Raw genomic sequence first — 57,671 nt, 5'->3', positions numbered from 1 at the left:
ATACAGACGGACACGCATTTTTTCAATCATGGTCAAAATGAGCTGGTGGCTCGCCAGTCTTTCTGCATAGCGGGCAGCTGAGCGTGAAATACCAAAGGTCCGTACAGCTACAATTGGGACGTAGACCATAAGTATATTCTCAGGTCTTGTGGCAGCTTTTGAAATGAGAAATCCTGACGTATACATCAGCATAGAAGCAGAGAATACTGCAATTGCCCCTAGAAATAAAACCAGCGCAAACAGCTTTTGATTCTCCTTGATATAAGGTATAAACCAGCCTTTACTGACCATGTGTGACCGCCCCCATTTGCTCCTGTACCAATTGATAATACACGCCTTTTCTTTGCATCAATGATTCATGTGTATCCATTTCTGCAATTGTTCCATGATCCATGACAATGATCTCATCCATGTCTGGCATCCAATGAAGCCTATGTGTCGCTAAGAACACAAGTTTATCTTCAAACAGCGGAAGCATTGTTTTCTTCAATTCATACTCTGTCTCAATATCGAGATGCGCCGTTGGTTCATCTAACAGCATAATTGACCGCTGGCCCAGCACCGTTCGCGCAAGCGCAATTCTTTGCGCCTGTCCGCCGCTTAGTCCTCTTCCCTGTTCTCCAATGACCTCATCGAGACCATTTGGCAGCTGCGCTACGAGCTGAGATAAGCCAGCTTCACAGACAGCTCTTTCCACTTCTTCATCTGTGGCATGCGGTTCATAAAAACGAATGTTTTCTCTCAATGTCATGTGAAATAAATAAGGGTGCTGCGGCATATAGACGACTTCCTTTTGCCATTCCTTCATCTGTAAATGAACAAGCGGCTTGCCGTTTAACGTGATTTGACCTGAGGTCGGTTCAACAAAGCCGCCGAGCACATCGGTTAACGTCGATTTCCCTGAACCACTGGCACCAATGATTCCGATTTTTTTCTTCCCTTTGACAGTGAGGTCTACATCCTGAATCGAATAAGGGGCATGTTCATCATGCTGGACACTAACATCTTGCAGCGTGAGCACAGCTTGTTCACCCCACTTGTCTAGCTGCACTGATTGTGTCTCCTGCGCGCGGAAGCCCTTGTCTAGCTGCACTGATTGTGTCTCCTGCGCGCGGAAGCCCTTTTCTTCTAAAATGACCTGCATCGCCTCATTCGCTTCTTTTCCATTTAGCGTCGCATGATAATCATTTCCCACTTCACGTACTGGCAGGAAATATTCCGGTGCCAGCATGAGCGCGGTCAGAGCCGGCAATAACAGAAGCTCTCCTTCAATTAATCGCAAGCCAAGAAAGACAGCGACAGTTGCAATCGACAGCATGGAAAAGAAATCAAGCGCAAATGATGAAAGAAATGCAACCTTCAGCGTACTCATGGTCGCCTTTCGATATCGCTTTGACACTTCCCCGATATTGCGGGAATGTTTTTTGCTAATGCCTAAGTAACGAAGCGTTTCAAGGCCGCGGAGAGAATCAGTAAAATGATTGGATAATTTCTCATACGATCTCCATTGTTTGGCCGCTTTACGCTGAGCGACAAGGCCTAGCAAAATCATAAAAATAATTAAAATCGGCAGCGTCACGATTAAAATGACAGCAGATGTTTCGTCTAACGTCCAAACATAGATGAGGACCATTGCCGGTATCACTGCCATGTTCACCATTTTCGGTAAAAATAGCTGTAAATACTGACGATATTGAGCAATCCCCTCCATCGCTAATGTGACAAGCTTTCCTGTACCTTTTTTCTTTGTGAAAGCTGGACCTAAACGAAAGAGTTGGTCTAACAGCTGTTTTCTGACGTCTGCTCCAATTCGGGAAGAGTAGGTAAACATGACCTTCTCCCGAATCAAGGTGAGACCGTGCCGCACCAGAAAGGCAGCAAGAAACAGCAGGACATAAGGCGTTGCCTGCGAAAGGCTTTTCCCGTCAAACAGCGTAGTAATGGCATGTGCCAGCCACTGTGCTTGGAAAATAATACTTGCTCCTTGGATGAGTGACACAATACCTAAGAGGGCGAGAAGCCCCCTAATTCCTTTTAATTGAAGCAAACGTTTATCCATTAGTAGGTCATTGGCTCCTTACCGCTTACACGTTTACGGAAGACGTAATAGCTCCAAATTTGATACCCAAGCACAAAGGGCAGCAAAGAAATGGCAACAATCGTCATCACCGTCAGTGAATATGATCCGGATGCAGCGTTTTGAATGGTAAGATCAAACGTATGGTTGATTGAGCTAATCATGACGCGCGGAAACAATGCAGTGAAAAGCATCGTCACTGTCACCATGATGCCTGCACCTGTGAATAAGAATGTCCAGCCATCACGTTCTTTTTTCATAAAGAATAGAGCCGCGACGTAACAAACCACAATTAGGACAGTTAACGGAATGGTGATGATCGGGCGTACCGTATAAATGTCTGTTTCCATGATAGATACACCGACAAATAGGACAAGAACTGGCAGCGCAATAAGCAGGACACGCTTGCCAAGCTTTCTTGCACGATCTCTTAAATCACCCTCTGTACGTAGTGTGACGAAAATCAATCCGTGCAGAAGGCAAAGAACCGTCACAGCTAACCCGCCAATCACTGAATAAAGGTTCACAAAATCCGTAAAACCAGCATACATATTCATGTCTTGATCAATTGGCATCCCGCGTAAAATACTCGTGAATAGCACACCGAGTAAAAACGGCGGCAGCAGACTGCCAAAGAAGATGACCCAGTCCCATGCTTTGATCCAAGAGGCTTTCTCCACCTTCCCTCGGAATTCAAAGGCGACTCCGCGCCCAATGAGCGCTAAGAGGAGAACCGCAAATGGTATATAGTATCCACTGAACATCGTGGCATACCAGTGAGGGAATGCAGCGAAAATAGCGCCCCCAGCTGTAATCAGCCAGACCTCATTCGCATCCCAGAAAGGACCAATCGTATTAATTAAAATGCGGCGTTCGTGCGCATCCTTTCCAAGCAGCTGCATGGACATCCCAACACCAAAATCAAATCCCTCTAAGAAGAAAAATCCAACAAACAATACTGCGACAAGAATAAACCAAATCTCGTTAAGATATGCCATGATATGCGCCTCCATCAAATGGATCTGTAGACAGGTCCGTTTCATCCTTTTGATCTGTATCCTCTTCCGAATGTGCACCTTTTTTAATTTCTCGAATGAATAGGTAGGCAAGCAAGATGGCAAGAATCAGATAAATCGTCGTAAAGCTAATGACTGAGAATAACAGCATGCCATACGATACGTTTGGCGAAATCGATTGAGCCGTCGTCATCATACCAAAGACAGTCCACGGCTGACGCCCAATTTCAGTCATGATCCAGCCAGCTGAGTTCGCAATAAACGGGAACGCAATCATCCCTACCATGAAGCGTAAAAACCATTTGTTCGTTTCGAGTTTCTTTCTAAAGCTCAAGTACAAGCCAATCATACTGGCAAAAATCATCAGCATTCCGGCACCAACCATGATTCTAAAGCTCCAGAAGGTTGTTTTCACTGGCGGAATGTAGTCTCCAGGGCCAAACTTTGCTTCATATTCTTTTTGAAGTGTCAGCATGCCTGGCACATCTCCACTGAACTTCTGATAAGCCAAGTAACTTAAAGCAAACGGAATATTGATCTCCGCAGAGTTTTCTTTTTTATCTGTGTCAATATTGGCAAATAGTGTCCAAGCCGCTGGATCTCCACTATCCTTCCAAAGGGCTTCACTTGCTGCCATCTTCATCGGCTGTGATTTCATTAAGTGCTTCGCTTGATCATGTCCAGAGAACGCCACACCTAAGCCAGAAATTAAAGCGAGGACCATGGCAATCTGGAATGATTTTTTGAAAAAGGCGATTTCTTGTTTTTTGATCATTTTAAAGGCACTAACTCCTGCAATAAAGAATGCACCTGTAGCCAGCGCACCAAACAGAACGTGCGGGAATTCAACCCAAAGCTGCGGGTTCGTTACAAGAGCGCCAAAATCATTCATTTCTGCGCGGCCATTTTTAATGACAAATCCAACTGGCTCTTGCATAAATGAGTTGGCGAGTAGAATCCAAAACGCCGAAAAGATCGTACCAAGAGAAACAAGCCAAATACACAATAAATGAATCTTCTTCGGCAGACGATCCCAGCCGAATATCCAAAGTCCAATAAATGTAGATTCAAGGAAAAAGGCGAGCAGTGCTTCAATGGCAAGCGGTGCACCAAACACATCACCGACAAATCTTGAATAATCTGACCAGTTCATCCCAAACTGGAATTCCTGCAAAATCCCTGTCACCACACCTACTGCAAAATTGAGTAAGAATAGATGACCCCAAAACTTCGCCATTTTTTTATAAATCTCTTTTTTCTTGACGACATAAAGGGTCTGCATCAAGGCGACGATAAACACCAAACCTATTGACATAGGAACAAAAATAAAATGAAATAATGTCGTTGAAGCAAATTGAAATCTTGCTAAAAACAGCTCACTCACAGCCTTACATCCTCCCTTACTTTCACATGCCGAATGATTCGAAACAACTATGCTCACCACTTCACAAAATATTCACTATTTGTTCAATGATTCACAAATAATAGCCTGTTTGAAATGGTTTACTCGGTGAAATTTTACTCTTGCTTTTCATTCGGTTAGTTATTTATACCTGTACTTTACACCCATGCGCTTCAAAAATAAAGTAAATTTTACCTAAAAATTGGATGGTATTGTGTCAGTTGTTTGAATACTTTGTCAAAGATATGTGACAGAAAGTAAAAAAACGCAAAAAAATAGCGCTGCACATGAACCGCAGCGCTATGTTTCTTTTTTAGGCTTTTTTCTGTAAAGCTGGTCTAGTGACTTGCACTTCGTAGTACGTAATTTTGTTTTTTAATAGTCCTTCAGGTTTCGCTTTCCCATGAGCGTGCGCATCACCAAATGCCTGAGATTTTGTCCAGTTCACAAAGTCTTCTTTTCGATTCCAGCGGGTATGAATGGTCACTTCATCGTAATCGGTTGTCTGCTGTGTGACCCATACTTCCATGCCTAAAAATCCTTCCATGAATTCTACTTGTCCCTGCTTGTTAAAACGCTTGACGAGGTGGTCAGCACTGCCTTTTTCTACTCTTACCTGGTTGTTGACAATGATCATTTTCTGTTCATCTCCCTTTGGTTGTTGGATTGAAGCGATTGGGATAATGAGCGGATGCTCACCGTCTAAGTGAACCTCAGCCTGAATCCCAAAGACTTCTTTGAAAAAGTTTTCTGTTAATACTTCGTTTGGTGTCCCTATTTGATAAACCTGACCACCCTTCATCGCAATGAGGCGGTCACAATATTTTGCTGCCTGCTGCAGGTCGTGAAGAACCATTAAAATGGTGATTCCATGCGTCTTATTCAGCTGTTTGAGCAGCTCTAGTAAATCAAGCTGATGTGCAATATCTAGGTAAGTCGTCGGCTCATCCAGAATCAAGGTCTCTGTCTTCTGAGCGAGCGCCATCGCAATATACGCCTTTTGTCTTTCTCCGCCTGACAATGTATGCAGCATTCTGTTTTCATTGATGCGGCTATTGGTCACATCAAGCGCCCACTCAATCGCTTCTTGATCTGTCTTCGAGCTCTTTTTCCAGATCGAACGATGCGGACTGCGTCCAAGTGCGACCAGCTCCCGCACGGTCATAGAAGGGATGGCTGTTCTCGTCTGCATGAGAACGGCGATTTCCTTTGCAATCTCCTGAGCTGTCATCTCTTTTTGCGGTATATCGTGAATGTATATCATGCCGCTTTCGATCGATGTAAGACGTGCGGCTGCTTTAATAAAAGTCGACTTCCCTGATCCATTTGGTCCAATAATTCCTGTCACACTTCCTTTAGGAACAGTTGCTGAAATAGACGACAGCCGAAAGCCTCCTTGACTGAGACTCACGTCATCCATAGCTATCACTTCCAACTTAACCCCTCCCTTTCTTTTTTAATAAATAGAGGAAGAAAGGTGCACCGATGCAGGCAAGCAGGATACCGACAGGCAGTTCAACCGGTGTAAACCATACCCGTGCCGCTGTATCTGCAAAAACCACAAGTACGCCTCCGCCCAGTATTGAGATCGGCAGCAGGTACCGGTAGTCATCTCCAATTAAAAGACGGATAAAATGAGGAACGACCAGGCCGACAAATCCAATTAAGCCGCTCACACTTACAGCTGCACCAGCTAAAAGCGCCGCCAGCGCAATTAAGAAAAACCGAGTGCGCTCTACTCTAAGGCCGAGTAACTGCGCCGATTCATCACCAAGCAAAAGAAGGTTTGCCGGCTTGATGGCAAAAAAACAAAGGCACAACCCAGCGAGCGCATATGGCGACACGAAGCTTAGATGATGCCAGCTCCGTCCATTTAATCCTCCGGATAAAAAAGGCAGAACAGCCTGTACACGCTCACTATAAAGCACCATAAACCCATTCATAACCGCCCCAAGGAGGGCATTGACTGCCACTCCCGCCAAAATCAATTTCAGCGGTGAAACACCTTGATCAAATGAGAGCATATACACCACAAGTGCCGCTAATAAAGCGCCAAGGAAAGCAGCAGCTGGCAGCAAATACGTAAATTGCGGAAACACAATCATGCTGAGCACAGCAGCCAATCCGCCGCCAGCAGTCACACCGATGATGCCAGGGTCAGCGAGTGGATTTCGGACGACTCCTTGTAAAATCGCCCCTGATGCTGCGAGACAGGCCCCAACGATGAAACCTATTAGAACTCGCGGCAGGCGTAAATCCATCACAATTTTCTCATGAACAGGCTGGCCTGATCCCATCAAAGCAGCGACCAAATCTGGCAGCGATAATTGAACAGAACCTAATGCAAGCCCTAGGCATGCGCCCACACCTAACGAGAGAAATAGTACGGGTATCAGCCATTTTCGTCTCGACTGTCTTTTTTGAAAATCTAATTCTGTATTCATTTTCATGATGACAATCGCTTCAATCTTTTCTCTAGCTCATCAATCGCTCTCATCACTTCCGCGCCTGGGTTCGTCCCAAATAGATCACTCGGCAGAATCTCGACGTGTCCATTTTTGACAGCTGACACATCGTGCCAAGCGGCATTCTGTTTCATTTCACTCATAAAGCCCGCTTTCACATCTTCAGGATTGCTGTGTGTCATAAGCAGAATAAGATCAGGATCGGCTTCGATGACCTTTTCTGCATTGATTTGAGCGTATTGAGGGAATTTCTCGAGTGCCGGTTCATTCTCAGCGATGTTCGTCCCTCCTGCGATGTGCAGTAAATCTCCGCTTAAGGATTGAGGAAGTGCCGCCATATATGTGCCAGGTGCCCCGTATACAACGAGTGTCTTCACTTTTTTCTGAGGCTGCTTGACCTGCTTTTTCCTCTGATCGATTTGCTCATTGAGGGCTTTGGCCTTTTGCTGCTTTCCGAGCAAATCCCCGAATAACGTTATTTGACGCTGAATATCCTTCACTGAATTGGCACTTGTCAAAAGAAGCTGTGAACCAATTCCTTCTATTGTAGAGATGTCCTTACTGTTTAATTGTTCATTCCCAAGCACAACATCGGGCTTTAAGCTTGTGATGAGCTCTACATCAAATTGATGCGTTGTGCCAATCGTTTGGACGGACTTTGCCTGTTGTAAGCTGTCTGGTAATTCGGCGGCCGGACGGCCAACTACCTCACCGCCTAAGGCATACAGGATGCTCATGTCTCCAGTCGATAATGCGACGATACGCTGAGGTGATTCTTCAAACGACAGCGTTCTGCCAGTAAAATCCTTTATCTTCAGCGCACCTTGCCCGCTTCCTTTCTCTACAGGTGCTGCCTGACTGCATCCGCCGAGGAGAAGCATCAAGACGAGTCCCGCAAAGATCACATGTGAAAATTTCAACCGTCTGTCTCTCCTTTTCTAGTAAACTTTCTTTAGCTTTGCCTGTACCACGAGACGCCCATTTTTAGGTGCAAGCACATGATCACAGGTCGATAGAGTGAGGATGAGGTCATCTGTGGACACGTCTGTCTTCGTTTGGTAGATTGATTTTTTTCGCACAGCTTGCAAGTAGTGCGCATATTCGCCTAGATCTTGAAAATCGGTTTGAATATAATCGAAATCAACCGTTGTTTCATACACGGCAAAAATCTCCGCCTCATAGCTTTGATACAGCGTATCGTACTGAAATGTCCGGTGCTCATGGAAGAAATCCTTTTTTAAATAGTTTGTGAGTCCAGCGAACATGGATCCATCCCTCATCCGATGCCCGTACACCACAGTATTCGGGCTTTCATGCAAGACGTCATTGCGATAATCCATAAAGATACTGCCTGCCCGGGTGTCATTTTTTAAGTAATTACGGGTTAAGTAGAATGCATTATCACGAGATTGAACGATTGGGTACTGAATCATCGTGTCCTTCATATTGATCCAGCCGACAATGTCGTTGTTCACCTTCCGCAGCTCATCAAATGACGTACGGATGGTCCCCGGCTCCCGGCTTTCAGTCATTCCTTGCTCTTGACCATACATCGTCTGAGCCTTTGCAAGTACCTGACGATTTTGATAATAGCCGAACAGTTCTAAGCCAATGGCTGTACCGCTATAAATGAATACTCCTAAACAGACGATCGTCACCAGACGCTGCCAGACCCGTTTTCCTCTTTTCACACTGTCTCACCTGCTTTTATATGCCAACAGGCACGATGTACATTCCTGTTTCTGCATCCTGTCTAATCGTGACGGACACATCATAAATGTGCCGCACATTCTCTTCTGTTAACACATCGTTTGGCTGTCCTTCACTGATAATTCGTCCATCCTTCATCGCAATGATGACGTCACTGTAGCGGACAGCCTGATTCATGTCGTGCAGCACCATGACAATCGTGAGTCCATGCACGACATTGAGCTCACGGATCAGCTCAAGAATGTCAAATTGATAGTAGATATCCAAATAGGTTGTCGGTTCATCTAAGAAAAGGATCGGTGTTTTTTGCGCAAGTGCCATCGCAATCCATACACGCTGACGCTCACCACCTGACAGTGAGGCGAGCGGCACCTTTCGTTTTTCCGTTAGCTTTGTACTGGACAGTGCCCACTCTATCGCTCTCTCATCCTCTTCCTTGTCACCCCCGCGCATCGTCTGGTACGGCGTTCTACCGAATGCCACGACCCGTTCGATCGTTAAATCAAGCGGCGCTTCATTTTGCTGATGGACGACAGCCAGCTTTTTTGCCAGCTCCTTTGGCTTAAATGCATTCAGCGCTTGTCCGTCTAAGTGAATTTGCCCTTTGTTTGGACAATGATTATTCGCCATCAAGGAAAGCAGTGTGGATTTCCCCGAGCCATTTGGACCGATAATGGTTGTGATTTTCCCCTTTTCAATCTGTGTTGTGACCGATTGAACGATGTCCTTCTGCTGGTCATATGAGAATGACACCTCACGAATGTCCATGGAGACGGTCCCCCCTTCTTAATAAAAAGATCAGAAACGGCCCGCCAATCACGGCCATGATCGTAGAAGCAGGAATCTCATTTGGCGCTACAAGCGTCCTGCCGAGCGTATCAGCCGTCAAAATCAGCAAAGCCCCGCTTAACGCAGAAAATGGAATGAGTACCCGATGATCCGAGCCAACAAGCCTTCTTGAAATGTGCGGAATGAGCAAACCGACAAAGGCAATCACGCCCGCTACCGCAGCTGTCACCGCCGCGAGTAATACCGCTGTGATGGAAATCAAAAGGCGCATTCTGGTCACACGCAACCCTAAATTTTTCGCTGTCTTGTCCTGAAGAGCCAAGAGGTTACACCATCTGCTGAAGAAAAGTGCTACGACAAGACCGGCGACGCCATAGACTCCGATTAAACGGACATCTCCCCACGTTTTCATCGTGAGATTTGACTGTCCTGACTGATTGATCGTGATATTGAAATAGCTGCAAATGGTCACAAATGCTTCAGCCATTCCAGTAAACATGGCATTGATGGCGATCCCAACCAAAATCATACGGATTGGGCTTAAACCGCCCTTCCAAGACAGAACGTACACGAGGAAACATGCAATGGCTCCGCCAAACACCGAAAATAAAGGAGAGTAGAAATAAAATTGAGGAAGCGCTGTAATCGCCATTAAAGAAAAGAAGCTGGCTCCTGATGAAATTCCAATGACGCCGGCATCAGCTAATGGATTTCTCATGACCGACTGCAGCAGTACACCGGAGACAGATAAGGCGGCCCCTGTAAACATTGCGATGAGCATGCGGGGAATTCTCAAATCTTTAATGATGTCTACCTGTGCATGTTGACCGGTGATGAGCCCTTCCAATAATTCAATCGGGGTGACATGAATACTCCCAGTAATGGCGGAATAAATAAACACGCACACCAGTAAGAGACTAACTATCAGAAATAAAATCCCTGTTTTTTTCATCTTGAACGTCCTTTTATCATTAAGATTCGCCGCTTATGACGGGTAGAGCATACGCGTTAGTTCATCTAATGCTTCTGCTGCCTTTAAATTGCCCGTTGTCCCGAATAAGCTTTCTTCGAGGTCATACACCCGGTCTTGATTGACCGCATGAAAATGCTTCCAGATGTCATTTGTTTTAAATTCTTGATCAAACATGCGGACAACTTCATCTGGCATCCCATGTGCGGCCCGGAGTATGATATCTGGATTGGCTTTTTGTAAATACTCCGTATTAGATGCCAAATACTCCATTTTCTCACCTTTGACAATGTTCTTTCCGCCTGCGATACGTACAAGATCACCAATATATGAATTCTCTGTTGCCACCAAATAACTGCCCGGTACACCAAGCAAAATCAGAACGGACGGCTTGCGCTTTCCCTTCGTCTTCTCTTGTATGTCTTTCTTTTTTTGTTCAAAGTCAGACACGATGCGCTCGGCTTGTTTCTTTCTGTCATACTGAGCTCCGAGCTTCGTGATCGCCTTCTCCATGCTGCCAAGGCTCTCGAGATTTAAGTATGTGGCAGGAACACCTGCTTGCTGAAAGGGTGTCTCTAAATCATATTGAAGGGTTGTGACAGACAGGACATCTGTCGGTTGAAGTGATTGGATGATTTCCATGTCCGGGCTCATTGGATTACCGACTTCCGGCAGTCCTTTATAACGAGCTGGCAAGGATTTTTGACTTGTTGGCACCCCGACAAGATCCATCTCTAAAGCATCCATAATCTCCACAGCAGCTACAGTCGTTGCCACAATGCGCGCACTTGATTCTGCGCTTTTTTTGCCTTTCGCTGAACTTTCGGCTGATTGTGAGCAGCCCGATAAGATCACGCACACACTAAGAGTAGCGATCAGGGTACATATCATTCGATGCTTCAAAAAAGAAGCCTCCTTTCGAAAAAAGAGAGTGGATGCGCCGAGAGAAATTGCGCATCTCACTTAAACTAAACCATCTATCTTGTTCTTGTTTGATACTTTCTGACGAGTACGAATAATGACCCGCCGAATAAAAGAATATACACCCAAAGAAGAGAGGTATCTCCTGTTTTCGGATTCAACTGTCCAGTCTCAGACTTGGTTTGGTCATCTGATGGAGTAAATGTCATCTGCTCTGCGCCTGTTTCCTCTGGCGCTAGATTTTCAAGCTGATTTGTTTGAGAATCGCGATCATTTGGATTTTTGACAAAGCCGATACTCTCATCGTCTCCGATTACCGTAGCAATGCCGCTTCCTTCACCAAGAGTGATTCCTTTTGTGTCATAGACAAGTTTGACATCGTACTGCTCATGATAATTCGCAGCCGGAATATCAATTTTTACGCGTGCTGCTTGAGCTGTGCTTAAACTTTTGGCTTCATATTGAATCACTCGTGTGTCTGCTTTTTGATCTGTTTTTGCGACAAGAGTCTCTTCATATTTCCCGCCTGTCCCTACTTGGAAGGATGTGATGGCTGAGCTGTTCTTCACTGTATATGAAACGAAATGGCGGCCATTTTTCACGACCAATGTCGCAGGGCTCACGACGTAATCGTTCATACGAGAAGGCTCATCCTTGTCTGCTTTCTTCATTGAGAAAGGCAGCTTGTATACACCATCTTTAAGCTTAGCCGTCTCTTGAGCAGTTCCGCCGTTATTTGTTTCTGGTGATGGTGTGTTTGGTTTTGGTGTTTCTGGTGCAGCCGGTGTTTCTTCCTCTACCTGCCCGTCCTTAAGTGGAGCGATACTCTTTGCATCGAATTGAAAACGAATATCGTAGGTTTGGTCATAGTGAGCAGCTGCTACCACGATGTGTACTTTTCCTTTGACCGCTTTTTTCAGATCAGCGACATCAAATGACACCACTCTTGTGTTCTTTGCTTTATCTGTGCTGACCGTCTTCACTTCTTGATAAGATCCGTTTTTCTCTGTTTTCAAGGAAGCGACAGACGTATGATCCTTCACCGTAAAGGAAATGGTTTGTTTTCCATTTTTGATGGTTAAGGATGCAGGATGTGAGAAGTATTGGTTCATACGAGATGCCTCGTCCTGATCCCCTTTCAGCACACTGTAATTGATGCGGTATTCGCCATCTTTTAATTGATTTTGCGCAGAATCATCTGGCTTTGTGCCATTGTTATTGCCAGGTGTTGCCTGATGATCGTCTGGCTTTGTCCCATTTTGATCATCCGGCTTTGTTTCATTATCGTCTGGCTTTGACCCGTTTTGGTCATCCGGTTTTGTTTCATTATCGTCTGGCTTTGACCCGTTTTGGTCATCCGGTTTTGTTTCGTTATCGTCTGGCTTTGACCCGTTTTGGTCATCCGGTTTTGTTTCGTTATCGTCTGGCTTTGCAGGTGTAACGAGTGTTAGGCTGCTTTGATCGAATGCAAGCTGTACGTCATACGCTTCGTCATAAATAAAGCCGCCTAAATCCCAGTAAATTTTCACCCAGCCGTTTAATTTGGCTGATAAGTCGGCTACATCAAATTTGATCACACGTGTATTGGCTGTTTCATCCTCACTGACGGTTTCAGTGGTGACAAGAGCACCATTTTGTTCAACTTTGAAATCTGTAATCTCTTTGCTTTGCTTCAGCGTGACATAGGCTGTTGTCTTGCCATTCTCCACAATCAGCTTAGCTGGCTTTTCTGTATACGTATCCATCATGGACGCTTCTGTGCTGCCATTCTTTAAAATGGTGAATCCGGCCGTGTATTCACCATCAACAAATGATGCCGCTTGAGCCGTTCCTTGAGGAATCTGAAACGCAGTCAATAAACTGAATAAAACGAGCAGAATAGCTGCCTTTAGATGAAAAAGACGTTTCAAATGGTGACACTTCCTTTCTTAATGCTTGATGATCCACTTTCTTGCTAAAAACCCGCCTGAGCATAGAGCAAGCACAAGGAGCCACCCTGTCTGGTTTGTATCACCAGTTTGAGGATTCTCTTCTTGTTTTGTCGTGGATGAATCAGATGTTTTCGTTGATTCTTTTGATGGCTGCTGATCTTCTGCTGCACCCGCTGATTTGTTTGTGCTGTTAGACGAAAGCGATTTCATGCTGCTCTCATCGAATTTCAGCTGAATGGTATAATCATGATCATAATCAGCAGATTTAACAGTGACATGAATTTTTGACTTGATTGGCTTAGACAAGCTCTGAGCTTGGAACTGAACAAGCCTTGTGTTGGCTTTTTTATTGGTTGAGAGAACCGTTGTATCGACATAGCTGCCATTTCCCGGCACTTTAAATTCCGTTACCCAGCTGCTATTTTTAATGGTCATTTGTACAGTCAGCTTCCCATTTTTTGCAATCACTTTTGCTGGCTTCAGCCAGTAATCATTTGCCATGGAGACCGCATTTCCTTCAGCCTTCAGCACAGTATAGTTGACGGAGTATGTACCATCCTTTAACGTGGCAGCCTGTGCGTTTGAAAAAGGCAGCATAAGTGCCAATAATAAAGCGGTCATGAAGACTGATAGCCTCATCATTTTTTTCATCAAGCGAATTTCCTCCCTTTCTATTGAACAGATGCTGCATCAAACTTGAGGCGGATGTCGTAATTGCCTGTATATCCGATGACCGGTACAGTCACGCTCACTTTTGCTGGTACGACTTCTGTCAGGCTGTTCACGTTGAATTCAACCGTTCTCTTATTTGCAGCTGTATTTGTACTGATCACCTTCGCATCTTTGTACACACCTTGATCAAGTGTTTTAAAGCTTGTGATCCAAGAGCTATTCGTTAACGTGACTTGTGCTTTGATTTTTCCATTCTTCACGACAAGCTTGGCTGGTTTTTCAAAATACGTATTCGCTGTTGAAGTCGAATCGCTATCTGCCTTCCATACCACATATTGTGCTGAATGTTGACCATCTGCTAAGCCTGCTGCTGAGGCTGAGCTAACTGGGGCTAGGGCAAATAATAGAACAAAACTAAAGAACAATAATACGTGTGATGTTGAACGAATGGCTTTCATGTGAACCCTCCTAAATGATATTGATAATTATTCTCAATAGATAATAAAAAAAATAACCTTCATAAGCGCTGGATCACACTTATAGATGATTATGATAATCATTATCAATTGAGTTGAAAAAATAAATCTTTGCTTCCTAAAAGCCAAAGATGTCTGTTTCTAAATGATGGTTTGAAACGTGTTTTAGGTAATCTGTCCCATTCATGATACCATGGCATAACCTCCATTCCATTACAGGGAAAAGAACCCTCTTCTCCTTGATATTATATGATGAATGAATTTATTGTCAACATCATTTTTCATACTATTGACTTAGATTTCTGGAAAATCGCACAAAAAAATTTCGATCAGACAGACTGATCGAAATCGTTTAGGAAGAGACTTGTTCCCCTTTTTTGCTGTTATTACGTTCTAAAGACCAAGCATACATTTCACGAATAATCGGCTCAATTTTCTTCCCTTGCGCTGTTAATTCGTATTCAATCCGTACTGGAATGTCAGGGTATACGTTTTTCTCAACGAGTCCTTCAGCCTCTAAATCCTTCAGCCTTTCTGATAATAATCGTCCGCTGATGTCCATTTCATTTTCAAGCTGACAGAAACGCTTAGGGCCTGTCAGAAGCTGATTGATGATGAGAATGACCCACTTCTTGCCTAGAATCTCCATGGCATCTGTGATTGGACAGCCATCTACTTGAGCCATACCTTACTCCCTCCCGCTTTTCTCTCTTTTTTTCATTATAGCACAATTAATTACTTGAAATAAGTCACTAACTATTATATAGTTTAGTTACTTTAAGTAACAAGGTATTCATTTTTATAGATTTTCAAAAACATTTGAACATGCCGATGCATATATCATGAAGGAGCTGACCGAGCTTGAAGACAATTGAGGAGCTAAGATTGGGTGTAACAGAGTTACATGTGTCCAGCTTTGAGCGTTCTTTACCTTTTTATACAGACATTTTAGGATTTACAATAGTAGAACAGACGGAATCCACCGTCACTCTTGGAAGCAATGCAAAGGAACCCATTCTTTTGTTAAAAGAGGATGCACAGCTCAAGGAGAAGCCTGATCATGAGCCAGGACTTTATCATTTTGCTGTTTTATTACCTACCAGAAAAAACCTGGGCACATGGCTGGCACATGTGATCAAAAAAGGCTATCCTTTAATTGGAGCAAGCGATCACTTTTTCAGTGAAGCCATTTATTTAAGTGACCCTGACGGCATTGGCGTAGAAATATATGCTGATCGCCCTGAGGACGTTTGGGTAGGTGAGCATGGAGAACTGAAAGGTGGCGGAAATGCACCTCTTGATGGAGATGGTCTCCTGCAAGAAGCCGCTGATACAACTTGGGAAGGACTTCCCGCTGGTACAGTGATGGGACACTTACATTTCCATCTTAACCCAGAAGAAGCTGATTCCTTTTATGTCAATACGCTCGGTTTTCACATCAGAATGGCTCCACCAGCAAGCCTGTTTATCGCCGCTGGTGTGTACCACCATCACCTTGCCTTTAATGCATGGGGACGGGGACGAAAAGGAGCCATTGATCCACGTTTTTCAGGAATTAGAAGCTATACACTGGTATTCCCACAAGAAGCAGACAGACAGTCCGTCGTCGAGTGTCTGACAAAAGCAGGCACTCAAGTGAAAACAACAGGGAAAAGTAACGAATTTGTTGATCCATTTGGCGTTCTCGTTCGTTTACAGATTGAAGAAACAGACAAAAAAGAAGGTGCAGAATATGGACAAACACACAGATCTTAAAACAGCCATTTTAAAAGATAAAATCAAACGAGTACAGCAAGAAGACGGGTATATATATATCACTGGACCCATTAAATTGCCAGTGAATTTAGACGGCAGAACCGTGATGTTCAACTGGTATTCATGGTTAAAAGACGATGGAAAAGAGCCATTGTCAGATGACGCTTTAATTGAAAGCCTCTCGTCCCGCCAGCTTGCCGATCAACAGCAGTCAAGCGTTCTAGTGTATGGGGAGTTCGAGCACGCTGACGAAGCCCTTATCCGCATGCATTCCATTTGCCACACTGGTGATATTTTCGGAAGCAAGCGCTGCGACTGCGGGTTCCAATTGAAGCAGTCCATGCGGATGATTGAAGACAATGGTGCAGGTGCACTGTTCTATTTAGCCAATCATGAAGGCCGCGGTATTGGACTTTTCAGTAAAGCCATGGCTTATATTCTTCAAGAAAACGGCTACGATACAGTAGAAGCGAACGAAGCACTCGGCTTTGAAGATGACACGCGTCAATATGAAGAAGCCATCGCGGTTCTTCAAACACTTCGTACAAAGCCAGTCAGACTCATTACCAATAATCCGAAAAAGACAGATGCCATCAGCCATGCAGGTCTATCTCTTTCTGGACGCATTCCGCTTTGGGGTGATGTCTCGGAGTTTAATGAAAAATACTTACAGACAAAAATCAACCGCTCAGGTCACATGAAGGCGGAGCAAGAGGTGCGTACGATTGCCACATCATGAGCGATATATGAATCTAGCCCTTGAAAATGCACAGGCAATGAAAGGTCAGACCTCTCCAAACCCGCTCGTCGGGGCTGTGATTGTGCGAGAGAATGAAATTGTTGGTGTCGGTGCTCACATGAAAGCCGGTGAACCGCATGCTGAAATTCATGCACTTAAAATGGCTGGAGACAAGGCAAAAGGAGCCACCATTTATGTGACCCTCGAGCCTTGTTCCCATCACGGCCGCACAGGCCCTTGCGCGGAAGCACTTGTGAAAGCAGGCGTCGAAACCGTTGTCGTGGCAGCGCTTGACCCGAACCCGCTTGTCGCAGGCCGCGGGATTGCCATCTTACAAGATGCTGGCATCCAAGTGATTACAGGCGTACTGGAACAGGAATCCATTCTCATGAATGAAGTATTTAATCATTTTATTACGAAAAAAACACCTTTCGTGACGCTCAAGGCAGGTATTACCTTAGACGGAAAAATTGCGTCTGCTACGTCTGACAGTAAATGGATTACATCTGAAACATCTCGTTATGATGCTCATCATATCCGCAGTATCAATGATGCGATTTTGGTCGGTGCTCAAACCGTTATTCATGACGATCCTTCACTAACTGCACGGATTCCAAATGGGCATCATCCGATTCGAATTGTCTTAGACTCTAAGCTGTCAACACCGCTGACAGCAAAGATCGTCACTGATCAGACGGCACCTACATGGATCTTTACGACAAAGCAAGCCAATGAGGGAAAACGAGCCGCTTTAGAAGCAGCTGGCGTCAGTGTCTTTATAACAGATAGCGACACGCGGGTGCCCCTGCAAGAAGTGCTTCAAGTGCTGGGAGAAAGAAATGTCTCCTCCCTCATGATTGAAGGCGGCGGCCAGGTCAATGCCTCATTTTTAGAACAGCAGCTTGTAGATAAATTGGTCATCTATATGGCACCTAAACTCATTGGCGGTCGGCTGTCCCCTTCCTTTTTTGGAGGCGAAGGCATACGCCTCATGAGTGATGCCATCGAATTGGATCAACTCTCAGTAGAACCACTAGGGAAAGATATCAAAATAACGGGCTATCCTGTTTATCAATAAACAAGCTTGTAGACCCCATCTACAGGCTTTTTTTCAAATATGTTTTGAGGTGAATGTGATGTCGATAAAAGGAATCAATCATTTGTTATTTTCTGTTTCTGATTTAGAAACCTCTATTGATTTTTACACAAACGTATTTGACGCCACTTTATTAGTAAAAGGAAAAAAGACAGCTTACTTTGATTTGAACGGGCTATGGCTTGCCCTGAATGTGGAAAAAGACATTCCTCGTCAAGACATTCAGCACGCTTACACGCACATCGCTTTTTCAATTGATGAAGAGGATGTAGATCACATGTACAACAAGCTAAAACATTTGAACGTCAACATCTTGCCAGGCCGTCCAAGAGATGAAAAAGATCATCAGTCGATCTACTTTACGGACCCTGATGGACATAAATTTGAGTTTCATACCGGGACCATGAAAGATCGAATCGATTATTACAAGCAAGAAAAAGCTCATATGGAATTTTTTGATGAATGATAAAAAAACAGAACTTCCATCTTCATGAAAGTTCTGTTTCGCCTTTGAACCACCCAAATGTCGATTCACCAATCATCACCGTGAAACTTGTCGTAAAATGTTTCATGTGAAACATTTGTGATTTGATCTCTATCGATTCCCCTCTACCAATCTGCCAAAGCTTTCGGGTGAAAGTCCCGGTGACACGCGAACACGGTGCAAGGACATCATGCCCTGTTCCTTCTTCGCATGTCCTGGTTCAGTGGTGACAGCCATTTGATAACCGGCTTCCTTCGCTAGCTTCAGCGTGTCTTCGTTATAGCGCCCAACAGGATAACTGACCATTCTCGTATGCTGAGAAAATCGTTGATCAAAGAATGCCTTTGATCCTTTTAATTCCTCTTTCTGCTGCTCCTTTGATAAACGATTGAGCTCTAAATGATGAATTGTATGACTCTCAATCGAAAGCCCATTTGCTATCATTTCATCCATTTGATCATCCGTTAAGTGGTTCGGGCGGCCAATGGATTGCGCAATCATGAAAATCGTTGCCTTCATTCCATACTGCTTTAAAATCGGGAATGCCTTAGTATAGTTATCGGTATATCCATCATCGAATGTAATGAGGACACACTTTTCACTTGGCCTCGTATTTGTTGTGAAGACGCGATACGCTTCTTCTGGCGACAGCGTGACATAGCCGTTGTCCTTCAGCCATTTCATATGAGCCGCAAACTCGCTCTTTGGTACACGCAGCGAGCTGCCGCTGGAGATGCTGTGATACATCAAAATTGGAAGCTCTATCGGCTCCTTTTGCTCAATCCATTTTTGTGTATCAATCACTTCCTCTTTTGTCTGCTGAATCTCTTCTGTTTCTTTTGCTAGTAATGGACCCTTTTCCTCTTTGACTACTTGCTGGTTTCCTTCCGTTTGCTCCTTCATTCCCGTACAGCCCGAAATGAGCAGCGCCAAAAGACCAACTGCAATCAACATACATGTTTTCTTCATCCACCAATCCTGCTTTCTCTTTATCTACCGAATGATTATAACAGAAATTGGTTAATAGCTGATATCTATTTTGACAGGGCGTTCATTTTTTTACACATTTCGATCATTTCGATGGCGAGCAGATGAATGGTCTCTGTTGTGAGCATTTGATCTTCTGCGTGTATCAGCAGTAAAGAAAAGGGAAGCTGCTCACCTGCCGCCTCTTTTTGGATCAGCGACAAGTGCAGGTTGTGGATGCTTCGAAACGCTTCCTCCCCTTTTTCAATCAACTGCTGTGCTTTTTCAAAATCATCTGCTCTTGCTAGACGAATCGCTTCGACATAATGACTTCTTGCCTCGCCTGCATGAGCAATGATTTGAAAGGCTGCTCCCTGCATTTCCTCTAATACCGTCATCTGCTTCTCCTCCAATTACTTAAGATTCATTTGCTAGTTTCAGAGCATGCTCTAGTATTTTTTCCCCGTTCGCTGTTCCGTATAATCTCACATTGATGACATCGACAGGTATTTGATAAGGTGCAGCGGTTTTTTCTGCTGCCTTTTTCATAAAGCTTACTTGCGGTCCAAGTAAAATCACCTGAACATCTCCTCCATGCTCTTCTAATTCATCTGCAATGGCCCCTTCAGGTATGGCGTAGATATCATAATCCAGCTCTTTAGCTTCTGCAGCAGCCTTCATTTTGGACACTACAATGGACGTCGACATTCCTGCGGCACAAGCGAGAATGATTCGTTTCATATTCCATCACTCCTATCGATAGATGACTTCTGTTTCACCCTTCAGTTCCCTTGTTTTGATTAATGTCTGGTACCAATACGCTGATGCTTTCAACTGGCGATTCCGTTCATTTTCCAGCTGGATTTCGACTAATCCGTAGCGGTTTTTAAAGGCATTCATCGGTGAGACATTATCCGTAAAAGCCCACAGCATATAGCCCGTGCAATTTGATCCTTCTGCTTTCGCTTGAAGTGCCCGCTTCAAATGCTGGCTGATAAATGAAATGCGATACTGATCATCAATGATACCGTCTTCACTTTTAAACCGTTCTTCCTTTTCTACACCCATCCCGTTTTCGGCTACAAACCACTCGATATTTCCGTATTCTTCTTTTATTCTCATCCCCATATCATAGACAATGTTTGGGTAGATTTCCCAGCCTCTGAATGGATTCATTTTTCTCCCTGGAAGCTCAAACATATCGTAATAATAAGACGGATGAAATGGCGTCCCTTCGTTCCACGCCTTACTCGGCGCCTTGACACGATGCGGATAGTATAAGTTGAGCCCGACGACATCGACCGTATGATTCTTGATGACCTGAAGCTCTTCCTCTGTCGCATCAAAAAGAATATCATGCTTTTTCAACACATCGAGCAATTCCTCTGGATACTCCCCTTTGATGGAGGGATCTAAGAACATTCGATTGAAAAACAAATCATACATCCGTGCCGCTTCTTGATCATGCGGGGCAGAGGATCTTGCATACGTCACTTCTGGATTGAGAATCACCCCGATTTTTGCACCTGTCGATTCCTTCAATCCCATCTCCCGAAACAGCTTCACCACTTTTGCTGTTGCCAGCGCTTTATGATAGTTCCACTGCATCCATTTTTTCGTATTTTGCTCAAAGGGATAACGGATGGCATCTAGATAAACACGTGTTTGGACAACAATTGGTTCATTAAAGCTAAACCAATGTTTGACCCTGTCCCCGTAGCGCTCAAACACTTTTTCCGCATAGAGAACAAACAGCTCGACGACATGCTTTGATGACCATCCGCCATACTTCTCAAGCAAAACGGCAGGAAGCTCATAATGCTCTAAGCAAAACATTGGCTCTACACCTGCTGCAATTAATCCATTGATCAAGTCATCAATGTAACGGGCATAGGTCTCATCCACAATCCCCTTCTCGTAATCTATGAGAAACCTCGACCAATTGATCGATGTCCTATAATGTGTCAGTCCAATCTCTCTCATTAAGGCCACATCTTCAGGATAGCGCTCGTAAAAGTTCGTCGCACCAGCCGGACCATATCCTTCGTGCCACACGTGATATCCTTCCTTATACCATGAATCAATGTACGAATCCTGATGCACCTGCTTTCCCTTCCATCCCTCTGTTTGCCAAGCAGAAGCCGCGGCACCTAGGATAAAATCACTTGGAATCTCGATTCTGTTCATATCGCTACCTTCCCTTTCCTCGTTTGAACGTGAAGCCCCTCCCAAATTCCTTGCAAATACACAGCCCCAAGTACTCGATCATATAAACCGTAGCCAGGTCTGCCTGTCTCGCCAAAGATCATACGTCCATGATCCGACCGGACATAGCCATTAGAGCCCTCTTCAAACAAAGCCTTCACAATTTCCCCCATATCAAGACTTCCTGCTGACGAAAGGTGCGCTGACTCTTCAAAATCACCATTTTCATGAACGATGACATTTCGTCAATGAGCAAAGTGGATGCGCCATTTTTCGCATATTTACGCGCAAGTGAAACGGGATCATCCTCTCCATACCACCTACATTGCATGTTCATTCATGCCCCTCCTTTTATTCTGAATCTGGTGCCGCTTCTGGTTTGCGGTTAGACAAGAGAACAAATGGCAAATAGATGAAGACTGCTACTACAATACAGATGAGCTGTGTGATGACAGCTCCCATGCTGCCAGCGGTTGACAGCCATGCATTCACAATCGGCGGTGTCGTCCACGGCACCATCACGACTGCTTTTCCAGCAAATCCTGTAGCTGTCGCAATGTAACCAATCGTCCCTGTCACAAGTGGTGTGACGATAAATGGGATTGCCATCACAGGGTTTAACATAACGGGTAATCCAAAAATAACGGGTTCATTGATGTTGAAGAGGCCCGGCCCAGATGAGAGCTTGGCAATGCTTCGCATCTCTTCCCTTCTTCCAGCAATAAAAATCGCAATCAAAAGCCCAATGGTCACACCTGAACCACCGATGCTCATATACACATCCCAAAATGGCATCGTGATGATATTCGGAATCTCTTTTCCCTCTTGAAATGCTGTCATATTCACTGCAATCGACCCTAATAAGAGCGGCTCCCGGATCGGTTTGATCATCTGGTTGCCATGGATGCCGATCACCCAGAAAAATTGCGCCACAAACATCAACGTTAAAATCCCCGGCAGACCCTGTACAACATTTTCTAGCGGGCGCTGCACCACGTTATACACTGCTTCATGCAAATAAATGCCTGTCAAACGGTGAAATGCAAAGCCGAATGAACTAATGATCGTAATCGTAATGATCGAAGGAAAAAGTGACGAAAAAGATGTCGCAACATTCGATGGAACAGAATCTGGCATCTTGATTTGAAGCCATTTCACCTCGGTCAGCTTACAAAAGATTTCCACAGATATGATCGCAATGATCATCCCTAAAAATAAGCTTTTTGGATCAGAAAATTGCCTTGCCAGTACATCTACAACCTCACGCATCGATCCATCCACTTCAAGAAGAAGTGTCGTTGGAATAACAGATATAAATGAAATCAATGCCATCAGCCCTGGGAACAGGGACTTGTGCCCGTTGATTTTCCCAAGCTCTATCCCGATGAGGAACACAGCCCCAATCGTTAAAAAGTTCAGCGTGGCATAATTGATTGCCTTCATAATTGGCTGAAGCTCCGCTAAAAATCTGAATATCTCAAAATGAGCAAGCCCTGTTTCCGGGCTCATGATCATATTTGCCACCAATACAGCAAAAGCCCCTGTAATGATGATTGGCATCAATGTGACAAATGCCTGTTTAATCGCCATAATATATTTCTGATTCGTGATGCGATAAGCCACATTCCCCATGACGTCTGCCGCTTTCTCCTTGAAGCTCATGATCCGTCTCCCCCTTTGCAAAAACTCGTGATCATCCTCCTTTTTGATGTTATTTTAAAAGCGCTTTCATTAACATCTAATCTTTTTCCTCACAGATGCGGAAATGGGTGTCCCGTTTTTTCATTCGGATGCTCCAATACTTGAAGCGCCGCCGTCAGTTCCTCAAATGAAGCGGCCTTGATGAGTTGTTCCACCACTTCCTTCCGCTCTGTCAGCCGCACAAGAAATTGATAAAGCGACTGTAATTCTTTTTGATACGTCTTCTGGATACTCAACAAACAAACGACTTGTACTCGATCTTCACCCCACAGCACCGGTTTTTTCAACGTGCAGATCGCACAAAACGTGTCATCTGTTGCCGGCTTCATCGGATGAGGAATCGCGACCAAATGACCGAACGATGTTGGGGACACTTGCTCTCTTTCCAGCAATAATTGTTCAAACTCGTCCGGGATGCGATGTTGTTCCTTTAGCACGTTCACAAAAAATTGAAGAACCTCTTCTCTTGATTGAAGGTCTTGCTGATAAAATGCCAGCGCCGGACTGACATACCGCAAAACCCCTGTATCCTGTGGATCCTGCACAAAACGTTTCAGCCGTACAATATCATCGTCACTTAAAATCGTATGTACATCAATCACTGGCACCGGCAATGTGTTCTGAAGCGGAATGGTACTAATAATAAAATCAATGCTTCTCAAATCATACGAAGGAAGATCCCCAACACTTGCAGTTCCAGCGATCTCCAGCCTTCCGCTAAAAGCCGCCGTCAGCTTATGAAGAAGGAGCTGACTGCTGGCGACACCCGTTGCACACACAATAAGGCATCTCTTTCTCACATGCTGTGATTTTGTCCGCTCGATTGCAGCACCGATATGGAGCGCCAAATACCCAATCTCATCCTCATGGATCTCGACCCCCTCTTTTTCCTTCAGCCATCTCCCCATATAGACACCCGCTTCAAATGCAATGGGATAATGCCTTTTAATGTCCGGTAAATAGGGGTTACGAATGTTCATATCGTACTTAAAACGATGAATGGCGGAACGCAAATGAAGACTTAATCCAACGATCAACTCCTTATCAAATTGAATATCAAGTGACATGTGCTCCTCTACATAAGCAAGTAATTGGTGAGTGAAGCGAAAGTGATCTTCGTCTAGAAGGTGAAATAGCGTATGGCCGTCATCTCCATATGCCATCATCTTGGCACCCATCAAGTGAATCGCAATGTACGCCATTTCAGATAACGGAAAATCAATAGCTAATACATGCCGAATATCTTCTGCCATTTGTTGAGCCACTTGAAAAACAGGCTGCACTTGAATGTCTTTCAATTCCGCTTCTGGCATCATGACTAGTTTTTTCTCTTCAATTCGTTTGCATGCAATGGCGATGTGGGTGACTAAATTACTTAAACCGATCTCTGACAGATGAAGTCCGCTTGCTTTTGTACGTGAACGCACAATGTCCTGAACCAATTGATACGTTTCTTCAGGTAACAGCGCAGAGTTCGCATGCTCTTGCTGAAACACATGCTCAGCCATACAATATCTTAATTTCATTTCATCCCCTGTCAGCCGCAATCCATATTTAGGGCGATGTGCTACAGAAAGTCCATGTAATGAAAACAAATGTCTGACCGCTTTCAAATCATTCTTCACTGTCGATTCACTCACAAATAGTTCCTCTGCCAACCCATCTAATTTGATATAGTCTTCAGACAGGAGCAGCCTTTTCAATAGATACGCCACACGGTCTTTAGGCTGATTGGGAATGACCTGTTCCTTTTTTTCGTTTCTTTCTCTCAGCGACTTTTTCAAAAATGTACGAAATGCCCCATAATCCTCGACGGTCAATGTATACCCTGCCCCGCGTTTGATATGTAGTGCGGCTCCTTGTTCATCTATTATAGATTTAAGCGCTTTCATATCTGTTCGGATGGTTCGTGATGTGACGCCAATCACGCGGGCAATTTCTTCACTTGTCAGTTCCTGCTCCGCTTGCATCAAGCGTTTCAGGAGCTCCTCCTGACGTAAAGATAGCATGGGCTCTCCTCCCTTGGCATTTACTTTTGCCTATCATCATAAACGAAAATAGAACTCTTTGCCCAGTTTTTCTTACAAATCGGGAACCTCAATATGGCTCAATCGTATGATGATGAAACAAGAGGAGGGATGCATTATGGGTTCTTTTATGTTTGTTGTTATGATCATATTGGCTTCTTTAGGAGCAATCATTGCCCACCTGTTCACATCAAAGGATAAACGTACATCTGCTAAGCGTTCTTCACATCACAGTTCAACGACAAGTACCTATACTGATTCATATACTCATCACGCTTCTGATGCCTCCTGCGGGGGAGATTCAGGCGATAGCGGTGGTGGATGTGACTAAACAAAAAAACAGCCGCTCGCTTATGAGACGGCTGTTTTATATTTTATTTTAAAGAGCTTTCCAGCCCCGTTCAATCAAATGTTTAACATCCTTTGCAAAATCCTCGCCCTTTTCCATCACGTCCTGGGCTCTTCCGGCAAAATTACTGGCAACAGCCAGCTCCATTTTTTTTAATTCAAAGTGCAAGATTTTTTGATCAATCTCGGTTATATATTTTTCATACTCATTGTTCACGATGTCGTGCATTACATGGTAGGCGTCTTTTCGGTGGCGATGAAAGTCGGTTCCTCTCTCACCTTTCCATGACGAATCTAGAGCAGGCTTCTTAATTTCCTTTATGTCTGACTGCGCAAGATCTTGTTCTGTTCGAATATTGCTTTTGGCTGTCTTTAACCGAGAGATCATTTCATCAAATTCTGCACGTCTGTTTTCAATTCCCATATGCAGATGGTGTAGCATCTCGGATAAACTCATGTCATCCACCTCTATCGGACCTCATACGAAAGCACAGCGTCAGAGCCTTGGAAGCTATCGACTCACTTGATTTTTCCAATCCTGACATTTCTATCGTTTCGCTTTCATTAAGTATAGTATAAGGTGAAAAGCCTCAGTCTTAAATAGGGAAAAGGTGTCCTTTTAGTGACGTGTTTGGAAGAAAAACGGAATAATACAAGGTCGTACATCCTGAATTTTATATGATTCCATTGAACTATATTTCTTATCATGCAAATGTAATCCATAAATAAAAGCGATTGTGCTGATTATTTTGCAGCAATCGCTTCGTCCTGTTCTTTTAAGGTTTTCACATTCGAGCGCGTGTCCTGGACATTTTTGATTAAGGCTTCTTTAAAGTTTGAGACCATTTCGTTCACCTCTGCCTCACGTGCCGTCCATTTGGTCACAAATTCAAGGCTGTTTTCACCCGCTTTATCTGCTGCTTTTTTCATCGTTAAAGCTTCGACTGCTTGGGAGACTTCATCTAGTTGATTCATAACTGTTTGGTAGTTTAACTTAATTTGTCCCATCGTGATATCCTCCAGAATTGTTCAGTGTGAAAGCAGCTTTAAAAACTGTTCCATGCTTTTGAGATCAAGCGTTTGGCGTCCTCTACTGCGTCTTCTCCTTTTTCAGCAAGACGTGCGGCGTCTCCAGCTAAGGAACTGGCAAAGGATAACGCAGTTTGTTCAGCTTCTAATGTACTGATTTTGAATTCGATGCGGCTCACGTAGCGTGGGTATTTGTCGTTCACAATCGTTTGCAGCGCATCATGTGCTTCATTCCGCTCTGATTTGAAATCCTTGCTTCGCTCACCTTTCCAAGAGGCCCCAAGCTTTGGCTGCTTAATTTGCTTCAGGTCTGTTTCTGCCGCATCTTGTTCACGTTCGACCTTACTTTTCGCCTTTTTAAGTCGAGCGATTTTCTCTTCAATTTCTGCTTTTTTACTTGTAATGCCACCGTTTAGGGCAGACAGCATATCCGACAAGCTCATTATAGCTTCCTCCTCCTGTCAAAAAATAAAAACGCTGCTTAGAGTTCCTCTAAACGAGCGTAAGGTGAATAGCACTTTTTCCAATATTGTTATTATAAGGTTCAAAGACTCATGTTTGAATAGGGATTTGTACCCTTTTTATGGGATAAATATGCTTTCATTCTGCTTCACATTACCCCTTTAGACCTCTTTTATAAAGGGTCTAAACTCCCGATCATCTTCTTTATATCATATGTAGTCTCTCGGTCCTAGGACAAGCAAAAGCCGCCTAATTGAGGCGGCTTTTGTAAACGGCTTATGAAGCCGATTCTTCTGAGTCTTGTTGATTTTTGACGTACCAAATGAATTTCCCTGTATATCCGTAGATAATGGCAAGAGCAATGGCAACAAAGCTCAACCACATAAATGGTAAATATGAGAATGTCGAGACGCCTAGAATTCCAGCCATGTAAATTCCGTTATCTGACCACGGAACCATACCAGACGTCATTGTTCCACCGACCTCAGCGTTTCTAGATAGAACGCGTCTGTCTATTTTCAATTTATCGTAGCTTTTTTCCATAATTTTCGGTGTAAGAATTAATGAAACGTACATTGCACAGCCAAAAATATTTGCGAAGAATGCAACAACAAGTGTAGATAAGGTTACATTTCCTGCATTATATAATTTCTTCTCGAAAGTAGCGACAATCACTTTTAAGACGCCGAGATATTCAAGTACGCCACCAAAACCAAGCCCGAGAATAATGACAACTAAAGATCCAAGCATATTCACAATACCGCCACGATTTAACAGCGTATTTAAGAAATCTACATCTGAATTAATAGAGAAGCCATTGTATGCTGAACCAATCGCATCTGCTGGATTCATTCCTTGGAAAGCCATCGCCCAAATAGATCCTAAAAGAGCACCAATGGCAATAACAGGCATTGAAGGTTTCTTAAATACGAGCAGTAATACAACCACTACTGCTGGGATGACCATCCAAATGTTAATGGTAAATGTATCATGCAGGGCATTTTTCAAAAATTCTACCTTATTTTGATCAATGTTGCGTCCACCATACATAAAGCCTGTAACCGTAAACATAATGGCCGTAATGACAAAGGCTGGTATGGATAAAACCATCATCGCTCGAACATGCGCCAGCACGTCCACTTTTGAAAGAGAGGAAGCGAGCACTGTACTATCTGATAATGGGGATAATTTATCTCCAAAATAAGCACCTGATAAGACGGCACCTGCCACGATCGGAAGTGGGATACCTAGCCCTTCACCAATTGCGATCATCGCAATCCCTGCCGTTCCAACCGTCCCCCAAGAGGTTCCTGTTGCAATGGACATGAGTGCACAGATGACAAGTGTAGCTAATAAGAAGATATTAGGATGAATAAACTCTAGACCGTAGTAAATTAACGTAGGTACAACTCCACCTGCAATCCATGTACCAACAAGTGCACCTACTGCAATTAAAATTAAAATGGCTTCTAGACCATTCGATATCCCTTTTGTGATCGCATTTTGAAGATCCTTATATGAATGCCCCAATCGAATACCTAATGCGATAACTATAAACCATGAGATAAACAATGCTAGTTGAATATCTAATTTGAAATAAAGAGTAAAAGATAAAACAATTGCTAAAAATAAGCCAAGTACAGACACGACTTCTAACATAGACGGCAGACGTGGTGATTTCATTGTGTTTCCTCCCTTTGTGAGTGCGTTAAGCGTTTTCAAAATATTGTGAAAAAAGTGTGTCAATTCGAAAGAAAGTGAATTGCCTGTTTTTCTCTATTTCACAGGCAATTCGACATATTAATAAAATAAAATTTTTGATATTATTCCCGTTCTAGCAGTTCTTGTCCTGCAATACCAGGCTTTGTCATCTCATATGGATTCAAAATAATATCAAGTTCTTCTTCTGTTAACACATCATTTTGCAAGCAAAGATCTCTAATGGATTCTCCACTTAAAATGGCTTCCCTTGCGATTCTAGCCGCGGCTTCATAGCCTAAGTGAGGGTTTACCGCAGTAATGACGCCTGCACTTTTTTCCACATATTCTTTCAAACGTTTTTCATTTGCTTCAATGTCCACTAAACAATGATCTGTGAATGAGCGGAATCCGTTATTCATTATACTAATAGATTGAAGCAAGTTAAAGACCAAAACAGGCTCCATCACATTTAACTCAAGCTGGCCTGCTTCAGAAGCAAGACAGATGGTATGGTCGTTCCCAATGACCTGGAATGCAATTTGGTTAATGAGCTCTGCCATGACTGGATTGACTTTCCCAGGCATAATGGATGATCCAGGCTGACGAGCTGGCAATGCAATTTCAGCAAGTCCTGCACGTGGACCAGATGCCATTAGGCGAAGGTCGTTGGCAATCTTAGACATGTTCATCATGCATACTTTTAATGCGGCGGACACTTCTGTGTAAGCATCTGTATTTTGCGTAGCATCCACGAGATGCTCTGCGCCTACAAGCGGAAGACCAGAAATATCTGCTAGCTTCTTCACCACGATTTCAATATAACGAGGATCTGCGTTTAGGCCTGTCCCAACAGCTGTTGCACCCATATTCACTTCATATAAATGCTGCTTTGATTGGTTGATCCGTTTAATGTCACGGCTGAGCACGCGGCTGTATGCCTCAAATTCCTGTCCTAAACGAATTGGAACAGCATCCTGCAGGTGTGTACGTCCCATTTTGATCACATGATCAAATTCTTTTGCTTTCTTTTTGAATACGTCCTGCATCGTTTGCATTGTTTCAAGCAGAATGTCTAACTGCTTCAATACAGCGATGTGGATCGCTGTTGGAAACGAGTCATTCGTCGATTGTGACATGTTTACATGTGTGTTTGGGCTTAAATGGATGTATTCACCCTTTTGATGTCCCATGATTTCTAGCGCTCTGTTTCCAATCACTTCATTGGCATTCATATTCATCGACGTTCCTGCGCCGCCTTGGATTGGGTCTACAATAAAGTACTCATGCAGCTTGCCTTCAATAACTTCATCAGAGGCTTGTACGATGGCATTTCCAATTCCTTCATATAAACGTCCAACTTCCATATTGGCTTGAGCTGCTGCTTTTTTCACGATGGCAAAGGCTCTGATCAGTTCCTCGTGCATGCGATATCCTGTAATCGGGAAATTTTCTTTTGCACGAAGGGTTTGAACCCCATAATACACGTCTGCCGGAATTTCTTTTTCACCCAGAAAATCCTTCTCATAGCGATAAGTTGCTTGAACCATCTGATATGACCTGCTTTCTATAGAATAGTTAAATCACTAAATCTTCTGCGATTGGCGTTTCCATAATCTTTTTCACTTCTCTTGGGTCTGTTGTTTTACCTAATGCCCACATAAGTTTCGGCACGATGGCTTCTGTGTTCATGTTTCGTGAACGTGCCACCAGTTCTTGATTGATTTTGCGTCCTACTTCATACACGCTCATGTCTTCTCCTTCTTCAAGACACTGAGTTGTGATGACAACAGAAATGCCTTCTTCGAGCAATTCGTTGATTTTCTCTAAAAGGTTTCTTCCTTCGAAAGGAATACCGCCGCTGCCGTAGCTTTCGATCACGACTCCTTTGTAGACGCCTTTGATTGCATCTAAGAACTCAGGCTTTAGACCTGGGTGCAATTTCAAGAGACAAACGTCGGTGTTTAAAGATGCGTCTAATTTAAGCGGTTTCATTGACGATCTTTTTACTTTGCTATTGTATTCAATTTGATGGTTTTCAATCGATGCAATATATGGGTAGTTAATACTTTCAAATGCATCATAGCTTTTCGTTCTTAGTTTGATTGCGCGTGTTCCTTGAATGACTCTGCCATCAAAGACAACATACACGCCGCCTACGCCGTCACATGCAAAGCGAATCGCATCGGTGATGTTTTTCTTCGCATCTGTTTTCTTAAACGTAATCGGGATTTGTGAGCCTGTAATGACAATTGGCTTATCCGGATTTTGCAGCATATAAGAAAGAGCTGCTGATGTATAGGCCATCGTGTCTGTACCATGCGTGACAACAAAACCGTCATATTGATCATAATTTTCATAAATGGCTGTTGCAATATCCACCCAGTATTCAGGCTGCATATTTGTACTATCTATACTCATTAGGGACTTTGTATCCATTGTATACTCTGCATTAATTTCGTTTAAATAGCTTAAAAGGTCCTCAGCTTTAACACCTGGAGCCAAACCGTTTTCACTCTCTACAGATGCAATCGTCCCACCAGTGGTTAAAAGCAATAATTTCTTCAACAGGTCCACCTCTTTCAATAAAATTACTTCGTTTGTCACACATATTATAAGCTAGCTTGTGCTATTCTATAATATACGCTTTACGCGTACCTTCATTGCCATTATAGTCACATAACGCGAATTAATCAAGAAATTATTACGCATAACGCGTACATTCCATGTCAAAATATGATATACTGTTGTTGTATATAAAGGAGCGTTCATGTAATGATACTCGATCGTTTAACCACCCTTAGAAAAAAGAAAAAATGGTCTCTCCAGCATACGGCAGATCGCCTAGGTATCGCCAAAAGCACCTATGCCGGTTACGAATCTGGGTACCGACGACCTTCGCTTGAAGCAGTGAAGCGGCTGGCTGATTTGTATGATACGTCCATTGATTTTTTACTTGGTAGAACGGACGAGCCAGAGATACAACGCAAAATCTCTGATATCAAAATTGAACTGACTGAAGCAAAAGAAGGAACCATCCTTGTCGACGGCGTTCCCCTAAATGATGAAGAAATCAAACAGCTTGTTGCCTTTATTCGGGCGAAAAACACTCTAAAAGTATAAACACAGAAAAGAGAGGTCCCTAATCAATCGGGTGCCTCTCTTTCCTTTTCCCTATCAGCTGCTTATGAATAAGGAGAAGACAGCTGACTTAATTCCTCTAACCGCCGCTTCGCTTCATCTTTATTAAACGAACTATAATAGCGATAATTCTCATCATCTAAGATGCGGTAATGCTGACTAAGCACATTTTGCTGAAGACGAAATGTGCCTTTTTTGATAGACGTCCGCCACCAAACCTTTCCGCCAATCGTACGTTCCACCGATAGATGCAATTCATCATGTGCCACGACTTCCAGAATCTCAAGCGGATCATCCCCAAGTGTCCCTTTTAAAATGTCACTATCCCTGAATAATGCACATACGGCCGCAGTTTGCGTCCAGTTGAGGCGCAGCCTATTTTTTTCAACCTGCTGCAAATGCCGTTTCGATAGACCAAGTACCTCAGCCATGCGGTCCTGCGTATAATTCTTTTCTTTTCGAATCCGTGCCATTTGTTCTGTGACGAGGTCGATTACCATCTCTTTATCCATCTCTCATCACCTCTCCGAGTGTTCAGTCTTTACTGACATCATACACGATTTCTTCGAAAAAGTGGCACCTCATCCTTCGGAATCATGGAAAATACATCCTAGTCGATCTGCTCTTCGACCTGACCATGCTGCTGTCTCCAGTTCTCTTGGGCTGACTGATTTAAATATGGGTAGATCTCTTGTTTGACGGCTTGCTCGAATACTTCTTCATCTAAAATACTGTACGCTGGAATCTTGATCAATTTCCCGTCTATTTTCCGAATCAACACATCCATGAAGAGAAAACCCCGTACACTGTACCGATGCCTGCGCATATCGATGGATTGAATGTCTTGAAAAGGGATCGCTTGCCCGCGATGTAAAACCGCGCCATTCTCCCCGCGCTGAATGCGAAAAATCACATTTCCTCTCTTCGTAAAAGCCGGCAGAATCATCAAAAAAGAGATCCAGCCATAAACAATGCCTAGTAGTCCGCCTAAAAATAAAAACAATGTATAATTCGATTCAAATGTAAGAGCTTCTGAAAACAACCAAATACCGATGATACCGAAGCCGCCTGTTGCTAAGAATGCCCATACCCTTAAAAAGGTCCTGCTCCTCACTTCTATTACTTCACTTGGATTCAAGCGTCATTCTCCTTTTCTCCATTAGAATATAGAACGTAATACGTCTCTATGAGCCGTCTCAATGCGAAATTCATTTTCTTTTATTCCCGACACAAGCCACGACTGTTCCTCACCTGGAATGACAAATAACATGGACTCCACATCAGGCGTATTGTTTTTGTCGTAGACGACCTTCATCAGGGAGTCCATCTTTCCTTTTCTCGCCTTTACATCAGAAACAAATGCCTGCACGAGTTCTTCGTTCTCTGCTCGATGAAGGAAGGAGGGCCACTCATTCTTCGCCTCACTTGCTTGCTCTAATAGCTTTTCAAATTCCTCTGCTTGCAGGGTGATGACAGGTGCAGGGTGATCACTCATCTGTATGTTGAAAAAGGCAGTCACTTGTTCCTCTGCCTGCTGATCGTCTTTCAGTTTTTGAATCTGATGGACTTGTTGATCATAAAGCGTGTGGTGCGCATATACGCCCATTTGTGTCGTGTGAAAGGAGGTACTGACTTCTTCATCTTTATCCCCAAATCGAGACGCCTTGACGGTGTGAGATGCATCATTCATCGCCTGAATGAAATGACGGTATTCCGCTTTATAACGATATTGTCTGTTTTGAAATTCAAGTACACCTTTTGCGAGCAAAGAGCGGCACGCAATTTCAAATAAAAACCCTAGGCGCTCGTCCTCTACATCAGGATAATACGCTTCCTTTAAGGACATGCCCTGTTCAAAATAGCCTTCACTGTAAAAACTAAAGATGAGTTCCTCAATACTTAGACTTAGCTGATCCAACTTGATCTCTCCTTATCCAAAAGAAAATGCACCCTTAAAGAAATCGCCTGCACCTTTAATGAGCGAATCTGCGGTTTCTTTTGTTTTTTCTATCCCTTTATGTATCACCTGATTTGCCTGATCAATGGTGTCATTGACTGCTTTCACACCTTGACCCGCCAGCTCGAATGCTTGTTTCCCTTTATCCACGACCGCATGAATTGGGTCCTTTAATTTCACTGCAACCTGCTCAGCAAAGCCTGATGTCAGCTTGGCGACTTTTTCTCCTATAAATCCACCGACTGCTGAACCAATGGCTCCTCCGACAACGGTTCCAATCGGTCCTGCAAAACTTCCTAGAGCTCCTCCGACAACGGCACCTGCGACAGATCCGCCAGCGATAAAGACCGTATTGTTCACTGCATTTCCAACAGCCTTCGCATTTTCACGCTTAAGGACTTCTGGCTGATCACCGAATTCTGCATAGTTCTCGGCAATTTTCAATCCACAGCCGACCGTTTCCGTTGCACCAGTGACAACCGTTGCAATGATGGCATTTCCTTTCGCGAATCTTGATCCATTTTTCAAAACAGACTTGATCGCAGCCGTGTCCTTCCAATTGATACTTCCTTTTGTAAAGTCACGGACACTATTCGTGAATGCAACTGTATCGTCAGGATAAAATTTTGTGAATTTCTTATGGACCAAATCAGCCATCGACCAGTTTGATCGCTTTAATAATTCTTTTTTACTCAGCCAAATCCTTGCTAACCGGTCAAATCTCGTTCCTTCTACCCGGCTGGTCAGATCAAGCAGCAGCTTTGAATGCTGCGCTGCATACCGGCCATTGTCTTTAATGAAGGTCGTCATCCCAAGCCCGTAGTATTTCGCCTGCATCATCACAATACCAGCTAAGCTCGTGAGTGTACCATATTGATCATAGATGCTGTACATTTTCCGTAAAATATCGTCTGCTTCGACCATTTTATCTTTTGCATGACGAATCGCAATATCATCACTGCTCAATTTACTGATCAATGCTTGTCCTGCTCCCCATGCATCCCCGACACCTGAAAAACAGCTTCTATACCGAGGATCACAGCCTAAAATGAGACCATCCAGTTCACTATGTAAATCGCGGTGCTTCGTTTCAATGACAGACAATTCGCCTACAACATCATTCGCCAGTCCTGTCAGCTGATCTGGATCAACCACAATGTCACGTGCCATCACATCATCTCCCTTCTCGATTTCTTTCTCTCCGTTCTTCTCTTCTCTTTCGCTCAAGCTCTTCCATTCTGGCAATTTCAGCTTTCCGTTCCTCGATTTTGACCGCTGCGTCGCGCAGTTCCTGACTTGTTTCAAGCAAGTCCTTTTCAAATTGATCATAGCGTGACGTTGTTTCCTCAAAGCTTTGATCAAATTTATTCCTTGCTTCTCCCTGCCAGCCTGATCCTACTGCCTTCAGCCGATTCTCCAGCAGCTGCTTTGACTGCCGAATCTCATCAGCTGCTTCCTGAAACTTTTGAGCGAGTGCCAGCGTTTGACTAGAATCCAACTTTCGCACCCCTTTCTCCCAATTCAACGTACAAATGGATGATTTTATATGTCCTCATTATAAATAAAAAGACACCCAAAAAAATCACCCTAAAGAACCATTCAACACACCACCTAATGAAAGTAGGTCTTTTTACTCTCTAATTGCCAGAGAAAACCTTTCTTGTTATGAAGCGCATTCAAGACGTGATAAAATGGACGTATTCTACAAAAGGAGTGACGTATAGATGAAAAAGGAAATGATTCAGCGTTTCACAAATTATGTGAAGGTAGATACGCAGTCAGATGCAGAAAAGGAAAGCTGCCCATCTACTGAAGGACAGTTGAACCTAGCGAGACAGCTAGTTGAAGAGATGAAGTCCATCGGGATTCAAGAAGTGACAATGGATGAAAACGGCTATGTCATGGGAACGATCCCGTCTAACACTGACAAAGACGTGCCGACCATTGGCTTCCTGGCTCATATCGACACAGCCACTGACTTCACCGGCAAGAATGTGAAACCGCAGCTTCATGAAAACTATCAAGGCGGCGACATCACCTTAAATGATGATCTACATATCGTTTTATCTCCAGCACAGTTTCCAAATTTACAAAAATATCAAGGACATACGCTGATCACAACAGATGGCACGACCCTGCTTGGTGCAGATAACAAAGCAGGTATCGCAGAAATTATGACCGCTATGCATTACTTGATTGAGCATCCAGAAATCAAGCATGGAAAAATTCGCGTCGCCTTTACACCAGATGAAGAAATTGGCAGAGGGCCGCACAAATTTGATGTTGATGCCTTTGGCGCTTCCTATGCTTATACAATTGACGGAGGACCGCTCGGGGAGCTGCAATATGAAAGCTTCAACGCAGCAGGTGCGAAAGTATCAATTAAAGGAAACAACGTCCACCCAGGGACAGCAAAAGACAAAATGGTCAGCGCTGCGAAGATTGGGATGCTCTTCCACAACAAGCTTCCTTCTGATGAATCTCCGGAATATACAGAAGGCTACGAAGGATTTTTCCATCTCACGAAGTTTGTAGGAGAAGTCGAAGAAGCAGAGCTGCAATATATTATTCGTGATTTTGATAAAGACAAATTTAACGATCGCAAAGCACTATTTGAAAAAATAGCAAATGACTTAAAAGCCATCTACGGAGAAAACAGCATAAATCTCAGCATTCAAGATCAATATTATAATATGAGAGAAAAAATTGAGCCGGTGAAACATATTGTGGATATTGCCCATGAAGCAATGGTAAACCGCTCAGTGACACCTGTGATCGAACCGATCCGCGGCGGTACAGATGGCTCCCAGCTTTCATATAAAGGTCTTCCAACGCCAAACATCTTTACTGGCGGGGAAAACTTCCACGGTAAATATGAATTTATTTCTGTCGAGAACATGGTGAAAGCAACAGAAGTCATCGTTGAAATCGCACGTTTATTTGAAGAAAAAGCATAGATATGTTTACAACCGTTCCTGTTCGGGAACGGTTTTTTAATAAAAGTTTACAATTTTCTGAAACTTTTATGACACTTTTTCGTACTAATAGAGACAACACCAGAAAAATTCTTCTTGACGAGTGCAATAACTGGAAATATAATAGTTAAAAACAACCAGTATTTTAGACCTAAATTAGCAGATCGACTAAACCTTAAGAACTAAACCGATTCTGCTGCTTATTTTCAGTTATAAACATCACTCACCCTGTCTACACTACAGAATAGGATGAATTGGAGGAATGTCATATGATGATTTTATTGATTATCGCTTCACTTTGCTGCTACTTACTATTCTCTTTCAAAAAAGATAACCGCACACCAAAACGAAAAAGCGCAGAGCTTTCGGAGTTTGAAATCTTTCGTATGCGCCGCCACTACAACGGAAAACGCCGTCATCCACTAAATGATGCACCTAAACAAGTATAAATCTAAAGAGAGAGCCTCATGAGGGGCTCTTTTTGTTTGAGTAAATAACAAAAAACGACCAGATTCATTGGCCGTTTTTCTTTTTATTTATATACCTTCGCAGGAACTTGAATCATAGGAATTCCTACATAATAAGGTGAAATTTCATATGGCTGGAAGACAACAGCAATTCCCTTTTTCGTGAAGTAATACTGCGTGTTGTAGTTGATTTCAATGTCACTTTTTTTCAGGTTCGCATAGAATTTGCTTTTATGTTTCTTTGTGTAGTTATAAATATAATCTCTTACTTTCGTACGTTTTTTCTTTGTTTTCACAACGTCTGTCAAGAACAGCTGCTTTGTCTTTTTCTTTGTTAACACATAGTTCATGCTGGAAACCATCGTATCCCCATGCATTCCACCATCATTCATGTAGTCATAGTTTAAGATACTGAGCTTCTTCCCATTGTTAAATTTCGTTTTAAACGATCTCTCGTACGTGATCTTCCCAAAGCCTTCCTTTTTCGCTTCGTCCTTTAAGAACAAGTACGTAGAATAAGAGAATGCGATATCTTCTTTTAAATCACGATTGATGGTTTTCATATGCGCCTTGCTTAGGTTTTTCACCTGTGCATATTTGAATGTTTTTTTCTTTTTATAATAGTGCGTGCTTACTTTTGCTTTTTTTGCTTGTTTGGCATCCGCAGATCCAACTGGCGCAAACAACGAAACAATCAGCGAAAAAATGAGCAGGCTGATCATTAGGCCTTTTTTCATTGTCATAGTAAAAACCCCCATTTTTGTCTATTACCAATTGAGTATACCATGACAAAAGAACCAAAAGAAGCGCTATTTCCATATTATTCTTCCTTTTTCCACATCGGGTTTGTTTACCATTATTTGTTTATGTAGAAAATTAAACAGTAAAAACCATTGACTTTCTCTCGAAAAAGTTGAATAATTATGTTTATTAAGAAAATTGAATCAAAAGGTAACCTTATTAAGAGTGGTGGAGGGACTGGCCCTGTGAAACCCGGCAACCGCTGTTCCTCGGAACAGAATGGTGCTAATTCCTTAAACAAGCAGATGCTTGTTTGAAGATAAGGCAGAGTTCTCTCAGTATATGATGCTCTTCCTTATCCAAGGAAGAGCTTTTTTATTTGATTTTTAACCTGTAGAAAGAAGGGATTCAGCATGACACAAGTACAAACCATTGGAAAGAAAACAACGAAACCGCCATTTCGCGCAGATCAAGTAGGCAGCTTACTTCGTTCAGAACGTATCAAGGAAGCACGCAAGCAAAAGGCAGACGGTACGCTGACAGCAGAGCAGCTCCGACAAATTGAAAATGAAGAAATTACACGCATTGTGGAGAAACAAAAAGAAATTGGATTAGAGGTTGTCACAGATGGAGAATTCAGACGTGCATGGTGGCATTTTGACTTTCTTGAGGGATTAGATGGGGTCGAAGGATTTGAAGCGGATCAAGGTATTCAATTCCACAATACGACAACAAAAGCGCGTGGCATCAAGGTAACGGACAAGATTGACTTTACAGATCATCCAATGCTAGAGGATTACCGTTTCCTTCAAAGCATCGCTGGTGATCATACGGCTAAAATGACGATTCCAAGTCCGAATATGCTCTTTTTCCGTGGAAAACTTGAAGAAGGAGTATACGACAGCCTAGAGGCATTCCACCATGATGTGGCACAGGCGTATAAGAAAGCCATCCGTGCTTTTTATGATGCAGGCTGCCGTTACCTACAGCTCGATGATACAGCATGGGCGGTGTTCTTTTCTGAAAAAGGTCATGAACAAATCGAAGCCTTTGGCCGAGAAGAAGATGAACTGCGTGAGTCATTTGCGAAAACAATCAATGAAGCGGTTGCCGATCGTCCAGAGGATTTGGTGATCACTATGCACATTTGTCGTGGTAACTTTAAATCGACGTGGGCAGCTGAAGGCGGTTATGAAGCAGCGGCAGAAACAATTTTCGCCGGCTTAGATCTGGATGGTCTCTTTTTAGAATTCGACGACGATCGTTCTGGCGGTTTTGAACCCCTACGCTATGTGAAGAACCCAAACCTCCAAATCGTACTAGGGCTTGTCACTTCAAAATATGGTGAGCTTGAGCCGGCTGAACAGATTAAAAAACGGATCGAGGAAGCGGCTCAATATGTCGACATTAACCAGATTTGCTTGAGTCCGCAATGCGGGTTCGCCTCAACGGAGGAAGGCAATCTGTTAACAGAAGAGCAGCAATGGGAAAAGCTGCGTCATGTGATTGAGATTGCAGATCAAGTGTGGACTTCATAGTCCCCTTGACGAAAAAAAGACAAACCGCAGTATGAACGGTTTGTCTTTTTCTTTTATGCATCTAAATGATCACCATTTGTCGCAATCACTTGTTTATACCAATCGAAGCTTTTCTTTTTCTTTCTATCTAATGTACCTTTTCCTTCGTTATCACGGTCAACATATATGAAGCCGTAGCGCTTTTTCATTTCAGCTGTTGATGCGCTGACAAGGTCAATTGGGCCCCAGCTTGTATAACCCATCAAGTCTACTCCATCTGCAATGGCTTCTCTCGCCTCTAGCAAATGACTTCTGAGGTAATCAATTCGGTAATCGTCTTGAATGGATCCGTCTTCTTCTACTTGATCGACAGCTCCCAATCCATTTTCTACAATAAACAATGGTTTTTGGTAGCGGTCATATAGCTGGTTTAGTGTTGTACGAAGTCCTTTTGGATCAATTTGCCAGCCCCAATCACTTGCTTCTAGATAAGGGTTTTTCACGCCTTCAAATAGGTTACCACCAGTAACTTGTCCAAGAACCTCTGGATCTGTACTTGTCACAAAACTCATATAATAGCTGAAGCCAATATAGTCCACTGTATGGTTTCTTAGGATGTCTTCATCACCATCTTGGAACTCAATATGAATTCCATTTTCGCGGAAGTATCGTTTCATGTAACCTGGGTAGTAGCCTCTTGCCTGTACATCTGAGAAGAACAATGTTTTACGATCCTGATCTATTGCAGCAAACATATCTTCTGGTCTTGAGCTGTACGGATAAGTTGTCATCGCTGCAATCATACAGCCGATTTTCGCATCAGGAATGATTTCGTGTCCTGCTTTGACAGCTAAAGCACTTGCAACAAATTGGTGATGCGCTGCTTGATATTGAATGCTTTTCTCGTCTTCACCCTCTTCAAATACAAGTCCGCCGCCAGTGAAAGGCGCATGTAACACGACGTTGATTTCATTAAAGGTCATCCAATATTTCACTTTGTCTTTATAGCGAGTAAACAACGTTTTCGCGTATGTTTCATACAGATCGACAAGCTTACGGTTTCTCCAACCGCCGTAGTTTTTCACAAGTGCAAGCGGCATTTCATAATGAGAAATCGTGACAACTGGTTCAATTCCATGCTTATGCAGTTCATCAAATACTCTGTCATAAAAAGCAAGGCCTGCTTCATTTGGTTCAGCATCGTCGCCATTTGGGAAAATACGCGGCCAAGAAATGGATAGTCTGAAGCATTTGAATCCCATTTCTGCAAAGAGTGCAATATCTTCTTTATAGCGATGGTAGAAGTCAATCGCATCATGATATAAGTTCAAATCTTTCATTGATTCATCGAATGGATGCATAATACCGTGCGGTGATACATCAGCTGTCGATAAGCCTTTTCCATCTTTATTATAAGCACCTTCAATTTGGTTGCCCGCAACAGCGCCGCCCCATAAGAAACCTTTAGGAAATGTTTTTTCTAACTTGTTCATGTTGAATGCCCTCCTCGTTTTCTTCTACACTGACTGTGAGCAGTGTCTCTTTTACAGAAATCGTGCCTTCTGTTTTCGCATCAACTTGTGCAAAATCGTTTGTGTTGGTCACAATAATTGGTGTGGTGACATCATAGCCTTCTTGCTGAATGCCCTCGATATCAAATTCAACGAGCACATCTCCTGCTTGAACAAGATCACCTGACTCTACATGACTTGTGAAATGTTTTCCGCCGAGCTTCACCGTATCAATTCCAACATGGATGAGAAGCTCTGTGCCTTGGTCACTCTTTAAGCCAATGGCATGTTTCGTTTGAAAAATGGTTTCAACCTTACCGTTGAACGGTGCTACAACACGTCCAACTGTTGGGACAATGGCTGCACCTTTACCCATGATTTCATTAGAGAATGTTGCATCATTGACTTGATTTAGCGGCTTTAGTTGACCTTCAAGCGGGCTTTGTACCACTTCATTTTGAAGCGTTGCTGTATCTTTCTTCTCTTCTGGTTTGTCTGCTTTTGTATCATCTTTCACTGGTACATCTTTGAATCCTAGGACAAGTGTCATGATGGTTGCTACAACAAAACCGATGACCAATCCAATGATAGAGTAGACAAATGTTGGGCCAATGAATGTTGGGAGACCTGGGAGACCTGCTGATCCAGATATCACATATGATTTTACTTTAAAGATCGACATGAACACGCCGCCTGCTGCTGCACCAATGAGGGCTGCAAAGAACGGTTTTTTCAATCGCATGTTCACACCATACATAGCAGGTTCAGTAATACCCATTAATGCAGTGATACTTGTAGACATCGCCAATGATTTGAATGTTTTGTTTTTTGATCTTAAGAAGACACCGAATGCTGCGCCTGCTTGTGCCATATTCGCTACAAACATCATTGGAAGAATGAAGTCAAAACCGTTTAACGTAATGTTGTTGATCATGATTGGAAGTAGTGCATAGTGCATACCCGTAATGATCAATGGTGACATGAAGCCGCCGATCAAGAATCCGGCCAAAATACCTGCATGTTTGAACAATAAATCAATTCCACCTGAAAGACCATTTCCGATAATCCCACCAAGCGGTCCTACCGCGATGAGCATAATTGGTACTACGACAAGAAGTGTGACCGTTGGAATAAGGATGATCTTTAATGATTTCGGACTATATTTTTCTGCGAATCTTTCAACATATGAGCCGAGCCAGATGGTGAGTAGAATCGGAATCACCGATGAAGAGTACACAACGGCAACCACTGGTAAGCCTAGAAATTCTGTATTTCCTGCGCCTAGTAAAGCCGTTAACTGCGGGTGCAGTGCGGCGGCTGCAATGGCAGCGGCGATATACTGATTTGTGCCAATTTTTTTGGCGACGCTTACAGCAAGCAGAATCGGTAAGAAGTAAAAGGCTCCGTCTCCGATGGCTGTTAAAATCGCATATGTGCTGGTTTTATCTGAGATCCACTGGAATGTAAGCATGAGTGCCAATATTCCTTTGATCATACCGGCTCCAGCGATGGCTGGAAGAATCGGCGTGAAGACACCAGAGATAAAATCGAAAAGCTTTGATATCACATTTTGTTTTGATGCTTCTTCTGTACCGCCTGACTTTACATCTGTTGACAGTCCTGAGTCAGCAATCATCGCTTGATAGACATTTGAAACATCATTGCCGATAATGACATGATATTGGCCTCCGCTTTGATTCACACCCATGACGCCGTCTGTTGATTGCAGCTTCTCTTTATCCGCTTTGCCTTCATCGTATAAGTTGAAGCGAAGTCTTGTCATACAATGCGTGACGTGCTTGACGTTCTTTTCACCGCCGACAAGCTCTAGAACTTCTTTTGCTGTTTGTTTGTGGTTCATTGTATTACCCTCCAATCGTTGATTAAATCATGATATAGAAAAAACCTAAACATCCATTAATGTCCGAGAAATAGCAATTCAGACATTAATCGATATTTAGGTTTTGCCTGCTTAACCAGTAACAATCCTTCATAGCGATTGATCGTTATTTAATTTTTATAAGTCTTTAGATATAAAAAAACCTAAATCACGCCTTATCAAAGATAGGGACAATGATTTAGGTTTTGCCTGCTTGACCAGTAACAATCCTAAAAGATTGTGGGTTATTTCGTTTATAGTTATAAATTATCATGTTAATTTTATGATGTCAACGCTTTCTTTTTGAATTTATTTTCTTTTTACCACTCTGTCGATATGCAAAGTTAAATATAGCATCTCATCTTCTATGAGACTTCGGTTGTATTCTTTTTGAACATAATCGTTAATTTTTTCAGCGCATTGAAAAGCTGCGGTGTTTTTTTCTTTTACTACTTCATACAGGAATTCATTTTGATTTTCCATTTGTGTTTCGTTAAACAGACGCTGTCCAAAAAACTTCAAATGCGTGACAAAACGGAAATAATTTAATGATTCCTCGTCTAAATCAATTTGAAAGTGATACTTGACGATATTTAAAATATCTTGAATGAGTTTGGTAATTTGAATCACGTTTGGCATTTCTTCATTGAGCTCTGCATTGACAATATGCATGGCAATAAAACCGGCTTCATCCTCAGGAAGATGAATGTTAAGCTTGTCCTGAATAATCCGGATCGCTTCTACACCACACATGAACTCTTCTTTGTACAACCGCTTGATTTCCCAGAGCAAAGCATTTTTGATGTCCATTCCTTTTTGATGACGTTCAATAGCAAAGGTGATATGATCCGTGAGCGTCACATAGATGCTGTCATTCAAATTTTTATTAAGGGTTGTTCTCGCATGATCAATAATCGCCTCACACACTTGCATATACTCGATTGGAATATCATAAAGCAGGGTTTTGAATTTTTCTGATATATCTTTATTTTGAATGGAAAATACTTTTTCAATACGTTCTTCGTCAATCGGATCTCCACTTTTCTTTTGAAAAGCGATCCCTCTGCCCATAATGACCAGCTCATGCTGCTCGTCATCATACGCACTGACCACATTATTATTGATTACTTTCGAAATGATCAATTGATACCCCCCAGTACATTCCACTTTTTCGAGCATCTCATTGTAGATTGATATGTCATTTTATTATTATCTTCAAAAAAGAGGACTTTAAGATGATTTTACATTTTTTTTTGATACGGTCAACTAGAAAGAATGACATATTACCTCTCAAAAATGACAAAATAGGGGCAAAAAAGTCTAAAAACATACACAAAAACACTCTAAAAAGAGTGCTTAAAGAGTGTTTTTTACAAAATTAGGAGCAATCCCAATTATAGACGACATTCTCGAAATTTTTTCGTTTGAGGTCTTCTGGTTTGATAAAAAAGTTGGCGATTCCGCAATCTCCCCACAACAGATCTACTTCATCATCTGAATCGATTTGTAATAACAGAACGGTATGTTCCTGGTCTTCATAGGTACGCGGGTCCTCTTGTGTAAAGCCTGGATATCCGCCCAATTTGTGACCAAAGCCACTCGCTGCATCATGAAATTCATCTAGCAAGGCATCCGCTTCATCTCCATCAATGCCTTTTACATCTTCGAATAGGTCCCAGCTGCGCTTACCTGTGATTTTCTCAAAGCGGAAATCTTCTACACTAATCGTTTCACTTGATCGTTCACCTGTAATGACGCCTTCCTTTGTCACAGGAAAATAAAAATCATCAGGAATTTTCACAAAAGAAAAATCAGTCAACAACTCTTCTTCTGCCAAGAAAGGTTCCTCAATAAATTTGATCCGAAAATTTTTTTGCTCTGTTTTATGGTCAATATTCATCCCATAAAGATCATCATGCACAGAAATAAAAATTTGCAGAAGCCCTGTTTCTGGATAATCCTTCAGCTTCGGCAGCTGTCCAAAATTTATTTGTGCCAAAAGCTTCATAGGGTGCCCTTCACCATCAACTGGATATTCGTCGTTTTTTGGGAAGTAAGGATCGCCTGCAATTTTGCTGTCGTATGGTCCTGTTTTTCCTTGTTTCATCTGTAATTGAATCATTGGTTGTTCAGTTTGATCTAACATTGTACGGTAAGGTGCTATTATTTCTTGCAGCTTCGCTGATTGTGTCACGATGGTCTTCCTCCTTATGAATAGGTCTACTGACCAGACTAGTATCTCTTTTTCTATCATACAGAAGTGTACCCTGCCTGTCAGCGATAAATCGGTCATTATCCGAACAACTTGCCCACCTTAAAACGTAAAAAAACCTCCGATTCATCTGGAGGTTTTGGTCGGTATTTTTTATTTCACTTGATAGTTCACTAAGTCTTCTGCCAGTGATTTCATCGTTTCATTTGTTTCATGAAGACCTTCAATAATTTTTGTGAACGTGCCTACAAGCTCTGCTTGATGCTCAGAGGAAGCGACAATTTGTGCTATTTCTTCTTCCATTCCTTTAATCGATCCCTGCACATCTTTTAGCGCTGTTTCAATATCCGTCGTCGCTTGTTTGGCGTGAGTTGACAGCTTTCTCACTTCCGTTGCGACCACTCCGAAGCCTGCTCCTGCTTCACCTACTCTTGCAGCTTCAATTGATGCGTTGAGTCCAAGTAAGTTCGTTTGATCAGAGATACCTTTTATAAGATTGGACACTTGATTGATTTTAGAGGAATTTTCTACAGTGGTTTTCGTGTTTTGTAGAATTTGTTCACTTGTCGCTTGTAGTTCCTCTGAATGTGCGGCAACTTGCTGAACCATTGCGACTAGTTTTTCGGAAGCTTGGTTGCTCTCCGTCATGATGTGATCTAATCGTTGTTGATTGGTCTGGTCATAGGCCACGCAGAAAGCAGCGACTACTTGACCCGTCTCATCTTTAATTGGAACGGCTACAATATCCATTGGAATCCCGTATACCTCTTTCGGAATTTGGATAAACGATGGCTCTCTCCCATTTTTCAACATAGAAAAGTTTTCGAACCCTGGAGCTACTATGTCCCCAGCTTTAAACCCTAAGTCAATGTTCCCATGTTGCTGATAATAAAGAACCTTCTCTTTCCCTAAAACAGAAAAGGTTAGTTGCTCTCTCATAGCTAGTCCAATGATTGGTAAAGCGTCTATTATGTTATCAATTCTCTGTGACATTCGCTCACGTTCATCCTCTCTTTTTCTCAGTACATCCTCTTTATCGGTTCGTTATAAGGTCTATTACAGCCTGTAATGTGCACTAATATCAATCAAATGACCTAAGACATATAAAAAGCCCACATTCTATCAATAGAATGTGGGTATTTTTAAAAAAAGGACATGCACATCAAGACACTGATACCGATGAGCAAAAGATACATATAGTCGATCCACGAAGTGCTGATGACATGATAATACGTCCGCTCCCTCGCCCCCGTGAAACCTCGTGCTTCCATCGCAATCGCTAAGCGCTCTGATTTTCGTACGCCCTGCGTAAAAAGAGGAAGTGCATAACGCATAAAGGCTTTCCAGCTGTTTTTTTGCTTATAGCCTCTGATTTTATGTGCTGCCTTCATTTGCTTTAATTCACTTTGAAATAACGGGATAAACCGGAAGCCGGCAAGCATCCCATATGCCCATTTTGGGGACATTCGGCATTGATGTATTAAGCTCATCATAAAGGCCGTCAAATCTGTTGTGGACGTAAAAAGGAGACCGAATGTCACAAAGCCAAGCATTCTGAAAGAAATGGTAAGGCCATTTTTCAAACTCTCCTCTGTAATATGAAACCATGCCCACTTCCAAACAGTATGATCCCCCTTGCCAAAGGCCGCCATCATCCAAAATACGAGAATAAAAAAGAGCAGATAAGGGACAAGTCTTGTGAAAAGATACTTCATATTCCATCCGCCTAAGACAAGTCCAATACCAAGTGCAAACAGCCAGATGATGAAGGTTGTTTTAGGGTCAGATATCGCCATGAGACAACACATCGCAAGCAGATGAGCGAGTAATTTGATGACTGGATTCACATTGGAAAGAAAGGAGTGATTACTTTGCAATCGTCAGCACGTCCTTTCTTTCAGCCACATAGCGATAATGCAAAGGGGCTCTCAGCTGATAAGCATCGACAAGTTCCTGATTTGAAAATAAATCATAAGGCGTGCCATCATACACATGCTTTCCTTGGTGAAAAAGAAGCACTTGATCGGCACACTTATCGACGAGGTCCATATCATGTGTGACCATCAAAATGGTGGTGCCTTGGCATTGACGCTCTTTCAAACGCCTCATTAATTCCTTCGCCGTTCTTTCATCCTGCCCGAAAGTCGGTTCGTCTAACAATAGTACATCCTGATCAAAAAGGAGCATTGTGGCCACACTCAATCTTCTTTTTTGACCTAAGCTTAAGGTGAAAGGATGCGCTTTTGCATGCTTCTCTAAACCGAACTCTTCCAATAGCTGAACTGTTTTTTCTTGCACAACGGATTCTGGCCAATTTCGTTGTCTTCCACCAAATGCGATTTCATCGTAGACTGTGTCTTGTATGAATTGAAGCTCCGGATTTTGAAACACAAAGCCTGTTTTTTCATATAGTCGTCGGTCAGACCACTTTTTGAGGGGTGTCTCTTTTAAGAAAATGCTGCCTTTTTTCATTGGCTCTAAACGGACTAAATGTTTGAGACATGTGCTTTTCCCACTTCCATTTTCCCCAATTATCGCCACCCAATCCCCTGCTTTGATATCCAGCTGAAGGTCACTCATAATCCTTTTTTTTCCATAGCTTAATTGAAGATCTTCTGTGCGAATGATGGTCTCTCGCTCAGTCGACGGCACTTTTTTACGCTGCTCTTTTCTTGCTTCAAAGGTTTGCATAAGCGTTTGACTCATTGGATGAAATGGGTCTTGAATAATTGTGGACCATTTCTCGGGAAATAATTTCGGCCGCCAAATCCCTGCCTCTTTCATTTCTTCTTCATATGTCGCGAACACATCTTTTGGAGGCCCCTCTGCTAAAATGCTGCCTTGATCGTCTAATAAAATCACCCGGTCCATCCATTCGATGACACCATCTAGCACATGCTCTACAAAAATCATGGTTTGTCGCTGATCACCTGCAAGCTGCTGTAGAAGCTGAAATATCTCCATTCTGCCTGCTGGATCAAGCTGTGCGGTCGGTTCATCAAAGAACAGCACATCTGGCTCTAACGCTAGTAAACAAGCAAGTGCCAATCGCTGCTTCATGCCGCCAGATAATGTATGAATGTCTGTATTCGGATCGACATCGAGTTGGACTTTTTGCATGAGCTGCTGAATGATGTCATCCATCTCTTCACGAGGGACGGAACGGTTCTCTAAGCTAAAGGCAATTTCTTCATTGACGCGGTGCATACAAAACTGGGAATCAGGATCTTGAAACATGACGCCTGTATGTCTTTGCAATATCACTTCGCCCTGCATGTCAGCTTCCATATGTTCTGGAATAATCCCAGCCAGAACTGAAATGAGTGTGGATTTACCGCTCCCGCTTGGTCCTAAAATAAGCACCTTTTCTCCTTTTTGAATGGAAAGAGAGATTTGATGCAAAACAGGCTGAGGCTGTTCATAAAAACGGACAGTGAGATTATTGCACGCGAGAAATGAATCCATGCTGTTCACCTTTGTTTCGTTTTTCTTTCATGATGGCATATTGATTCAGTACACCGGTTTTGGATAATGCGTCGACCACAACTTTCGCTAAGCATCCGCCCAGTATCATCCCGCTGATGATTTGAGTCATCAGTGTGATGAGTAAAACTTGAGGCGTGTAATAACCAAAGCCATTTGCAACGAGGCTATATGCCATTGCTCCAACAGCTGCAAAGGCACCTGACAGCATCAGTGTCCACATGCGATATCGTTTATAACCAAAAAGAGCAAAGGCGATTTCTGCCCCAAGCCCTTGGCATACACCAATCAGCAGGGCTGAAAGACCAAAGTGGCTGCCTGTCAGTAATTCCACAGCGGCAGCGGCTGTTTCTGCAATCAGGGCAGCTCCCGGCTTTTGGATGATATACGCGACGATTGGACTGGCAATCACCCAAATGCCAAACATGATGTTGCCTCCTGCTGGGCCAACTAGTGCTGTAATTGGTAAGTAAAGTGTGGACCATCCTAAATAGATGACACCGCACGCAACGGATAAAATGACAGCAAGGACGACTTCTTTCATCTTCCATGTCATGATGAATGCACCTGCAATGGAACTGGCCACTCTTCCACCGTAAACGCCATTTCCCAAAACTTGTACTCAAGCTGACAGCTTAAGATAAAGTGCTGTTTCATTTTTTCCTTTTCCTTCTCACTTGCTCCTTCCGCCAGCTGATCGAGCCGCTTGCAAAGCTCCACTGTAATAGAGTCGGTTAACCCTCCATAAAACGTGATCCACTCATAAAACGGATGTGACGGGTCAGGCTGCACGTCTGAGAGCATTCGTTTTCCAATTTCCCAATATGTCCAAGGACATGGAAGCAGGACAGCAATGATTTCCCCAAGCGTGCCTTCCTGGGCGACTTGCAGCATGTGATGAATATAGTGATGAGCACTCGGAGCCAATGAAGCACCTTGGAGCTCATCATATGATACACCTGCCACTCGGCAAAGATTTTGATGAGGGTGCGTCTCACTATCTAGTACAAACGCAATCTGCTGATGGAAAAAGGCAATATCTTCTTTGTCTGTACATCTGCTTAGAGCCGCTGCATAAATTTTAATAAATGCATGTAAGTATTCTGCATCTTGTTTGACGTAATGAATGATCTGTTCCTTTTCCAGCTTTCCTGCTGCCAGGCCTTTGACAAACGGATGCTGATAAATGGCTTCAAATAATGGTTCTGCTTCTTTTCTTAATTGCGCTGAAAACGTCATAAAAAAAGCCTCCTCTTCTTCAGTTGAATAAATGAAAAAGCCACCCCAAATGGAGCGGCCTTCTTATCGATTCAATCATGAATAAGACAAGGTCCAGCTCCACTTCCCTCCGCTAGTACGAACTAGATCAGGTTCAAAGGGTCCAAGATTTCTTCTTGTCTCAGTCATACATGACTCCCCTAGTGGACTTTTGTCATTTAATTATCTTTACTCTACACATGTGGTGATTTGATGTCAACCACCTTTCTTAATTCAATGTTTTGATCGTTGGCAGCTTCTCGATCCCTGCGGCATAGTAAAAATTAAGGACACTGAAGAAATCAATTGGCTTTCCTGTTTTCAAATCAACAGCTAAAATATGATCACCGTAATTTGTCATATCATCAATATCTAAATACCTTGGCGTTTTCTTGCCAAGTGTATCTACAAAGGTATCGTGGTAATATTGACCGCTTGCATATGAAGATTGATGGTACATAAACAATGTCTCAACATCTAAGTAGACGAGAATGGCCTCTGAGGAGCTTGCATAAGGCGCTGAGTACGACACTGGAGCGGAAATGCTTTTCACTTTTACACTTGAAATTGAGTGGGTTCTTTGTTCGTATTTACCATCATAAGAGAAATAAAATACACGCTCCCATTCATAATCTGCTGTCTTCGATTGCTTGTTGTATACTTTTGCGCCATTTGCAAATACATCCCCATTTGCATACTCAGCTACAAAGTATTGTAAGGTTGACGATAGGGACACAGCCCCTGTGAAATTGGGCGGGTTTTTTGCATTCACTTGTAACGTGTAAGAGTCTCCGAAATCTCCACCGCTTGTGATACCGAATGCGTAGTCACCCGCTGGTAAGTTGGTCAAACCAAGGAGACTGCCTGCGGGCTGAATCAGGTCTGTCGGGTACGCTTGTCCTGTTTCATAATCAACAACAAATAATTGAACGAAATAGTCGGGATTTGAAGAGGTAATCCGGCTGATGAGTGCCTGAGGTGAAGACGTGCTTAAAAACCATAAATCAACTGGGTCGTCCTCTGATAAGACAACCGATTGGTTGATTGCTAGTCCATCAATGGAGCGAACGGCAGATGTACGCATCTTGCCGTCTTTAGCGGCTTTTCTTTTGATACTGATTCCATTTTTCTTATCTACTTTAAAAGATTTTTTCAGTTGCTTCTGTTGGATAGCGGTTCCTTCATCCTGCTTCAAAAACGACTCTTGCACTTGCTGAATGGCTTTTTCCGTCAGTGGTGACAATTTCCCATCTGATTTCGGTGCTTCTTCTGCTTTTAATGCTGGTGAAAATAAACCTGTTGTGACGAGTAAAATAGACAATAAAGCTGCAGTGATTTTCACATAAAATGCTCTCACAGGAACATCCCCTTTTTCCTTAATTGGGTTTTTTGCCCTGTTAATATTTTACCATTATTCTATTCATTGTTTTGGTCTTTTTTAGGACATCTTTATGACAAAAAAACCAGCCGCATATATTACGACTGGTTTTTGATCATTTTATGAAATGGTTTTAACAAACAGGCGTGCTGTTTCTGCGCTGGAACCTGGGTTTTGTCCAGTAATGATTTGCCCGTCAACTACAGCGAATGGTGCAAAGGCATCTCCTTTTTCAAACGCTGCCCCTTGCTCACGAAGTTTTGTTTCCAATAAAAATGGAACCTTTGATGTCAGCTGAACAGCTTCCTCTTCTTCGTTTGTGAAGCCTGTGATTTTTTTGCCTTCGATAAATGATTTGCCATCTTGATCCTTCACATCAACGAATGCTGAAACACCGTGACAAACAGCTCCGACTGCACCACTTTTGTCTGAAATGGCTAAGATTGCATCGGCTACCAATTGATTAGATGCAAAGTCGATCATTGGGCCGTGTCCTCCCGCAAAGAAGATGCCATCATAATCAGCTGGGTTCACATCTGTAAGCGCCTTTGTGTCTTGAAGTAATTCATATACATCTTGATATTGCGCTGGAACACCTTCTGGAATGGAATTTTTATCAATAGGGACAGTGCCTCCTTGAATAGAGACAATTTGGACATCTAGTTCATTTTCTTTAAAAATATGAAATGGCTCTGCCAATTCTTCTAGCCATAAGCCTGTTGGATGTCCGTTCATTTCCGAACTGCTTGTCGATACTAATAACACTTTCTTACTCATCTTGATCATCCTTTCGATATATCATATGGTTATTTTATATTTTGCACAATTAAATATCAAGCAATTAAACTTCAATGCAGCTCTTTATGGTATACCCGATTTTCTAAAAAATATGGCATGACATCAAATCTAATCAATATGTCACATTCTATTGGTAGGGAATTTCATGTAAAATTGTCATTGAGTGATATCATATGAGGTAAGATGGATAGACCTCTCGGATGTGAGGGGACTTTAAAAGGAGTGGAAAAGAGATGAAAACCTATTCGATTGTGATGATCATCATCACGCTCTGTATCATATTGGCCGTCTTTTTGATGAACCTAACAGGGGTCATGTATGGAAAAATTATTTTGGCTGTTGCCGTTGCTCTTTGTCTGACATCCATTATTCGTCTGATGGGTCTTCGAAAAAGATAAAAGCCGCCCTCACTAGGGCGGCTTTATTTATGGTTAAATTGCCAGGATAAGCGCAATTAATGCAAGAAGCGCTGGTACTCCTTGCTTGATGATGATTGATTTATTAGAGGTCACACCGCCAAATACCGCAGCGATGATCACACAAAGAATGAAAAATAGCTGAATCATATATCCAACAGTATTCGATCCGAGAATGAGCCCCCAAATGAGTCCTGCAGCTAAAAACCCGTTATAAAGCCCCTGATTGGCAAACATCACTTTTACATTTGGATCCTTTTGCAAGCGTTCTGGCAGCTTAAAGGATCTCTTTGCCATCTTTGATTCCATAAAAAACATTTCTAATAACATAATGACAATGTGTTCTAATGCGACAATTCCTACTAATATCATTGCTAAAATATTCAATTTAGTTAATTCCTTTCTGATAGACGATCACGAATCTCTATTTTATCCGTGTATAAATCAAAGTCTTGTATTAATTCAAGCGCTTCAGTAAACCGGCTTTGTGGAATGTCTTTCATTTTTCTCACACCGAATTCCTTTTTAATAAAAGCCATGATGGTATTGATATGAAGCTTACCGTGACCATCATACTCCAAATGGCTGCAAAAAGTCTGCATCGTCCCTCTAATCACCTTCAATTGCTTAGCAGTGACACAACTCATTGGTAACGCTCATCCTTTCCTTTGTTTTAACAGCTAAAAAAGAACCATGTATGAAAGAAAAACCTTCCAGTCTCTATTATATAATGATTTCATTCGGATATCAAAATAAAAAAGAACAGACATTCGACCAAAAAGCCGCCCTTTTCATCAAAAACATTTTATTACCATATCAAAAAGCCGGATTCAATGGTAGAATCCGGCTTTCTGTTTAGTTACTTTTAGAAATTAATACCTTTCCAACAGAACGATCCTTACTTTGTCCAACGACTTTAAAGGATAGACCGTATGTTGGTACATCACGCCCTGCATCTGGATTATTTGGATTCACATAATTCTTTTTATCACTAAATGTACGAGTCGGACGAATATAGCGATCTACCAACGTTAAGCCCGTTGTCGCTGTATAATCAATATTGAGCTTCGTACTTGGATTCAAAGAAAATGCTGCATCATGTACTTGGAAGCCTGTGGCAGCAATGGAGCCGTCACTCCACTTCAATACTTGCTGATCAGCATCTACTACCCCAAGGAAACCGTTCCCTGGGTGATTTCCTACCCAGTTATCACTATAGGATTGATCGACATACCACACGACCAAACCGTTATTATAGCTCATGAGGCTTGCCCCACGTTTGATATGCTTTAAGCCTTTATCAACGTCAGCATAAGAGCGCCACTCTAACAAATAATATTGGGGTGCATATTGTTTTCCATTAGATTTTGAGAATCCGTTAAAGGTGAAAGTAGACGTGCCCTCGGCATCATCTGACCACACTTTCGTCCCATCTGCTGTGATGTTTAAATCATCTACAAATAACCCTGGCAGTGAATAGCCTGCATCGGTTGTATAGCGGAATTGCAGGTCGATTTTCTTCCCTGCATAAGCAGAAAGATCAAAGGCTGCATCTACCCATCCGTCCGATTTTCCGTCAATTCCATTGCCTTCGTTCGCACCTGCTTCATTTCGATCATTCGTGATGTTACCAGCAATGGTCTTCCACTGATCAGTTCCTGTTTCACGTACTTCTACATACGCATAATCATAATCTTCTTCGATATCGTACCATGCTTTAAATGTAAGCTTTGCTTTGCTCCCCTTCGACAAATCGATACCTGTTGTTGTCATGGTCGCATTCAAATTGTCACCCGTTCCGCTGAAGTACGAATATTGTCCTTGAGCAGGTTTTGTGACCACAATCTCTTTATCTGGTAAATCCACTCGAACCGCATCATGATTCGTTCCTTTTGTTGCTGCTTCATCAATCAGCACTGTTTTGCTTTTCTTTAATGTTTTACCATCAATGGTTTGTCCAGTAAGCCAGTTACCACCATGCAAGTTTTGAAGCATTTCTTTCGCATATGGACTAAAGCCTGTTGGTTCCGTTCCAGGGACTTTACCTGCCCAGCTTCCGCTTGACATGATCGACCAGTATGAAACAGGCTCGCCTCCGCCTGTGTACTGTGTATCGTACTCATCAGGAAGACCAAGATCATGTCCAAATTCATGTGTGAACACGCCTGCCGCGCCATCTTCAGGTTCGATAGTGTAATCTAACGCACCTAATTTTCCGCCTTGCCCGACTTCAGATTCAGTGTTTGGAATTTCAAATACATCACCAAGTGACCAGCGGTGCGACCAAATCGCATTAGAGCCAAGTTGTCCGCCGCCAGCTTCTTCACCTACGCCAGCATGAACGACCATCAGATGGTCAATGATGCCGTCTGGTTCGTTATAAACGCCGTCTCCATCCATATCATAGCGGTCCCATTGATCATATTCACTGAGATCAATGTTCGGGTCTTTTGCTGCTGCTTCGAGTACTTCTTTCACCAATTCACGCGGTTTGCCGTCACTGCCTGATTCGTCTGGTACGTTTCCACCGTAATAGGCTGCTTCATGCTTAGCTGTATACCATCCTGCAACTGTTCCACTGATTGTGTAACTACCGCCGGACTGCTTTTCATAATATTGCTTCATGGATACTTTGCGTTTACCATCTGGACCGATGTAGCCATTTTTTCCGAAAAGCATATCTTGATAGTGCTGTTGATTGTACTTGTCATAGTACATATCAGTCTCTTCTTTTTTAATACTATTATGCTTATAATCTTTAAAATCTACTAATAAAACCAATACCTTATCATTGCGAACATCGCCTTTATACTTTTCCTTTTTGACCGGTTTTACATGATTCCCTTCTTTTCCTTTATGCTTCTTTAACTTTTTCTTTTTGGCTAATTTGTTATGTACCTCTTGTTTGTATTCTTTCAGAAATTCAGGCTCTTCTGTTAAGGTGCTTGCACTTTGTTTCATGGCAGATTCTTCTTTTTTCTTTAGATATTTCTTTAATGCTTTTTGGGTTTCTGCCTCATTGGCATTTTTTTTGATCTTTCCTTGTTTTTTCAAGGCTTTGATGAGACGGTCTTCATTCACGACACTTGCGTCAAATGGAATACCTGAATAATGACCGCCATCTGAGGATGTTGATTTCTCTGTGGTGTGGGCAGATAGAGGGGTGCTGAAAGCTGCCAATGTGCCTAAACTGAGGACAGCTGTTAGTGCAATGCTCGTCCATTTCCCTTTTTTCATATTAGTTCCTCCCTAATTTGGTAATAAATAATATCTCATTCTAGCATATTCCAATATACTTAAGTCGAAAAACATTTTATTTTCAGAAACTTTGTGGAAAATGCACAATACGGGATTGAAATGGGTGGAACAAGGTGTCGAAAATAAAAGAACCCTAGACGATAACCGCCTAGGGTGTTTGTTGTTTTACTATGAAAGCTGCTGGCCTTGAAATGCAACAACGTCAAGTGGAGCGGCTAAGAATTCTTTTGCCTTCGCTACGAAAGCTTGGAAATGTGCACTTGCATTATGGCTCTGAACCGCAGCGTCATCTTTCCACACTTCTACCATTAAAAAGGTATTTTCCTTTTCTGTATCCTTGAACAGCTTGTAGGATACATTGCCTTCTTCAGCTTGTGAAGCTTTCATTAATGCATTGATTTCTTCTAGAAATACGTTTTCTTTTTCTGGATGAATGGTCATCCCTGCATGAATAATAATCATATGATCGTCTCCTTTTGAAAAGATATTATTTCCACTCTGTAATGCGTTCAATCGGTAAGCGGTAAGATGCATAACCTTCGTCAGCAGCTTTCCCAATTGATAACAGCATCACTGGTACATAACGTTCTTTATCCCAGCCAAATGTTTCAGCGATGACTTCTTTATCAAATCCGCCAATTGGATTTGTATCATAGCCGTGTGCACGTGCTGCAAGCATAAGCTGCATAGACACAATTCCACCGTCAATTAAGATTGTTTCGCGATTGTCTTGCTCTGGAAGAACCTCAAAGTGTGCAGTTAGTGCAGCAATTTGTCTTTCTTTCACTTCTTGCGGCATGTAGCCATGCTCTACTGCTTTTGAATAAATTTCATCTAAGTATTCATTGCTTTTCATATCTGCAAATACTGCAATGACAGCTGCTGATGTTGACACTTGAGTTTGGTTGAATTTTGCAAGTGGTGCAAGCTTTTCTTTTCCTTCTGGGCTGTCAATGACCATAAAGCGCCAAGGCTGTGCATTCACTGATGATGGTGCCGTTGTTGCTTCTTCTAAAATCTCTGCCATTTCTTCTTTGCTGATTTTCACAGCTGGGTCATAGTTACGAATAGAGCGGCGCCCTTTCATAATTTCCATAAAATCGTTTGTTTTTAATGTTGTAGCCATGTTGAAACACTCCTTTAGGTTGTTTGAATCTTTTCGATGTTTTGTTGTATTCGCATGAGCACATCAGTGAGAAGCTTTCGTTCTTCGTCACTTACGTTTTCAAGCATTTCTGAGATAAATCGTTCTTTTTCTTTTTTAGAAGCTTCGATTCTCTTTCTGCCTTCTTCTGTCAGACGAACAAGTGTGACTCGATTATCTTCTGGCTTTCTTCTGCGCGTAACCATTCCTTTTGTTTCTAACTGTTTTAAGTGACGCGTCACAGCCGCACTATCAATATTTACTTTTTTCTGCAAATCTGACTGGCTGATTTCGTCTGCTTGGAATAACAGTGATAGCAACTCTAGTCTTGATTGGCTGATGCCCGTGCATGCTTCGAACTTCACACCCATCATACGGTTCACGCACTGCAAACGGTATAATACCTCTGCTTCTTCAGAGCAAAATGCAGTCAATGCCATCCCCTCTTTTCTATTCAGATCAATTAGTTGATATATCAATCATTGACTCGTCAACTAATATACACCCATTATTTGATGATTGCAAGAGGTTTGTTTCATAAAGTGAAATTTTTTATCTCAATAGAAAAAGAAATGAACAAAAAAAGGACAAAAGCGAC

62 protein-coding genes and 2 riboswitches (1 of these 64 cut by a window edge) are annotated in these 57,671 nt (G+C 42.6%); of the genes, 10 read left to right on the top strand and 52 right to left on the bottom strand.

Features of this window, described 5'->3' with window-relative positions:
- From cydC to C6Y03_RS04645, 15 genes are all read right to left on the bottom strand, one after another.
- A protein-coding gene (cydC, locus tag C6Y03_RS04715) for a thiol reductant ABC exporter subunit CydC (RefSeq protein WP_106038924.1) crosses the window boundary here: on the bottom strand, positions 1–291 show its 5' end (the start). 1,443 nt of this gene lie to the left of the window's left edge; 291 of the gene's 1,734 nt are visible here — the first part of the coding sequence; the start codon lies at positions 289–291; its stop codon lies off the left edge, out of view.
- Positions 281–2,059: a thiol reductant ABC exporter subunit CydD gene (cydD, locus tag C6Y03_RS04710; protein WP_106038923.1), complete on the bottom strand. Its 1,779-nt coding sequence runs from the start codon at positions 2,057–2,059 to the stop codon at positions 281–283. Before cydD ends, cydC begins: the two co-directional genes overlap by 11 nt.
- Positions 2,059–3,075: a cytochrome d ubiquinol oxidase subunit II gene (gene cydB / locus C6Y03_RS04705; RefSeq protein ID WP_012011719.1), complete on the bottom strand. Its 1,017-nt coding sequence runs from the start codon at positions 3,073–3,075 to the stop codon at positions 2,059–2,061. The genes cydD and cydB overlap by 1 nt, the downstream gene beginning before the upstream one ends.
- Entirely contained in the window at positions 3,062–4,477 is a 1,416-nt protein-coding gene (locus C6Y03_RS04700; RefSeq protein ID WP_106038922.1) for a cytochrome ubiquinol oxidase subunit I, read from the bottom strand. Before C6Y03_RS04700 ends, cydB begins: the two co-directional genes overlap by 14 nt.
- Positions 4,478–4,808: 331 nt before the next feature.
- Positions 4,809–5,930 carry a heme oxygenase gene (gene isdG / locus C6Y03_RS19530; protein ID WP_106038921.1) on the bottom strand — a complete coding sequence of 374 codons (1,122 nt, stop codon included), beginning with the start codon at positions 5,928–5,930 and terminating at the stop codon, positions 4,809–4,811.
- 1 nt (position 5,931) lies between these two features.
- On the bottom strand, positions 5,932–6,945 hold the full coding sequence (locus tag C6Y03_RS04690; RefSeq protein ID WP_106038920.1) for a FecCD family ABC transporter permease: 1,014 nt from the start codon (positions 6,943–6,945) through the stop codon (positions 5,932–5,934).
- A complete protein-coding gene (locus C6Y03_RS04685) occupies positions 6,942–7,880 on the bottom strand; it encodes an ABC transporter substrate-binding protein (protein ID WP_106038919.1) in 939 nt (312 codons plus the stop codon). The genes C6Y03_RS04690 and C6Y03_RS04685 overlap by 4 nt, the downstream gene beginning before the upstream one ends.
- 18 nt (positions 7,881–7,898) lie before the next feature.
- Complete coding sequence (srtB, locus tag C6Y03_RS04680) at positions 7,899–8,651, bottom strand: class B sortase (RefSeq protein WP_106038918.1); 753 nt, start codon at positions 8,649–8,651, stop codon at positions 7,899–7,901.
- Positions 8,652–8,667: 16 nt separating this feature from the next.
- Complete coding sequence (locus tag C6Y03_RS04675) at positions 8,668–9,438, bottom strand: ABC transporter ATP-binding protein (RefSeq protein WP_034660447.1); 771 nt, start codon at positions 9,436–9,438, stop codon at positions 8,668–8,670.
- Positions 9,425–10,411: a FecCD family ABC transporter permease gene (locus C6Y03_RS04670; protein ID WP_034660449.1), complete on the bottom strand. Its 987-nt coding sequence runs from the start codon at positions 10,409–10,411 to the stop codon at positions 9,425–9,427. Before C6Y03_RS04670 ends, C6Y03_RS04675 begins: the two co-directional genes overlap by 14 nt.
- Positions 10,412–10,444: 33 nt before the next feature.
- Entirely contained in the window at positions 10,445–11,332 is an 888-nt protein-coding gene (gene isdE, locus C6Y03_RS04665) for a heme ABC transporter substrate-binding protein IsdE (RefSeq protein ID WP_106038917.1), read from the bottom strand.
- Between the two features lie 74 nt (positions 11,333–11,406).
- Positions 11,407–13,260 carry an NEAT domain-containing protein gene (locus tag C6Y03_RS04660; RefSeq protein ID WP_106038916.1) on the bottom strand — a complete coding sequence of 618 codons (1,854 nt, stop codon included), beginning with the start codon at positions 13,258–13,260 and terminating at the stop codon, positions 11,407–11,409.
- Between the two features lie 18 nt (positions 13,261–13,278).
- Complete coding sequence (isdC, locus tag C6Y03_RS04655) at positions 13,279–13,932, bottom strand: heme uptake protein IsdC (RefSeq protein WP_106030737.1); 654 nt, start codon at positions 13,930–13,932, stop codon at positions 13,279–13,281.
- 20 nt (positions 13,933–13,952) lie between these two features.
- A complete protein-coding gene (locus C6Y03_RS04650) occupies positions 13,953–14,411 on the bottom strand; it encodes an NEAT domain-containing protein (RefSeq protein ID WP_066031542.1) in 459 nt (152 codons plus the stop codon).
- Between the two features lie 370 nt (positions 14,412–14,781).
- Entirely contained in the window at positions 14,782–15,114 is a 333-nt protein-coding gene (locus C6Y03_RS04645) for a winged helix-turn-helix transcriptional regulator (RefSeq protein WP_106036390.1), read from the bottom strand.
- Positions 15,115–15,290: 176 nt separating this feature from the next.
- On the opposite strand from C6Y03_RS04645, the gene C6Y03_RS04640 reads away from it, so the two are divergent.
- The 4 genes from C6Y03_RS04640 to fosM are packed head-to-tail and all read left to right on the top strand — an operon-like array spanning position 15,291 to position 18,485.
- Positions 15,291–16,184 carry a VOC family protein gene (locus C6Y03_RS04640; RefSeq protein ID WP_060597585.1) on the top strand — a complete coding sequence of 298 codons (894 nt, stop codon included), beginning with the start codon at positions 15,291–15,293 and terminating at the stop codon, positions 16,182–16,184.
- Entirely contained in the window at positions 16,162–16,923 is a 762-nt protein-coding gene (locus C6Y03_RS04635) for a GTP cyclohydrolase II (protein ID WP_060597586.1), read from the top strand. The genes C6Y03_RS04640 and C6Y03_RS04635 overlap by 23 nt, the downstream gene beginning before the upstream one ends.
- Entirely contained in the window at positions 16,910–18,001 is a 1,092-nt protein-coding gene (ribD, locus tag C6Y03_RS04630) for a bifunctional diaminohydroxyphosphoribosylaminopyrimidine deaminase/5-amino-6-(5-phosphoribosylamino)uracil reductase RibD (RefSeq protein WP_106030675.1), read from the top strand. The genes C6Y03_RS04635 and ribD overlap by 14 nt, the downstream gene beginning before the upstream one ends.
- Positions 18,002–18,059: 58 nt before the next feature.
- Positions 18,060–18,485, top strand: coding sequence for a FosM family fosfomycin resistance protein (fosM, locus tag C6Y03_RS04625; RefSeq protein WP_060597588.1), 426 nt, complete (start codon positions 18,060–18,062; stop codon positions 18,483–18,485).
- Positions 18,486–18,614: 129 nt separating this feature from the next.
- Here fosM and C6Y03_RS04620 read toward each other — a convergent pair whose 3' ends face one another.
- The 8 genes from C6Y03_RS04620 to C6Y03_RS04590 form a co-directional block, all read right to left on the bottom strand.
- Positions 18,615–19,472, bottom strand: coding sequence for a polysaccharide deacetylase family protein (locus tag C6Y03_RS04620; RefSeq protein WP_106038915.1), 858 nt, complete (start codon positions 19,470–19,472; stop codon positions 18,615–18,617).
- Positions 19,473–19,537: 65 nt separating this feature from the next.
- Positions 19,538–19,867: a PTS sugar transporter subunit IIA gene (locus tag C6Y03_RS04615; protein WP_034660460.1), complete on the bottom strand. Its 330-nt coding sequence runs from the start codon at positions 19,865–19,867 to the stop codon at positions 19,538–19,540.
- A 19-nt stretch (positions 19,868–19,886) separates the two neighbouring features.
- On the bottom strand, positions 19,887–20,210 hold the full coding sequence (locus tag C6Y03_RS04610; RefSeq protein WP_060597591.1) for a PTS sugar transporter subunit IIB: 324 nt from the start codon (positions 20,208–20,210) through the stop codon (positions 19,887–19,889).
- 12 nt (positions 20,211–20,222) lie between these two features.
- Positions 20,223–21,656: a glycoside hydrolase family 1 protein gene (locus tag C6Y03_RS04605; protein ID WP_106038914.1), complete on the bottom strand. Its 1,434-nt coding sequence runs from the start codon at positions 21,654–21,656 to the stop codon at positions 20,223–20,225.
- Positions 21,653–21,910 carry a mannonate dehydratase gene (locus C6Y03_RS04600; protein ID WP_223260731.1) on the bottom strand — a complete coding sequence of 86 codons (258 nt, stop codon included), beginning with the start codon at positions 21,908–21,910 and terminating at the stop codon, positions 21,653–21,655. Before C6Y03_RS04600 ends, C6Y03_RS04605 begins: the two co-directional genes overlap by 4 nt.
- Complete coding sequence (locus C6Y03_RS19300; RefSeq protein ID WP_223260727.1) at positions 21,832–22,011, bottom strand: hypothetical protein; 180 nt, start codon at positions 22,009–22,011, stop codon at positions 21,832–21,834. Before C6Y03_RS19300 ends, C6Y03_RS04600 begins: the two co-directional genes overlap by 79 nt.
- A 14-nt stretch (positions 22,012–22,025) precedes the next feature.
- The gene (locus tag C6Y03_RS04595; protein WP_106038913.1) at positions 22,026–23,336 is read right to left on the bottom strand and encodes a PTS sugar transporter subunit IIC; all 1,311 of its coding nucleotides are present in this window, start codon (positions 23,334–23,336) and stop codon (positions 22,026–22,028) included.
- A gap of 89 nt (positions 23,337–23,425) precedes the next feature.
- Positions 23,426–25,384, bottom strand: a complete 1,959-nt coding sequence (locus C6Y03_RS04590) for a BglG family transcription antiterminator (protein WP_106030677.1) — start codon at positions 25,382–25,384, stop codon at positions 23,426–23,428.
- Positions 25,385–25,520: 136 nt separating this feature from the next.
- Between C6Y03_RS04590 and C6Y03_RS04585 the strand changes: the two genes are divergently transcribed.
- On the top strand, positions 25,521–25,733 hold the full coding sequence (locus tag C6Y03_RS04585) for a hypothetical protein (RefSeq protein WP_223250412.1): 213 nt from the start codon (positions 25,521–25,523) through the stop codon (positions 25,731–25,733).
- Between the two features lie 48 nt (positions 25,734–25,781).
- Here the strand turns inward: C6Y03_RS04585 and C6Y03_RS04580 are convergent, their stop codons facing one another.
- The 6 genes from C6Y03_RS04580 to C6Y03_RS04555 form a co-directional block, all read right to left on the bottom strand.
- Entirely contained in the window at positions 25,782–26,207 is a 426-nt protein-coding gene (locus C6Y03_RS04580; RefSeq protein WP_060597595.1) for a YwqH-like family protein, read from the bottom strand.
- A gap of 287 nt (positions 26,208–26,494) precedes the next feature.
- Positions 26,495–26,758: a YwqI/YxiC family protein gene (locus C6Y03_RS04575; protein WP_106030678.1), complete on the bottom strand. Its 264-nt coding sequence runs from the start codon at positions 26,756–26,758 to the stop codon at positions 26,495–26,497.
- A 38-nt stretch (positions 26,759–26,796) separates the two neighbouring features.
- Positions 26,797–27,222, bottom strand: coding sequence for a YwqH-like family protein (locus C6Y03_RS04570; RefSeq protein ID WP_060597597.1), 426 nt, complete (start codon positions 27,220–27,222; stop codon positions 26,797–26,799).
- A 295-nt stretch (positions 27,223–27,517) separates the two neighbouring features.
- Positions 27,518–28,924, bottom strand: coding sequence for a Na+/H+ antiporter NhaC (gene nhaC / locus C6Y03_RS04565; protein ID WP_106030679.1), 1,407 nt, complete (start codon positions 28,922–28,924; stop codon positions 27,518–27,520).
- Positions 28,925–29,064: 140 nt separating this feature from the next.
- A complete protein-coding gene (gene aspA / locus C6Y03_RS04560) occupies positions 29,065–30,489 on the bottom strand; it encodes an aspartate ammonia-lyase (protein ID WP_066031535.1) in 1,425 nt (474 codons plus the stop codon).
- A gap of 28 nt (positions 30,490–30,517) precedes the next feature.
- Positions 30,518–31,507, bottom strand: coding sequence for an asparaginase (locus C6Y03_RS04555; RefSeq protein WP_003215391.1), 990 nt, complete (start codon positions 31,505–31,507; stop codon positions 30,518–30,520).
- Positions 31,508–31,714: 207 nt separating this feature from the next.
- Here C6Y03_RS04555 and C6Y03_RS04550 point away from each other — a divergent pair, with 207 nt between their 5' ends.
- Positions 31,715–32,062, top strand: coding sequence for a helix-turn-helix domain-containing protein (locus tag C6Y03_RS04550; RefSeq protein WP_003214932.1), 348 nt, complete (start codon positions 31,715–31,717; stop codon positions 32,060–32,062).
- A 62-nt stretch (positions 32,063–32,124) separates the two neighbouring features.
- On the opposite strand, the gene C6Y03_RS04545 is transcribed toward C6Y03_RS04550, so the two are convergent.
- The 5 genes from C6Y03_RS04545 to C6Y03_RS04525 all read right to left on the bottom strand — a co-directional run bounded on the left by C6Y03_RS04545 (position 32,125) and on the right by C6Y03_RS04525 (position 35,535).
- Entirely contained in the window at positions 32,125–32,592 is a 468-nt protein-coding gene (locus C6Y03_RS04545) for a helix-turn-helix domain-containing protein (protein WP_034660471.1), read from the bottom strand.
- Between the two features lie 98 nt (positions 32,593–32,690).
- A complete protein-coding gene (locus tag C6Y03_RS04540) occupies positions 32,691–33,218 on the bottom strand; it encodes a YfjD family protein (RefSeq protein WP_106030680.1) in 528 nt (175 codons plus the stop codon).
- 21 nt (positions 33,219–33,239) lie between these two features.
- Positions 33,240–33,998, bottom strand: coding sequence for a hypothetical protein (locus tag C6Y03_RS04535; protein ID WP_106030681.1), 759 nt, complete (start codon positions 33,996–33,998; stop codon positions 33,240–33,242).
- A 12-nt stretch (positions 33,999–34,010) separates the two neighbouring features.
- Positions 34,011–35,207 carry a DUF6861 domain-containing protein gene (locus C6Y03_RS04530; RefSeq protein ID WP_034660741.1) on the bottom strand — a complete coding sequence of 399 codons (1,197 nt, stop codon included), beginning with the start codon at positions 35,205–35,207 and terminating at the stop codon, positions 34,011–34,013.
- 4 nt (positions 35,208–35,211) lie between these two features.
- On the bottom strand, positions 35,212–35,535 hold the full coding sequence (locus C6Y03_RS04525) for a WXG100 family type VII secretion target (RefSeq protein ID WP_034660474.1): 324 nt from the start codon (positions 35,533–35,535) through the stop codon (positions 35,212–35,214).
- Positions 35,536–35,761: 226 nt separating this feature from the next.
- On the opposite strand from C6Y03_RS04525, the gene pepT reads away from it, so the two are divergent.
- The gene (pepT, locus tag C6Y03_RS04520) at positions 35,762–36,994 is read left to right on the top strand and encodes a peptidase T (protein WP_106038912.1); all 1,233 of its coding nucleotides are present in this window, start codon (positions 35,762–35,764) and stop codon (positions 36,992–36,994) included.
- 287 nt (positions 36,995–37,281) lie between these two features.
- Positions 37,282–37,461 (top strand): hypothetical protein, encoded by a 180-nt coding sequence (locus C6Y03_RS04515; protein WP_003215411.1) that lies wholly within the window; start codon positions 37,282–37,284, stop codon positions 37,459–37,461.
- 83 nt (positions 37,462–37,544) lie between these two features.
- On the opposite strand, the gene C6Y03_RS04510 is transcribed toward C6Y03_RS04515, so the two are convergent.
- The gene (locus C6Y03_RS04510) at positions 37,545–38,222 is read right to left on the bottom strand and encodes a DUF3298 and DUF4163 domain-containing protein (protein ID WP_106038911.1); all 678 of its coding nucleotides are present in this window, start codon (positions 38,220–38,222) and stop codon (positions 37,545–37,547) included.
- 211 nt (positions 38,223–38,433) lie between these two features.
- Positions 38,434–38,546, top strand: a riboswitch (SAM riboswitch).
- Positions 38,547–38,633: 87 nt separating this feature from the next.
- On the opposite strand from C6Y03_RS04510, the gene C6Y03_RS04505 reads away from it, so the two are divergent.
- On the top strand, positions 38,634–39,758 hold the full coding sequence (locus C6Y03_RS04505; protein ID WP_060597603.1) for a 5-methyltetrahydropteroyltriglutamate--homocysteine S-methyltransferase: 1,125 nt from the start codon (positions 38,634–38,636) through the stop codon (positions 39,756–39,758).
- A 53-nt stretch (positions 39,759–39,811) separates the two neighbouring features.
- Here the strand turns inward: C6Y03_RS04505 and bglH are convergent, their stop codons facing one another.
- The 11 genes from bglH to C6Y03_RS04450 form a co-directional block, all read right to left on the bottom strand.
- The gene (gene bglH, locus C6Y03_RS04500; protein WP_106038910.1) at positions 39,812–41,230 is read right to left on the bottom strand and encodes an aryl-phospho-beta-d-glucosidase; all 1,419 of its coding nucleotides are present in this window, start codon (positions 41,228–41,230) and stop codon (positions 39,812–39,814) included.
- Entirely contained in the window at positions 41,202–43,109 is a 1,908-nt protein-coding gene (locus C6Y03_RS04495; RefSeq protein WP_106038909.1) for a beta-glucoside-specific PTS transporter subunit IIABC, read from the bottom strand. Before C6Y03_RS04495 ends, bglH begins: the two co-directional genes overlap by 29 nt.
- A gap of 327 nt (positions 43,110–43,436) precedes the next feature.
- The gene (licT, locus tag C6Y03_RS04490; protein WP_034660482.1) at positions 43,437–44,270 is read right to left on the bottom strand and encodes a BglG family transcription antiterminator LicT; all 834 of its coding nucleotides are present in this window, start codon (positions 44,268–44,270) and stop codon (positions 43,437–43,439) included.
- Positions 44,271–44,505: 235 nt separating this feature from the next.
- On the bottom strand, positions 44,506–45,321 hold the full coding sequence (locus C6Y03_RS04485; protein WP_060597606.1) for a YwqG family protein: 816 nt from the start codon (positions 45,319–45,321) through the stop codon (positions 44,506–44,508).
- 171 nt (positions 45,322–45,492) lie between these two features.
- Complete coding sequence (locus C6Y03_RS19580) at positions 45,493–45,948, bottom strand: methyl-accepting chemotaxis protein (protein WP_258395123.1); 456 nt, start codon at positions 45,946–45,948, stop codon at positions 45,493–45,495.
- A gap of 533 nt (positions 45,949–46,481) precedes the next feature.
- Positions 46,482–47,216: an energy-coupling factor transporter transmembrane component T family protein gene (locus C6Y03_RS04475; RefSeq protein WP_060597607.1), complete on the bottom strand. Its 735-nt coding sequence runs from the start codon at positions 47,214–47,216 to the stop codon at positions 46,482–46,484.
- Positions 47,206–48,804, bottom strand: a complete 1,599-nt coding sequence (locus tag C6Y03_RS04470; protein ID WP_060597608.1) for an ABC transporter ATP-binding protein — start codon at positions 48,802–48,804, stop codon at positions 47,206–47,208. Before C6Y03_RS04470 ends, C6Y03_RS04475 begins: the two co-directional genes overlap by 11 nt.
- Positions 48,779–49,378 carry an ECF transporter S component gene (locus C6Y03_RS04465; protein WP_034660488.1) on the bottom strand — a complete coding sequence of 200 codons (600 nt, stop codon included), beginning with the start codon at positions 49,376–49,378 and terminating at the stop codon, positions 48,779–48,781. The genes C6Y03_RS04470 and C6Y03_RS04465 overlap by 26 nt, the downstream gene beginning before the upstream one ends.
- Positions 49,375–50,061 (bottom strand): thiaminase II, encoded by a 687-nt coding sequence (gene tenA, locus C6Y03_RS04460; RefSeq protein WP_106038908.1) that lies wholly within the window; start codon positions 50,059–50,061, stop codon positions 49,375–49,377. Before tenA ends, C6Y03_RS04465 begins: the two co-directional genes overlap by 4 nt.
- An 87-nt stretch (positions 50,062–50,148) precedes the next feature.
- Positions 50,149–50,252, bottom strand: a riboswitch (TPP riboswitch).
- Positions 50,253–50,308: 56 nt separating this feature from the next.
- Positions 50,309–51,436, bottom strand: coding sequence for a hypothetical protein (locus C6Y03_RS04455; RefSeq protein WP_066031531.1), 1,128 nt, complete (start codon positions 51,434–51,436; stop codon positions 50,309–50,311).
- Between the two features lie 141 nt (positions 51,437–51,577).
- Positions 51,578–52,234 (bottom strand): type 1 glutamine amidotransferase domain-containing protein, encoded by a 657-nt coding sequence (locus C6Y03_RS04450; protein ID WP_106038907.1) that lies wholly within the window; start codon positions 52,232–52,234, stop codon positions 51,578–51,580.
- A gap of 254 nt (positions 52,235–52,488) precedes the next feature.
- Between C6Y03_RS04450 and C6Y03_RS19115 the strand changes: the two genes are divergently transcribed.
- The gene (locus tag C6Y03_RS19115; protein ID WP_003214630.1) at positions 52,489–52,653 is read left to right on the top strand and encodes a hypothetical protein; all 165 of its coding nucleotides are present in this window, start codon (positions 52,489–52,491) and stop codon (positions 52,651–52,653) included.
- A 33-nt stretch (positions 52,654–52,686) separates the two neighbouring features.
- Here C6Y03_RS19115 and C6Y03_RS04445 read toward each other — a convergent pair whose 3' ends face one another.
- From C6Y03_RS04445 to C6Y03_RS04415, 6 genes are all read right to left on the bottom strand, one after another.
- Positions 52,687–53,058, bottom strand: coding sequence for a DUF1304 domain-containing protein (locus tag C6Y03_RS04445; protein WP_106038906.1), 372 nt, complete (start codon positions 53,056–53,058; stop codon positions 52,687–52,689).
- A gap of 5 nt (positions 53,059–53,063) precedes the next feature.
- Positions 53,064–53,318 (bottom strand): ORF6C domain-containing protein, encoded by a 255-nt coding sequence (locus C6Y03_RS04440; protein ID WP_012011773.1) that lies wholly within the window; start codon positions 53,316–53,318, stop codon positions 53,064–53,066.
- Between the two features lie 208 nt (positions 53,319–53,526).
- Entirely contained in the window at positions 53,527–55,908 is a 2,382-nt protein-coding gene (locus C6Y03_RS04430) for an immune inhibitor A domain-containing protein (protein ID WP_106038905.1), read from the bottom strand.
- Positions 55,909–56,097: 189 nt separating this feature from the next.
- Positions 56,098–56,391 carry a putative quinol monooxygenase gene (locus C6Y03_RS04425; protein WP_060597613.1) on the bottom strand — a complete coding sequence of 98 codons (294 nt, stop codon included), beginning with the start codon at positions 56,389–56,391 and terminating at the stop codon, positions 56,098–56,100.
- Between the two features lie 25 nt (positions 56,392–56,416).
- Positions 56,417–57,055, bottom strand: a complete 639-nt coding sequence (locus tag C6Y03_RS04420) for a nitroreductase family protein (protein WP_106038904.1) — start codon at positions 57,053–57,055, stop codon at positions 56,417–56,419.
- A gap of 14 nt (positions 57,056–57,069) precedes the next feature.
- Complete coding sequence (locus C6Y03_RS04415) at positions 57,070–57,513, bottom strand: MarR family transcriptional regulator (RefSeq protein WP_081311465.1); 444 nt, start codon at positions 57,511–57,513, stop codon at positions 57,070–57,072.
- Positions 57,514–57,671: the final 158 nt, after the last annotated feature.

It is taken from the genome of Bacillus sp. LNXM65 (assembly GCF_002998575.1).
Lineage (GTDB): Bacteria > Bacillota > Bacilli > Bacillales > Bacillaceae > Bacillus.
This window is presented reverse-complemented; position numbering and strand designations above follow the sequence as displayed.

Coding starts and splice junctions, on each gene's coding strand:
- cydD (WP_106038923.1), bottom strand. CDS start 2,059: ATGGATAAACGTTTGCTTCAATTAAAAGGAATTAGGGGGCTTCTCGCC.
- cydB (WP_012011719.1), bottom strand. CDS start 3,075: ATGGCATATCTTAACGAGATTTGGTTTATTCTTGTCGCAGTATTGTTT.
- C6Y03_RS04690 (WP_106038920.1), bottom strand. CDS start 6,945: ATGAAAATGAATACAGAATTAGATTTTCAAAAAAGACAGTCGAGACGA.
- C6Y03_RS04675 (WP_034660447.1), bottom strand. CDS start 9,438: ATGGACATTCGTGAGGTGTCATTCTCATATGACCAGCAGAAGGACATC.
- C6Y03_RS04670 (WP_034660449.1), bottom strand. CDS start 10,411: ATGAAAAAAACAGGGATTTTATTTCTGATAGTTAGTCTCTTACTGGTG.
- isdC (WP_106030737.1), bottom strand. CDS start 13,932: ATGAAAAAAATGATGAGGCTATCAGTCTTCATGACCGCTTTATTATTG.
- C6Y03_RS04650 (WP_066031542.1), bottom strand. CDS start 14,411: ATGAAAGCCATTCGTTCAACATCACACGTATTATTGTTCTTTAGTTTT.
- C6Y03_RS04645 (WP_106036390.1), bottom strand. CDS start 15,114: ATGGCTCAAGTAGATGGCTGTCCAATCACAGATGCCATGGAGATTCTA.
- C6Y03_RS04635 (WP_060597586.1), top strand. CDS start 16,162: ATGGACAAACACACAGATCTTAAAACAGCCATTTTAAAAGATAAAATC.
- fosM (WP_060597588.1), top strand. CDS start 18,060: ATGTCGATAAAAGGAATCAATCATTTGTTATTTTCTGTTTCTGATTTA.
- C6Y03_RS04620 (WP_106038915.1), bottom strand. CDS start 19,472: ATGAAGAAAACATGTATGTTGATTGCAGTTGGTCTTTTGGCGCTGCTC.
- C6Y03_RS04615 (WP_034660460.1), bottom strand. CDS start 19,867: ATGACGGTATTAGAGGAAATGCAGGGAGCAGCCTTTCAAATCATTGCT.
- C6Y03_RS04610 (WP_060597591.1), bottom strand. CDS start 20,210: ATGAAACGAATCATTCTCGCTTGTGCCGCAGGAATGTCGACGTCCATT.
- C6Y03_RS04605 (WP_106038914.1), bottom strand. CDS start 21,656: ATGAACAGAATCGAGATTCCAAGTGATTTTATCCTAGGTGCCGCGGCT.
- C6Y03_RS19300 (WP_223260727.1), bottom strand. CDS start 22,011: ATGAACATGCAATGTAGGTGGTATGGAGAGGATGATCCCGTTTCACTT.
- C6Y03_RS04595 (WP_106038913.1), bottom strand. CDS start 23,336: ATGAGCTTCAAGGAGAAAGCGGCAGACGTCATGGGGAATGTGGCTTAT.
- C6Y03_RS04590 (WP_106030677.1), bottom strand. CDS start 25,384: ATGCTATCTTTACGTCAGGAGGAGCTCCTGAAACGCTTGATGCAAGCG.
- C6Y03_RS04585 (WP_223250412.1), top strand. CDS start 25,521: ATGGGTTCTTTTATGTTTGTTGTTATGATCATATTGGCTTCTTTAGGA.
- C6Y03_RS04580 (WP_060597595.1), bottom strand. CDS start 26,207: ATGAGTTTATCCGAGATGCTACACCATCTGCATATGGGAATTGAAAAC.
- C6Y03_RS04575 (WP_106030678.1), bottom strand. CDS start 26,758: ATGGGACAAATTAAGTTAAACTACCAAACAGTTATGAATCAACTAGAT.
- C6Y03_RS04570 (WP_060597597.1), bottom strand. CDS start 27,222: ATGAGCTTGTCGGATATGCTGTCTGCCCTAAACGGTGGCATTACAAGT.
- nhaC (WP_106030679.1), bottom strand. CDS start 28,924: ATGAAATCACCACGTCTGCCGTCTATGTTAGAAGTCGTGTCTGTACTT.
- aspA (WP_066031535.1), bottom strand. CDS start 30,489: ATGGTTCAAGCAACTTATCGCTATGAGAAGGATTTTCTGGGTGAAAAA.
- C6Y03_RS04550 (WP_003214932.1), top strand. CDS start 31,715: ATGATACTCGATCGTTTAACCACCCTTAGAAAAAAGAAAAAATGGTCT.
- C6Y03_RS04545 (WP_034660471.1), bottom strand. CDS start 32,592: ATGGATAAAGAGATGGTAATCGACCTCGTCACAGAACAAATGGCACGG.
- C6Y03_RS04530 (WP_034660741.1), bottom strand. CDS start 35,207: ATGGCACGTGACATTGTGGTTGATCCAGATCAGCTGACAGGACTGGCG.
- pepT (WP_106038912.1), top strand. CDS start 35,762: ATGAAAAAGGAAATGATTCAGCGTTTCACAAATTATGTGAAGGTAGAT.
- C6Y03_RS04515 (WP_003215411.1), top strand. CDS start 37,282: ATGATGATTTTATTGATTATCGCTTCACTTTGCTGCTACTTACTATTC.
- C6Y03_RS04510 (WP_106038911.1), bottom strand. CDS start 38,222: ATGACAATGAAAAAAGGCCTAATGATCAGCCTGCTCATTTTTTCGCTG.
- C6Y03_RS04505 (WP_060597603.1), top strand. CDS start 38,634: ATGACACAAGTACAAACCATTGGAAAGAAAACAACGAAACCGCCATTT.
- bglH (WP_106038910.1), bottom strand. CDS start 41,230: ATGAACAAGTTAGAAAAAACATTTCCTAAAGGTTTCTTATGGGGCGGC.
- C6Y03_RS04495 (WP_106038909.1), bottom strand. CDS start 43,109: ATGAACCACAAACAAACAGCAAAAGAAGTTCTAGAGCTTGTCGGCGGT.
- C6Y03_RS19580 (WP_258395123.1), bottom strand. CDS start 45,948: ATGGTTCAGCAAGTTGCCGCACATTCAGAGGAACTACAAGCGACAAGT.
- C6Y03_RS04470 (WP_060597608.1), bottom strand. CDS start 48,804: ATGGATTCATTTCTCGCGTGCAATAATCTCACTGTCCGTTTTTATGAA.
- C6Y03_RS04465 (WP_034660488.1), bottom strand. CDS start 49,378: ATGACATGGAAGATGAAAGAAGTCGTCCTTGCTGTCATTTTATCCGTT.
- tenA (WP_106038908.1), bottom strand. CDS start 50,061: ATGACGTTTTCAGCGCAATTAAGAAAAGAAGCAGAACCATTATTTGAA.
- C6Y03_RS04450 (WP_106038907.1), bottom strand. CDS start 52,234: ATGAGTAAGAAAGTGTTATTAGTATCGACAAGCAGTTCGGAAATGAAC.
- C6Y03_RS19115 (WP_003214630.1), top strand. CDS start 52,489: ATGAAAACCTATTCGATTGTGATGATCATCATCACGCTCTGTATCATA.
- C6Y03_RS04440 (WP_012011773.1), bottom strand. CDS start 53,318: ATGAGTTGTGTCACTGCTAAGCAATTGAAGGTGATTAGAGGGACGATG.
- C6Y03_RS04430 (WP_106038905.1), bottom strand. CDS start 55,908: ATGAAAAAAGGGAAATGGACGAGCATTGCACTAACAGCTGTCCTCAGT.
- C6Y03_RS04425 (WP_060597613.1), bottom strand. CDS start 56,391: ATGATTATTATTCATGCAGGGATGACCATTCATCCAGAAAAAGAAAAC.
- C6Y03_RS04420 (WP_106038904.1), bottom strand. CDS start 57,055: ATGGCTACAACATTAAAAACAAACGATTTTATGGAAATTATGAAAGGG.
- C6Y03_RS04415 (WP_081311465.1), bottom strand. CDS start 57,513: ATGGCATTGACTGCATTTTGCTCTGAAGAAGCAGAGGTATTATACCGT.